Here is a 57204-nt window from a genome sequence, read left to right as displayed (position 1 = left end):
CTTGAAAAATCATCCCAATATCATTTCCGCGGATCTTGTTATACAATGTTTCATTTAATTCAATTAAATTTAAATCATTGTACATGATCTCCCCTGTGATCTTTGTATTGTTAGGATCTAATAATCCCATAATCGTTGTAGCTAACGTACTTTTCCCGCAACCAGACTCACCAACGATGGCTAAGATCTCGTTTTTATCTAAAGTAAAAGAAACGTCGTCTACTGCATCGTAGTATTCATCTTTTAGACGGAAGCCTGTGTGTAGGTTCTGAACATCTAATAATTGGTTATCTGACAATCGAATACCCCTCTCTGCTCCCTCGATGGAAGTTTTTAATAAAAAAAATAATCCTACACTGAATAACAACTTAGCAAAAAAAAATTAAATAAGTAGCATTCTAAGGAGTGTGTAATTAATTATTAATAATTATATAGAAAACCTTTTTATATTGCAAGATTATTTCACACTGTTGCCAGAATTGTCTGAAAAATCTTACGTAGCTATGTCAGCTCCTAAAGAAGATTAAAAAAAAATGAGGTATGTGGCTAACCTTCTCTTTATCCTACTATTTTTATAAATTAAGAATCATTATAAAAATCTGCAAAAATCACTTTTTATATAAAAAACCGTTTTAACCTAAGAGGTGGCCTATTTTACAAAAGCATAATTATACAGTATATACGAAATAGAAATGTTGTGAAACTACCTCTTTCTATCGAATTTTGTGACATATTTCTTCTCTTTAAAAAAACTCTTTTATTTAAATAATTATGACTGAAAAAGCCAAGAAACCATGAAATAGCTAAACTATTTCTGACTTCTTGGCTTTGAGTTGAAATTGGCTTTTGCCAATTCATTCATCAGTTGATGTGTATTTATTCAATTTATTTCAAGTGTTTGCTGATATAATCCACGGCACCGCCGACTGTTTCGATTTGTTCAGCATCTTCATCAGAGATCTCTGTACCGAATTCATCTTCTAGTTCAAGAACAAATTCCATGATACTAATTGAATCAGCTTTCAGATCATCTTTAATGTTCAATTCATCTGTCACTTTGTCTGTATCCATTTCAAAGTGATTTGAAATGATTTTAGCTACCTTATTAAATACTTCTTCGCGCGTCAATTTTTTCACCCCCACAATTCTTAGAACTACTACGTTTTCTTCACCATAGCTAATTTTACTGACAATTTTTTGGAATGTCCACCCTTTTTTCTCCATCAGCTTGTCAATTCGTAGAAAATTTAGTCCTCTTTTTTCTCAAATTGCTCCACCAGTTGTCCTACAACATTGGTTTCAAGCATTGTATGGATTTGACGGATCGTATAGCGAACTGCATCTGGTCCAGTTGCACCATGCGTTTTGATAACTGGTGCTTTCAATCCAAATAAAACAGCTCCTCCATGTTTTGAATAGTCCATTTCAGATTTCAAAGAGCGCAAACCGTCTTTTAGCAGTAATGCACCCATTTTACCTTTGATGCCTTCATTCAAGATGGCAGATTTCAATAAGGTCATCATATTCATCGCTGTGCCTTCAATGGATTTCAACACTGCATTTCCGGTAAAACCATCGGTTACTACGACGTCTGCCACACCATTTAGTAAGTCACGCGCTTCCACATTGCCAATGAAGTTCAAGCTTGTTTCATTTTGCAAAAGTTCAAAGGCTTGTTTTGTCAATTCACTGCCCTTAGTCTCTTCCGTCCCATTATTGAGCAATGCGACACGAGGTCGTCCGATACCACGAACTTTTCTCGCATAAAATGACCCTAAAATACCATATTGTAAAAGATGCTCTGGTTTGTTTTCTGCATTTGCACCTAAATCTAGCATATCAAACCCTTCGCCTTCTTTGCCAATAACTGGCAATGTGGACATTAGTCCAGGGCGTTCGATGTTTTTGATGCGTCCAACAATAAACAAGCCAGCTGCTAGTAAGGCTCCTGTATTTCCTGCTGAAAAAATCGCATCTGCTTCCCCATTTTTAACTGCTTGGGCAGCTAAAACCATTGAAGCAGTTTTCTTGCGACGGATCGCTTTAACTGGTTCGTCATCACTATTGATTTTTTCGTCAGTATGGACGATTGTGATATTTTTTTCGTCTGTCAAATATTTTTTGATCTCTGATTCTTTACCGTAAAGAACAAATTCCAACTCAGGGAAATCTTTTTGTGCTAGAGCGATTCCTTCCACAATGGCTTGTGGTGCGTGATCTCCGCCCATTGCATCTACTGCAATTCTCATTATTATTTCCACTCCTTGTCATCATTTTGAAAGTATTGATAATCTGTTAATCAAAATAACGATTATCTTGTTCGCCTAATTGCAACTTGGCTGTTAATGGTTGATATTCAGGTAATAACTGCCAGTCTTTGATTTGCCAGATTGCCGCAGCTTCTTCACGGGCAACTTCTAAGACATTCCCATCTGTTACTAGATCTGCGATCGCAAATTCTGGCAAGCCGGATTGACGGAAGCCAAATACCTCTCCAGGCCCTCGTAATTCTAAATCCTTTTCACTCAAGATAAAGCCATTCGTGGTTTCTGTCATGATTTTCATTCGTTCGACACCCAGTTCATTTTTCGGATTTGCCACGAGGATACAATAAGAAGCCTCACTTCCTCGGCCGACACGCCCACGCAACTGATGCAGCTGAGCTAATCCAAAACGATCCGCATCCATGATCAACATGACCGTTGCATTCGGCACATTGACACCGACCTCGATCACTGTGGTTGACACTAAGATCTGGAGTTGATTTTCTTTGAATGTTTCCATGATCTGATCTTTTTCTTGATTCTTCATTTTACCATGCAACAAGCCAACTTCATATTCTGGTGCAAATAACTCACGAAGTTTTTCGTAAATTTCCACTGCATTTTTCACATCTAACGCTTCGGACTCCTCAATCAATGGACAAATCACATACATTTGATGCCCTCTGCGCAATTCTTTATAGGTCCATTCTAGCACGCTATCTAATTGAGGTGTTCGGACCCATCTTGTTTCGATCGGAATCCGTCCAGCGGGAAGCTCGTCGATTACAGATACATCCATTTCGCCGTATGCTGTAATTGCTAAGGTTCGAGGGATCGGCGTGGCTGTCATGAACAACACATCCGGACGCCAGCCCTTCTCACGCAATACTTTTCGTTGGTTCACTCCAAAACGATGTTGCTCATCGGTGATCACTAAGCCTAGATTTTGGAATGCGACACCTTCTTGGATCAATGCATGTGTTCCCACGACGATATCGATCTCCCCATTTTCTAAGCGTTCTAATAACTCGCGACGTTCTTTTGCTTTCGTTGATCCGGTCAATAAAGCAACGGTCACTTCATTTGGATCAAATAGTTGGGATAAACTTTCCATATGTTGTTGCGCCAAGATTTCTGTTGGGACCATCAACGCCCCCTGAAAGCCAGCAGTCACTGTCGCATATAAAGCAATCGCAGCAACAACGGTCTTCCCACTCCCCACATCCCCTTGCAACAAACGCTGCATATGGTGTGGATTACGGAGATCCCGGCAAATCTCATTGGTGACACGTTTTTGTGCCATCGTTAATTCAAATGGTAATTTTTTTGTAAATTGTTTTAATCGTTCGACATCATAAAGGATCTCAAGTCCATTCTTTTCAGATTTTTCGGCTTTCTTCAATCCTTGTAACTGCATCTGGAAAAAAAAGAATTCTTCAAAAACGATCCGCCGTTTAGCTTGATGATTTTCCTCATGATTTTGCGGAAAATGCATGCTTCTTACAGCTGTCGGACGATCGAGCAAACGGTATTTTTCAATTAAAGATAGTGGTAAATTTTCTTCAATCAAATCACCATACTCACTAAACCCTCGACGGATCAGATCGACCAGTGTCGTTTGACGAATGGATTTGTTGACATGATAGATCGGAGAGAAATCATCTGGACTTTGCGAACCAAGGATCTTCATCCCATTCAGTGCTTTACGTTTCGCATCCCATTTCCCATAAACTGCGATTTCTTCAGATAAAATGACTTTATCTTTTAAATAGGGCTGATTGAAGAAAGAAACATTGAACACTTCATGTTCTTGCATCATCCGAAATTGCAAACGGCTTTTTTTGTAGCCAAAACGACTCATTACTGGCGGAGAGACAACTAAACCTTTTAATGTAACTTTTTCTTGGTCTTGGATTTCGTTTAGATTTCTTTCTTGGATATCTTCATAACGAAAAGGATAGTAAGTTAATAAGTCTTCGATTGTATGGATACCTAGACTAGCTAAGCTATCCGCTCTTTTTTGGCCAACACCTGCCAGCACTGTGACTGGATCAGCTAACGAACGCATAAGAATTCCCTCCTTTAACAAAAAAAGGAACTTGGTCAACGATTCGCGAATCGTTGACCGAAGATCCTTTCAAATGATTTTCTGCTTTATCTATCGGCTTCAGGCTGTATTATTCAGCAGAAAATAAATAAGGATAGACAGGTTGATCGCCTTGATGGATCTCGATCTCTAACTCAGGATGTTTGTCCATCAGTTGATCCGCAAATGCTTGTGCTTGTTCTGCAGACCCATCTTCTCCAGTTAATATCGTGACGATCTCAGTATCTTCGTTGATCATTTGCTCTAATGTAGCAAGTGATGTCGCTAAGATGTCTGGATTAGAAATCACGATCTTCCCATCGATCATCCCTAAGAAATCACCTTCTGTGATTTTCACTCCGTCGATCATCGTGTCGCGGATCGCATGTGTCACTTGACCACTGACAACACTTGAAAGCACATCTGTCATCGTTTCTTTATTTTCTTCTAATGTTGCTTGCTCATTGAATGACAACATCGCTGTTAATCCTTGAGAAACTGTCTTTGAAGGAACAACAGCAACTGGAAGTTCAGCTACCTCAGCAGCTTGATCAGCTGCCATAAAGATATTTTTGTTATTCGGTAAGATGATGACTTTATCTGCATTCACTTCATTGATGGCTTTCACGATATCTTCCGTACTTGGATTCATCGTCTGTCCACCACTGATCACGTAGTTTGCTCCTAGACTTTCAAATAACTCTTGCACACCTTTACCGGCTGCGATCGCAACGATTCCGTAAGGTACACGTGGCTTCGTCTGTGCGACCGGCGCTGAAGGAGCTTGGTCATGTTCTAAGATCGTTTCGTGTTGCAAACGCATGTTGTCCACTTTGACTTTCACTAGGGAACCGAATTTCTGTCCGTAATTCATGACTTCCCCAGGATTTTCTGTATGAACGTGTACTTTGATGATTTCATCGTCATTGACCACTAACAGGGAATCACCTAGTCCATCTAGATAATTACGAAACTCTTCATAATCGAATGTACTATCTACAGTTGGACCTTCACCGATCTTCACCATGATTTCTGTACAGTAACCATAATGGATATCCTCAGTCGCTAACTGACCTTGCACACTACGATGATGCTCTGCATTCACCATATCGTCCATTTGAGCAGGAGATGGTTCATAGACCTCGTCTGCTTGGTATTCACCATTCAACGCAGTTAGAAAACCTTCATATACGAATAATAGTCCTTGTCCACCACTGTCAACAACGCCTACTTCTTTTAATACAGGCAACAAATCAGGTGTCTTTGCTAATGCACGTTTTCCACCTTTAACGACCGCAGTCATGACTTCGATCACATCGTCTGTTGATTTTGCTTTTTTCTCACCAGCTTTGGCAGCTTCTCTTGCGACTGTCAGGATCGTTCCTTCGACAGGTTTCATTACTGCTTTATAAGCTGTTTCGACCCCATGGGTAAAAGCTGCAGCTAAATCTGTTGCTGTTAATACAGTCACATCAGGGATTTGTTTTGAAAAACCACGGAACAACTGTGATAAGATGACCCCAGAGTTTCCTCTTGCACCCATCAATAAACCTTTAGATAACAGCGCTGCTAATTCTCCTACCTTTTCAGAGGTAGAATCAACAACGGCTTTTGCGCCACTTGTCATTGATAAATTCATATTGGTACCGGTATCTCCATCGGGAACCGGGAATACATTTAGTGAATTGACGTATTCTGCATTTTTTTGTAGCCGATTCGCACCGGACTGAACCATTTCCTGGAATTGGCTTGCACTAATTTCTGTTACACTCACCTAGATAATCCTCCTTCAGATCGACTGCTGAACAGTCAGCAAGTCTCCTGCCTAGTCTGGCAGTACACGAACACCTTGTACGAAAACATTTACTGAATTGGCTGTCACACCTAGTAAAGTCTCCAAGTTATATTTCACTTTTTCTTGGACATTACGAGAAACTTCCGAAATTTTTGTTCCATAACTAATGATTGTATAAACATCTACTGCGATCCCATTAGCTTCTTGACGGACAACTACTCCTCTTGAGTAATTTTCTTTACGCAAAATTTCAGTGATATTATCTTTGATTTGATTCTTGCTAGCCATTCCTACAACACCAAATACATCTGTTGCGGCACCACCAACAACTGTTGCGATGACATCATTGGTAATTTCAATGGTTCCAGCTGACGTTTGAATTTTTACAGCCATGAATGAGCCTCCTTAACGGGTAAAATATTCCCATTTTTCTACTATCACATTTTATCATAGCGTCAACCGAAATAAAAGGTTGTTCCCTTAAAGTACTCAAAAACCATTGAAAAAAAATAAGAAAAGACTTTGTTCACGTTACAATTAATCCATGAAAATGTCAATCAAATCTATGAAAATATGCTTGCAAATTCCTACGCCATATGATATGTTATTCTGGTATGAGCTGAATTTACTATTGCTCCAAATCAAGGCAAAGGAGGAAATTTACATGGCAAAAGTTTGTTACTTTACAGGTCGCAAGACAAAAAGTGGAAACAACCGTTCACATGCGATGAACTCAACAAAACGTACAGTTAAACCTAACTTACAAAAAGTTCGCGTATTGATTGACGGCAAACCTAAAAAAGTTTGGGTGTCAACTCGTGCGTTGAAATCAGGAAAAGTTGAACGCGTATAATTGAATGAAATGATTTGAACCGTTCAACAAAATGAACGGTTTTTATTTTTTGCGAATCATTATCAAATGAGAGACATTTCCTCAACTACATGAAACTTAAGAAGAAAAAATAAAAAAGGCTTAAAACAATCAATCACCCAGATAATTGTTTTAAGTCTTCTTTTATGTGCCACTACCCCTCAGATAGTGATAGGTATATGTTTTTTTATAATTGTTACAAATAAAACATAACGCATTTGGAAACGCCTGTCAACACTTTATTTTAAAGTAGAAAGTGTTTTCTTATTTTGTGTTATTTTCTTAATGTAAATGTAATTTAAACTCACAAATGTTATTTAATTTCAAATGTAATTTTTTTATGAATTTGGTTGTATTTTCAGCAAGTAAAATCATGAATGTGATAAACTAATGATAACTTCAAATAGAAATTTGGTGACTGAATTGTAATGAAAACAACATTGAAAAAATTCTTAAAAGAAAACGGCCGCTATGCTGCTGCTAGCTTCTTTATCCCTTTGCTGATTCTTTTATTGGTTTATTTAAGTATCGGTATTTATCCAGGAAGTGATCGGAGCATCTTGGCTAGTGATGCTTTCTCACAATTTTCAAACTTTCATGCAAGCTTCCGTAATATGTTGTTAGGGAAACAAAGCATTTTTTACACGTGGAATGCCTCACTTGGCTTAAATTATCTATCATTGATTTCTTATTATTTAGGTGGACTTTTCACACCACTCGTTTTATTGTTCCCGAATCAATTCATGCCAGATGCCTTGTATCTCATCACCTTACTAAAGGTTGGTTCAGCAGGTTTATCCTTCTGGTTTCTAGCGCGTACCTATCGCATTCCACATTGGGGGCAAGTCGCATTAAGTGTCAGTTATGCGTCGATTTCATTTATCACTGCCCATTCAGAGATCATCATGTGGTTAGACGCCTTTGTCTATCTTCCTCTGATCATTTTAGGTATCCATCGTGTGATGGACCAAAAGAAACCTATTTTATTGTTTGTTAGTTACTTGCTTTTGTTCTTATCCAGTTTTTATATGGGCTTCATGGTCGGGGTCTTCTCCTTTTTATACTTTGTTACACGACTACTGACGAATTGGCGGAGGTACAAAGGAACGATTTTACCTTATGGGATCACCTCTTTATTAGCAGGAGGTGCATCGATGGTGATCATCCTGCCTGCCATTCTCGATCTACGTGCCAATGGCGAAGCGTTGACGCAGATCACTTCATTAAAGACGGAAGCAACTTCTTATTTAGATTTATTGATGAAAAACATGGTGGGTGTTTATGACACGACGAAATATGGATCGATCCCATTTATCTATGCTGGATTGTTTCCTTTAGCATTATGCCTCTTGTATTTTGTCAGTCGCAAATTCCCCTTGAAAAATAAGTTGTTGTTCGGTGGGCTATTCGCGATCTTGATTGCTAGCTTCTATTTCGTTCCTTTGAATTTATTCTGGCATGGGATGCACGCACCAAATATGTTTTTATTCCGTTATGCCTATCTCTTTTCATTCCTCGTACTCTTGTTAGCGGCTCATAGTTGGGAACAGCTACAGGAGAAGGATCAGAAGCGATTGCTAGGCGTCATCATTGTACTAGCGGCTGCTTTTGCTACAGCTTGGGGAATCAAACCAGATGGCAGTTACACGTATGTCACGCTCACATCCTTTGTTTTGACGTTAGTCTTTTTAGCGCTCTACGCATTGACGATTGGTTTATTCCAACAACACCCATTTGATCTGAAACGTTTGAGTATTCTTCTGTTACTATTGATGACAGCAGAAGCCGCAGTCAATACCAACAGTATGATCCATGGCATTCTCGATGATTGGAATTATGCCTCAAGAAGTTTGTATACCGAACCTTATCCTGAGATCAAAACGTTAGTTGATGCCTCGAAAAAGGATTCCGATACGTTTTATCGATTAGAAAACCTTGATCCTGTTTCACCGAATGATTCGATCAATTATGGTTATAGTGGAATCAGTATGTTCTCCTCAATCAGAAATCGAAACTCTTCCTCTTACTTGGATACTTTAGGCTTCCGTTCTAGAGGAACAAATTTGAACATTCGCTACAATAATAATACCTTGTTGATGGATGGATTTACGGGAATCAAATACAATATTGCTAAAAACGACAGTAGCTTTAATAAATACGGCTTCCAATCCGTCGAACAAACGGACAACTACACTTTGTACGAAAATAGTAATGCTGTGCCATTAGCCTTTAAAGCACCTTTGACGATCAATAAGATCGAACAGCCGATAGGTGATAATCTAACCAGTCAAACCAATTTGATGAATGCTCTTTCTGGGTTGAATCAATCATTCTTTACGTTTTACAAACCAACCCTAAAAAGTCAACAGAACACGAAGATCACAACAACGACAAATGGGGTCACTTATAGTGAAACAGCGAATAATCAACCAAAAGAATTGACTTGGGAAGTCCAAGTACCTGCGAATACCCAAGCATATCTCAGCCTGTTTCCAACGAATTTCGCACAGTTAGAAAGCTCTACAGCAACTATTACCGTCAATGGTGTATCTAGAAAATCTCAAATTAACATTACTGGTCAATATTATGATTTAGGTTATTACCCGCAAGATACAACGGTTACCTTCACTGCAAGCTTCTATGGGACCAAAGAAGTCAGCTTTATGGAACCACAAGTGGTCGGACTTGATGTCGTAGCGTATCAAGCCGCAATCAACCAAATCATAAATAACGGCGTAGAGATGACTACTACCGGTCGAACAGCTACAGGAACAGTAAATGCGACTGAAAAAACGATGTTAGCTACAACTATCCCTTATGATGGTGGTTGGACCGCTAAAATCGATGGCGAAAAAGTTCCTGTGAAGAAATTCCAAGATGCCTTTTTGATGGTAGAAGTTCCTGAAGGTGAACATACGATTACTTTTAGTTACATGCCAAAAGGATTCATTCCTGGCTTACTTCTCTTTATTGGATGTATTGCCTTGTTTATCTTGTATCTATGGTACCTTCGTAAACGTCAGCCGTTTCACGGCGTCATTGATCCTATAAACGAAAGCGATGATCACCGTCCAAGACGTGAACGTCGTCGCGCAAGATAAAAAAAGCGTTTCGGTGATTGCCGAAACGCTTTTTTCTTGTATGCTATTCATATTTTACTTCGTATAGGTATAACCCTTCCGGATGAGCAGTCGGACCTGCTGCATTGCGGTCTTTTTTGGCAATGATTTCCGGTAGACAATCTTCTGGCAAACGATCGTTACCTATTTTTAACAACGTACCAACTAAAATGCGGATCATTTTATAAAGGAAGCCATCACCACGAAACGTAAACGTCAACTCATCGCCTGCTTCATTGACCTGTAAGCTAGCTTCATAGATAGTTCGTACTTTATCTTCAATGGAACTTCCAGAAGCACAAAACGAAGTGAAATCATGCGTACCAAGTAAATCAGGTAATGCTCGTTCAATCTTTGCTACATCTATTGGATAAGGAAAATAGCTTGCATAATGTCTACGGAAGGGACTACGTGGTTTTCCGATATCTACTTTGAATTGATAGGTTTTTTCTTTCACGAGATAGCGTGCGTGAAAAGTTTCTGGCACAATCTCCACACTTTTTACAGCAATATCTTCTGGCGACTGCGTATCTAGCCCAAAACGCATACGTTCCAAAGGTCGCTCTTCTGGATAATCAAAGTGGATAACTTGCCCGATTGCATGAACCCCTGCATCTGTCCGTCCAGATCCAAAAATCGTGATTTCTTTTCCATTTGCCATCTTCTTTAAGGTTTTTTCCAGTTCTTCTTGGACCGTTCGTCCGTTAGGTTGTTTCTGAAAACCATTGAACTGGGTACCATCATAGGCAATGATTGCTTTATAGCGTACCATTCATCTTCCCCTGTTCTCATTCATCTTTGATAAGTTTAGCTACGGATAAACACTAGTACGATGGTCATAAGTCCAAAAGCAACCATAACCATAGTGTCTTGTAAGTGCCAGTGAAGGATACGGTATTTTGTCCGACCTTCCCCACCTTGGTAGCCTCTTGCTTCCATCGCTGTAGCTAGATCTTCCGCGCGATTGAAACTGCTGACAAATAGCGGAATCAGTAAAGGAATCACCGCTTTCATTTTTTGCACTAGACTTCCTTCGCCAAAGTCAACACCACGCGCGCGCTGTGCATTCATGATTTTTTCGGTTTCGTCCATCAATGTCGGCACAAAACGTAAAGCGATCGAAAGCATCAACGATACTTCATGTACTGGAAAGCGAACCACTTTCAATGGTCGTAACAAATATTCGATTGCATCGGATAATTCTAAAGGCGGCGTTGTCAGTGTCAATAAAGTGGACATAAAGATGATCAAAACAAACCGACAAAAAATAAATAGTCCATTCATGACACCAAATTGAGTGATATTGAAAATCCCCCAACTCCAATACGTTTCTCCACCACTTGTAAACAGTACTTGTAAACCTACAGTGAATAGGATCAACCAGATCAACGGACGGATGCCTCGAATAAAGAATTTGATATCTACTTTTGACAAGAAAACAGCAAATAAGGTAAACGCCGCTAATAAGGCATATGTCTGCCAGTTATTGGCTAAGAAGATAATGCCGATAAAATAGAAACTTGCCAATAACTTTGCACGTGGATCTAAACGATGGATAAATGAGTCTCCAGGCATATAACGACCAAAAATCAATTTATTCATCATGAGCAGTACCTCCCACCAGTTTGACCAATTGGTCCGCTAATGCGTCTGCAGTAATCGGCAATTCATCAAAATGGATGCCTTTTACACGTAGTTCCTCTGCAAACTCAGTGGCTGTTGGTACGCCTAACTGCCGTTCTTTTAACCATTCAAGGTGTTGGAAGACTTCTTTTGGTTCGCCGCACTTAACAACGCGACCTTTCTCCAATACATAAACAAAATCGGCATAGTTTGCTACATCATCCATCAAATGGGTGACTAATACAATCGTGATTTGCTGTTCTTTATGCAAACGCCAGAACATATCCATCATTTCTTTTCTTCCTTGTGGATCTAACCCAGCTGTCGGCTCATCTAAGACGAGAACTTCGGGTTTCATAGCTAGAACACCGGCAATCGCTACACGTCGCATTTGACCACCTGACAGCTCGAAAGGCGAGCGTTCTAAATACGTCTCATCTAAGCCGACTTGTTCTAAGGTTTCCTTTGCCAGTAGAGTCGCCTGTTCCTCACTTACACCAAAGTTTTTTGGGCCAAACGCAATATCTCTTGCGACCGTTTCTTCAAACAACTGTGCCTCTGGAAATTGAAAAACAATACCGACTTTTTTTCGAATCGGTTTCAAATTTTTATTATCTGTATCTGGTTTGATCTGACGATCGCCGATTTGGACGGTTCCTTCCGTCGGTTTGATCAACGCATTCAAATGCTGAAGCAAGGTGGATTTCCCACTTCCAGTATGACCCACTAATGCAGTGTAGCTGTTTTCTTTGATCAACAAGTCAATATCAAATAAAGCTCGTTGCTCGAATGGTGTGTTCGGTTGGTACGTAAAGTTTACTTTTTCAAAACGGATGTCCATAACCAATCCACCATCCTTTCTTCTGTCATGTATTCTTTAGGCACTTCAATGCCACGTTCTTTCAAGGCACTTTTTAGTTTTTCAGGAAAAGGCAAATCTAACCCTAGATTGATTAGTTCAGGTCCGGCAGAGAAAATCTCCTTCGGTGTTCCTTCATTCACTAGTTCGCCTTCTTTCATCACGAAAATACGATTTGCATTAGCTGCTTCATCAATATCATGCGTGATTGAAATAACGGTCAGTTGACTTTCCTCTTTGATTTCTTTGATCGTTGTGATGACTTCTTCACGACCTTCAGGATCTAACATACTTGTTGCTTCATCCAAGATGATGATTTCTGGTCGGAGGGCTACAACACCGGCAATCGCCACACGTTGTTTCTGTCCACCGGAAAGACGAACCGGTTCTCTTGTTGCAAAATCAGACATTCGAACTTTTTCAAGAGCATCTTTCACTCGAACGATCATTTCTTCTCGAGGAATGCCTTGATTCTCTAAACCAAAGGCCACATCATCCTCTACTGTTGATCCAACAAATTGATTGTCCGGATTTTGAAAGACCATGCCGACTTTTTGGCGGATCGTCCATATATTCTCTTCATTTAGTATTTGATTACCAACTTTGACCGTCCCAGACTCAGGAAGGAGTAAGCCATTGATCGTTTTTGCAAGCGTTGATTTACCAGAACCATTGTGCCCGATAATCGCGATCCATTCTCCTTTATTGATCGTGAAAGAAACATCTTTCAATGCTGGTCGTAAATCTTCTGGTTGGTATTTGTAATTAATCTTTCCTAATTCAATAATCGGCTCCATAAGTACTCCCTCTTCATCCTAAAGTTCCTATTAACCCTATCAAAAAACTGCTTATTTTTCAATCATTTCTGATTTTTAAAATGTTTTTTTATACCTTCAAGACTGTCTTGACAGTTAATTGAAGGTACAAAAAAACACTTTATGATGAGTGCATACTCCCCAAACGAATCGCTTGGGGAGCAGCGCTGAGCTAGACTCGGAATAAGTAACTTCCAACATCATAACACTCTAAAAGAATCATCCATAAAGTGATGTTATTAGTGTGATTTTAGACAAGTTCTAAGACAACCATTGGTGCTCCGTCTCCGCGTCTTGGTTCTGTCTTCAAGATACGAGTGTAGCCACCTTGACGTTCAGCATAACGAGGTGCAATATCGTTGAATAACTTTTGTAAAGCTGATTCGATAACGATTTCCTCATTTTCTTCACGCACGCTAGCAACTTCATTACGTACGAAAGCCGCAGCTTGACGACGTGCATGTAAGTCTCCGCGTTTGCCTAAAGTGATCATTTTTTCAGCAGTTGAGCGAACTTCTTTCGCACGAGCTTCTGTAGTCACAATACGTTCATTAATTAATAAGTCAGTTGTTAAATCACGCAACATCGCTTTACGTTGGCTAGATGTGCGTCCTAGTTTACGATAACTCACGTTGGTTTCCCTCCTTCGTAAAAGGTTTAATCTTCTTTACGTAAACCTAAACCTAAGTCATGCAATTTTGCTTTAACTTCTTCCAATGATTTACGTCCTAAGTTACGGACTTTGATCATTTCTGGCTCAGATTTATTCGTAAGTTCTTGTACAGTATTGATTCCTGCACGTTTTAAGCAATTATAAGAGCGAACAGATAAGTCTAATTCTTCAATCGTCATTTCTAACATTTTTTCTTTTTGTGTTTCTTCTTTTTCGACCATGATTTCAGCGTTTTTCGCTTCATCAGTTAGGTTGACAAAGATGTCTAAATGTTCAGTCATGATTTTTGCAGATAAACTCATTGCTTCCAATGGTTCGATTGAACCATCTGTCCAGATCTCCATTGTCAATTTATCAAAATCTTCACGATGTCCAACACGTGTGTTTTCTACTTGGTAGTTGACACGACGTACAGGCGTGTAGATTGAATCGACGGGAAGAACACCAATTGGCATATCTTCTTTTTTGTTTTCATCTGCTTGAACATAACCACGTCCTGGTTTCACCGTTAGGCGAGCATGGAACGTAGCACCTTCAGATACACTGCAGATGTACATATCTTTGTTAAGAATTTCTACCTCACTATCAACGATAATATCGCCAGCAGTTACTGTAGCAGGTCCGGTAATATCGATCTCAAGGGTTTTTTCTTCTTGACCATACATTTTCAGTGCTAAACCTTTAATGTTCAAGATGATTTGAGTGACGTCTTCTCTAACACCTTTGATGGTAGAGAATTCATGCAGTACACCATCGATTTGAATATTAGTGATGGCAGCACCTGGCAAAGAAGATAATAAAATACGACGTAGGGAATTCCCTAAAGTAGTCCCATACCCTCTTTCAAGAGGTTCAACGATGAACTTGCCATAATCTTTTTCTTCATCAATTTTTGCGATTCTTGGTTTTTCGAACTCAATCATTCTTATCTTTACCCCTTTCAAAACGAAAAGTGTCTTGTTCAATGACGTTACTAATAGAACTCAAAATGAGAGGCACTCATTAAACACGACGGCGTTTTGGAGGGCGGGCACCATTATGAGGAACTGGAGTCACGTCACGAATTGCAGTCACTTCTAAACCTGTTGCTTGTAATGAACGAATTGCTGCTTCACGTCCAGAACCAGGTCCCTTAACTGTTACTTCAACAGTTTTTAATCCGTGTTCCATTGCTGCTTTTGTAGCTGTTTCTGCTGCCATTTGAGCGGCAAAAGGAGTTGATTTTTTGCTTCCTTTGAAACCTAATGAACCAGCTGATGACCACGCTAAAGCATTTCCGTGAGTATCAGTGATCATGATGATTGTGTTGTTGAATGTAGAGTGGATATGTGCAATCCCAGCTTCTATATTCTTTTTCACACGGCGTTTACGATTCACTTTTTTTGCTACCATGAAGATTTAACCTCCTTCACTTAAGAATTATTTTTTCTTGCCAGCGATAGCGCGAGCTGGGCCTTTACGAGTACGTGCATTGTTTTTCGTGTTTTGTCCACGAACAGGCAATCCACGACGGTGACGGATTCCACGGTAAGAACCGATTTCCATCAAGCGTTTGATGTTTAAGTTCACTTCACGACGAAGATCCCCTTCAACTTTTAATTTATCTACTTCTGCACGGATAGCATCTGTTTGTTCATTCGTTAATTCACGAACGCGAACATCTTCAGATACGCCAGCATTAGCTAAGATTTGTTTCGCAGTAGTGTTACCAATACCATAGATATAAGTAAGTGAAACTACTACACGTTTATCACGAGGAATATCTACTCCTGCAATACGAGCCATATTTAGTGCACCTCCATTTATCCTTGACGTTGTTTATGTTTTGGATTTGCTGGGCAAATCACCATAACGCGTCCTTTACGACGAATTACTTTACAATGTTCACACATTGGTTTTACTGATGGTCTTACTTTCATGATAATACCTCCTGTAGTTTTACGGAGTACAATTATTTAAAGCGATAAGTAATACGGCCACGGTTTAAATCATATGGAGACAATTCAACCGTCACTTTGTCACCAGGTAGAATACGAATGTAGTGCATACGAATTTTACCTGAAACAGTAGCAAGAACTTGGTGTCCGTTTTCTAGTTCAACTTTAAACATTGCATTCGGCAAAGTTTCGACGACTGTACCTTCGACTTCAATCATATCTTCTTTTGCCACGCACAGTACCTCCTTGTACTTGTTTCGCATTTTCACACGATAAAATGGCGGAAACTGCAGTTCCCACCTCAAAATTCTCAAAATGGATCATCTAGAGGATTCTCTAGAAGTCGGACTGACATATTCTATCATAATTTATTGAACTTGACAAGAGTAACTGCTTAATGCAAGTCGGCTACGGGCAATCGTGCTATTTTTCAATGATTTTTTGGACATCAGTAAATACAGCATCGATTTCACGATCACCATCGATAGTGTGTAGCAAACCTTGTTCTTTATAATAAGCCAAGATTGGTTCACTATTTTTGATGTTGATAGCCAGACGATTTTTAACCGTCTCAGGTTTATCATCTTCTCTTTGATAGAATTCATGCCCACCACAACGATCACATGTGTCTTCAACTTTTGTAGGGTTGAAAATTTTATGGTAAGTTGCTCCACAGTTACGGCAAATGAAGCGGCCTGCTAAACGCTCAACCAAAACTTCTTCACCCACGTGGATATCGATGACAGCATCAATTTGTTTATTTAAATCTTTTAACATTGCATCTAGAGCTTCTGCTTGCTCGATTGTACGAGGAAAGCCATCTAATAAGAAGCCTTTCTCTGTATCGGGTTCTGCTAAACGCTCTTTTACGATTCCATTTGTTACTTCATCAGGAACTAATGCACCTTTATCCATATAAGACTTTGCTTCCAAGCCAAGAGCTGTTTCATTTTTGATAGCTGCACGAAACATATCTCCTGTTGAGATGTGAGGAATCCCATAAGCGTCAATGATTTTTTCAGCTTGTGTTCCTTTACCTGCACCTGGCAGCCCCATTAAAATGAGGTTCATTGCTTTCCCTCCTAATAAATGTGAGAACGTGTGTTGAGGAAAAACCTCAACACGCTTTCTTACTCAATAAAGCCAACATATTTACGTTTCAGCATTAAGCCTTCTAACTGTTTCGCAGTTTCTAAAGCCACACCGATCACGATCAACAGACTTGTACCACCTAATCCGATTGATTGTGGCAGATCCCAAACCATTTGAGCAATGATTGGTAATAATGCCACTAAACCAAGGAATAGTGCTCCGACTGTACTTAATCGCATCAATAAGCTTGAGACATACTCTTCAGTCCCCTTACCAGGGCGTACACTTGGTATATAGCTTCCTTGCTTTTGTAAGTTCTCCGCTAATTTCTCAGGGTTTACTTGGACAAAGGCATAGAAGAATGTAAATGCGACGATCAATACCGTATAAATCGTTGCGCCAGGCACCGTATTATAGTTAAAGATCTCCATCATTATTTTATACCAGTTTTCAGATCCGAAACGGCCACTTAACGCTTGTAACACAGCATTTGGTGTTGCAATAAATGAACTTGCAAAGATAACCGGAATTACCCCAGCAGCATTTACTTTCAACGGTAGATAACTACTTGTTGGCGCACCTGCTATACGTTTTGTGTACTGAATCGGGATCTTACGTTCAGCTTGTTGGAAAAATGTTACGAATGTCACGATTGCTAGAACCGCAACTAGTAAGATGGCAACGAAAATCGCAGATCTCCAGATATCGGAAGAATTGATATTTACGAAGTAATCTTCATAAATTTCACGTACACTTTCCGGTAATCTTGAAATGATCCCTGCAAAGATGATCATTGACACACCGTTACCGATACCTTTTTCAGTGATTTGTTCACCCAACCAAGTAACAAACATCGTTCCTGCAGTTAAGATCAAACCGATCGTTACATAAGTAGAGACATTTGGATTGTTGACAAAACCTAATTGAGCGTATTGGTTAAATCCTGCTGTGATACCGACAGATTGGATAAATGCCAATACTAACGTCAAATATCTTGTTGCCTGATTCAACTTTTTACGACCAACTTCACCTTGTTTCGACCATTCCACAAAACGTGGCACGATATCCATTTGTAATAATTGGATAACGATCGAAGCAGTAATGTAAGGCGAAACCCCCATCGAAAAGATCGAGAAGTTTTGCATTGCACTACCACTTACCAAGTTCAACATGTTGAAAAACGGTAAGCTAGATAGGTCTTGTAATGAGCTTGCATTTACGCCGGGAACAGTGATATGTGCCCCTAAACGAAAAACAAAGAGAACAAATACAGTAAAAAGGATTTTCGATCTAATATCTTTGACCTTAAAAGCGTCTTTTAATAGTTTAAGCATTAGATCACCTCAACAGAGCCACCAGCCGCTTCGATTGCTTCTTGTGCTGCTTTTGAGAATTTAGCTGCTTTCACAGTTAACTTTTTGTTCAATTCTCCGTTAGCTAAAACTTTGATTCCAGCTTTTTCGTTTTTCACGATTCCAGCTTCTACTAAAGCAACAGGAGTTACTTCAGCTCCGTCTTCAAAGCGATTCAAGACATCTAAATTAACGACTGCGTAGTCCTTACGGTTAACATTTGTAAATCCACGTTTTGGTAAACGACGGAACAATGGTGTTTGTCCCCCTTCGAATCCTAGACGTACACCACCGCCTGAACGAGCTTTTTGTCCTTTTTGACCACGTCCGGCAGTTTTTCCGTTACCTGAAGAAGTACCACGACCAACACGGTTACGTACTTGGCGTGAACCTTCAGCGGGTTTTAATTCATGAAGTTTCATAGGTTTGGCACCTCCTTAATTGTCCTAGTTCTTATTTTATTTGTTTAATTAAACTTCTTCAACGTCCACTAAGTGAGAAACAGTGTTGATCATGCCTTTGATTGCTTCATTAGCAGGCTTAACCACAGAACTGTTAATCTTTGTAAGACCTAACGCTTTAACAGTATCGCGTTGGTTTTGAGGACGTCCGATAATACTGCGTTTTAAAGTTACTTTTAATTCAGCCATTATGTTTGTCCTCCTTATCCGATTAATTCTTCCACTGATTTGCCGCGTAGAGCTGCAACTTCTTCAGCACGTTTTAATTGTTTCAAACCTTCAACAGTTGCGCGAACAACGTTGATTGGTGTGTTTGAGCCTAAAGATTTAGAAGTGATATCTGCTACCCCTGCTAATTCTAATACGGCACGAACTGGTCCACCAGCAGCAACCCCAGAACCTTCAACAGCAGGTTTCATTAGGATTCTACCACCACTAAAAGCACCGATTACTTCGTGTGGGATTGTTGAACCAACCATAGGTACTTCAACTAAGTTTTTCTTCGCATCTTCAATTGCTTTACGGATCGCTTCAGGTACTTCTTGTGCTTTACCAGTACCAAATCCTACGTGTCCGTTTTTGTCACCGACAACAACTAAAGCAGCAAAACGTAGACGACGTCCACCTTTAACAACTTTTGTTACACGGTTAATTGCAACAACGCGGTCTTCTAATTCCAAATGTTTTGGATCGATATAAACCATGAATGGTATTCCTCCTTCTTCTAAAATTCTAGTCCATTTTCGCGAGCAGCTTCAGCTAAAGCTTGCACACGGCCATGGTAAAGGTATCCACCACGGTCAAAGACTACGACTTTAATGCCTTTTTCAGTTGCGCGTTCAGCAACTAATTTACCGACAGCTTGTGCTGCTTCTGTTTTTGTTCCACCTGAAATTTCTTTATCCAAGGTAGAGGCACTTGCTAGCGTTACACCCGCTACGTCATCAATAAGTTGCGCGTAGATGTTTTTGTTAGAACGAAAAACGTTCAAGCGTGGGCGCTCAGCAGTACCAGAGATAGTGTTACGTACACGACGGTGTCTCTTTTGACGTGTTTTGTTCTTATCTGGTTTTGTAATCACAATTGTCACCTCTTTATTTTTATTTTTTCTACTGTCAGACAGTAGAAATGATCAGTTTTGAAAAAATAGAAGCTGCGGCACAAGTAAACTCTCTCTTAATGAAGAAATACTTCAGCAAAATCCTTTTTTCCTGCTGCTGGCTTCTATGAAATTTTTCGAAACGATTATTTACCAGTTTTACCTTCTTTACGGCGTACGAATTCGCCAACATAACGAATACCTTTACCTTTATAAGGTTCTGGAGGACGAGTACCACGGATGTTCGCAGCTAATTCGCCAACTTCTTCTTTGTTCGCACCCTTCACAATTACTTGTGTGTTAGATGGGACTTCAACAGTCACGCCAGCTGGTGGTGTGATTTCTACTGGATGTGAGTAACCAACGTTCAATACAAGTTTTGTTCCTTGCATTTGCGCACGGTACCCAACCCCGATTAATTCTAATCCTTTTTGGAAACCTTCACTAACACCTACAACCATGTTGTTGAAGTTAGCACGAGTTGTTCCATGGATAGTTTTCATTTCTTTACTGTCATTTGGACGAGTGAATGTCACTTCATTTCCTTCGATATTCATTTTGATATCAGCAGAAAATGCACGAGTCAATTCCCCTTTTGGTCCTTTAACTGTAACGTTGTTTCCATCTTGAGTGATAGTTACTCCTTCAGGGATCACAACGATCTTATTTCCAATACGGCTCACTTAAAGACACCTCCTTGTAGATTCTACTTGATTACCATACGTAAGCGATAACTTCGCCGCCGATGTTTTTCTCACGAGCTTCTTTATCAGTGACAACACCTTCAGAAGTCGAAATAATAGCGATACCTAAGCCATTTAAAACTTTTGGCACTTCGCCAGCTTTAACATAAACACGTAAGCCTGGTTTAGAAATACGTTTTAAGTTTGTAATAACACGTTCGCCGCTTTTACCAAATTTTAGGAAAACGCGGATCACGCCTTGCTTGTCATCTTCGATATATTCAACATCACGGACGAAACCTTCACGTTTCAAGATTTCAGCGATGTCACGTTTAATTTTTGATGCAGGAACTTCTAAAGCCTCATGTTTAACCATGTTTGCATTACGGATACGAGTTAGAAAATCTGCAATTGGATCTGTCATGACCATTGAACTTTTACCTCCTTCTTATGCGAATTTACTTTTTTACCAGCTAGCTTTCTTCACGCCGGGAATTTGACCTTTATAGGCAAGTTCGCGGAAGCAAATACGGCAAAGATGGAACTTACGATAAACTGAATGTGGACGTCCGCAACGTTCGCAACGAGTGTAAGCTTGTGTTGAATGTTTTGCAGGACGTTTGTTTTTAGCAATCATTGATTTTTTAGCCACGTAGTTCGCCTCCTTTAATTATTTTTGGAATGGCATGCCTAATTGTGTCAACAACTCACGAGATTCTTCATCTGTGTTCGCTGTCGTTACAATGACGATGTCCATACCACGTACTTTATCTACTAAATCATAATCTACTTCTGGGAAGATCAATTGTTCTTTAATACCTAAAGTGTAGTTTCCACGACCATCAAAGGCTTTTTTACTTACACCATGGAAGTCACGTACACGTGGTAGAGAAACTGATACTAATTTATCTAAAAATTCGTACATTCTTTCTCCGCGTAAGGTAACTTTTGCTCCAATTGGCATTCCTTCACGTAAACGGAATCCAGCGATTGATTTTTTAGCTTTTGTGATCATTGGTTTTTGTCCAGTGATCAAAGTTAGTTCTTCAACTGCTTTGTCTAAGTTTTTAGCGTTTGATACCGCATCACCAACACCCATGTTGATGACGATCTTTTCAACTTTAGGTGTTTGCATAACAGAGCTATAGTCAAATTTTTCCATCAATGATGGAGTTACTTCTTTAAGATATTTTTCTTTTAGGCGGTTCATTCAGTAAGACCCTCCTTCCTTAAACTTTTTATTTATCTAAAACTTCACCGGTTTTTTTAGAAACACGGACTTTTTTTCCGTCTACTTCTTTGTAGCCAACTCGGCCAGCTACACCAGTAGAGTCGATGACCATCACGTTAGAAACGTGAAGTGGCGCTTCCATCTCAACAATTCCACCTTGAGGAGCAGCTTGAGAAGGTTTTTGGTGTTTTTTGATCATGTTCACACCTTCGACAACCACTTTATCCTGTTTAGGAAACGCTGCTAATACAACGCCTTCTTTGTTTTTGTCTTTACCGGTGATCACTTTAACTTTATCGCCTTTTTTAACAAACATAACTGTTTCGCACCTCCTTTGTTAAGTGTCTCAAGATTATAAAACTTCTGGTGCTAGAGAAACGATCTTCATGAAGTTGTTTTCACGTAGTTCACGTGCAACTGGCCCAAAGATACGTGTTCCACGAGGGCTTTTATCATCACGAATAATCACTGCAGCATTTTCATCAAACTTGATATATGAACCGTCTGCACGACGAGCTCCTGATTTTGTACGAACGATAACGGCTTTAACGACGTCACCTTTTTTGACAACCCCACCTGGCGTTGCTTGTTTAACCGTAGCAACGATCACATCACCGATATTCGCAGTTTTGCGACCAGATCCGCCAAGGACTTTGATCGTCAAAATTTCACGTGCGCCTGAATTATCAGCGATTCTTAAACGACTTTCTGCTTGGATCACGTTGTGTATCCTCCTTTCAGATTTTGCATTCAATCTATATAGGAAAATCTCGTGTTATTAGATAATAACTGCTTCTTCGACTATTTCCAACAAACGGAAACGTTTTGTAGCTGATAATGGACGAGTTTCCATAATTCTCACGATGTCGCCAACTTTTGCTGTGTTGTTTTCATCATGTACTTTGTACTTCTTAGAATAGTTCATACGTTTACCGTAGATAGGGTGGTTTTTCTTTGTTTCGACAGCAACGGTAATTGTTTTATCCATTTTGTCTGATACCACGCGACCTTGATAAACTTTGCGTTGATTTCTTTCTTCAGTCATACGCTTAATGGCCTCCTTCCATAATTACTTAGCTTGTTCACGCAAAACTGTTTTGATGCGTGCAATCGATTTACGTACTTCTTTAATACGTGCAGTGTTTTCTAATTGACCTGTTGCTAATTGGAATCTAAGATTAAACAATTCTTCTTTTAATTGTTTTTCTTGATCAAGCATTTCGGCAGTGGTTAATTCTCTGATTTCTTTAACCTTCATTCGATTCACCACCCATTTCCTCACGTTTTACGATCTTAGTTTTCATTGGTAATTTGTGAGAAGCTAAACGTAATGCTTCACGAGCTACTTCTTCAGAAACGCCTGCAATTTCAAACATGATTTTACCACGTTTTACTGGTGCAACCCATCCTTCAGGAGCCCCTTTACCTTTACCCATACGAACGCCGATCGCTTTAGATGTATATGATTTATGAGGGAAAATTTTGATCCATACTTTCCCGCCACGTTTCATGTAACGAGTCATAGCAATACGAGAAGCTTCGATCTGACGGTTTGTGATCCAGTGTGATTCAACAGCTTGTAAGCCGTATTCACCGAATGCTACTTCTTTTCCGCCTTTTGCTTCACCACGCATTTTTCCGCGGAATTCACGACGGTGTTTTACACGTTTAGGTACTAACATGTTTATTTCCCTCCTTTCTCAGTGTTTTTTTTAGTTGGAAGAATTTCTCCACGATAGATCCACACTTTAACTCCTAGTTTTCCGTATGTTGTATCTGCTTCTTCCCATGCGTAATCAATATCCGCACGCAAAGTGTGAAGAGGAACTGTTCCTTCTGAGTATCCTTCTGAACGAGCGATATCCGCACCGTTTAGACGTCCAGATACTTGAGTTTTGATCCCTTTAGCGCCAGAACGCATTGAACGTTGGATCGCTTGTTTTTGAGCGCGACGGAATGCAACACGGTTTTCTAATTGACGTGCAATTCCTTCACCTACTAATTTAGCATCTAAATCTGGTTTTTTGATTTCCACGATGTTGATATGGATTCTTTTACCAGTTAATTTGTTTAATTCTTTTCTTAGGTTTTCGACTTCAGATCCGCCTTTACCAATAACCATACCTGGTTTAGCTGTGTGGATTGAAATGTTTACGCGGCCAGTTGCGCGTTCGATTTCAATTGTTGATACAGCAGCATCAGCAAGTCTAGTTGAAATAAATTTACGGATTCTTAAATCTTCGTGTAAGAACTCTGCATACTCTTTTTCAGCAAACCATTTTGCATCCCAGTCGCGGATGATGCCTACACGCATTCCAATTGGATGTACTTTTTGACCCACAGATTATCCCTCCTTATTTTTCTGATACGACTACCGTGATATGACTTGTACGTTTGTTGATTGGTGAAGCTGAACCTTTTGCACGTGGACGGAAACGTTTCATTGTTGGTCCTTCGTTAACAAATGCTTCAGATACTACCAAGTTCTCAACATCTAAGTCAAAGTTGTTTTCTGCATTTGCAATTGCTGACATCAATACTTTCTCGATGATCCCAGCAGATTTGTTTGGTGTGAATTTCAAAATTGAAATTGCATCCGCAACACTTTTACCTCTGATAAGGTCAATTACTAGACGCGCTTTACGAGGTGAAGTGCGAACTGTTTTTGCAGTTGCTTTAGCTGATGTGATTTGTTCTGCCATTTGCTTTTATCCTCCCCTCGAATTAGCGTCTCGTTTTCTTGTCGTCAGCGACATGCCCACGATAAGTTCTAGTTGGTGCGAATTCACCTAATTTGTGTCCTACCATATCTTCTTGGATGTAAACTGGTACGTGTTTACGTCCATCGTATACTGCGATGGTATATCCAACAAAACTTGGGAAAATTGTCGAACGACGAGACCAAGTTTTGATTACTTTTTTCTTTTCGGCCCCTGCTTGAGCTTCAACTTTACTCATTAAATGCTCATCAACGAAAGGCCCTTTCTTTAAACTACGACCCATGGTGAACCTCCTCTCAAAATGTGCGACACATGGTCAAAGTAATTATTTATTTTTACGACGAACGATAAGTTTGTCTGATTTAGCTTTCTTGTTACGAGTTTTGTAACCAAGAGCTGGTTGACCCCAAGGAGAAACTGGAGCTTTACGTCCGATTGGAGCTTTACCTTCACCACCACCGTGTGGGTGATCGTTAGGGTTCATTACGCTACCACGTACAGTTGGGCGTTTACGCATCCAACGAGAGCGGCCAGCTTTACCAATATTGATAAGTTCGTGTTGTTCGTTACCTACAGAACCGATTGTTGCACGGCATGCAGCTAAGATCATGCGAACTTCACCAGAGTTTAAGCGGATCAATACGTATTTGCCTTCTTTACCAAGTACTTGAGCACTTGTACCAGCAGAACGGATCAATTGTCCACCTTTACCAGGTTTCATTTCAATATTGTGGATCACAGTACCAACTGGAATGTTTTCTAAAGGAAGAGCATTTCCGACTTTGATATCTGCTTCAGGACCTGAAACAAGTTTCATTCCAACTTGTAGTCCTTTTGGTGCTAAGATGTAAGCTTTCACTCCATCTTCATAATGTACTAACGCGATGTTAGCTGAACGGTTTGGATCATATTCGATCGTTTGAACAGTAGCAACAACGTTGTCTTTATTACGTTTGAAATCGATCACGCGGTATTGGCGTTTGTGTCCGCCACCTTGATGACGTACAGTGATGCGGCCGTTGTTATTACGTCCAGCATGGTTTTTCAATGGCTGTAACAATGTTTTTTCAGGTGTTGATGTTGTGATTTCAGCAAAATCAGAACCTGTCATGTTACGACGGCCATTTGTGGTAGGTTTGTACTTTTTAATCGCCACGTTTTCCCCTCCTAATTTAATCAGTTATCGAGTGTTGCTTATTCAGCAGCTTCGAATAATTGGATTTCTTTTGAATCTTCAGTCAATGTAACGATCGCTTTGCGACGTTTTTTTGTATATCCTGCATATTTGCCCATACGTTTGAATTTCGCACGTACGTTCACGATGTTCACGTTTTTGACTTTCACGTCAAAAGCAGCTTCAACCGCTTGTTTTACTAAAGTTTTGTTTGCGCGTGTGTCTACTTCGAAAGTATATTTCTTGTCATCCATGGCAAGCATTGATTTCTCAGTGATCACTGGGCGTTTGATTACGTCTAGTAAGTTCATTATGCAAGCACCTCCTCAATTTGAGTAAGAGCAGTTTGTGTTGCTAAAACTTTTGTATTTGATACAACATCTAGAACACTAACGTTGTCAGAAGTTACTACAGAAACGTTTGATAAGTTACGTGCAGATAAAGCTGCAAAGTCGTTACCAGGTTCTAGTACAACCAATACTTTAGAGTCAATAGATAATTTAGCAAGAACTTCTTTGAATTCTTTTGTTTTTGGTGCATCAAAGCTTAATCCTTCGATTGCTACCAAGTTGTTTTCTGCAACTTTTTCTGATAATACAGATTTCATTGCTAAACGACGAACTTTTTTAGGAAGTTTGTAGCTGTAAGAACGTGGTGTTGGTCCGAAGACTACGCCACCTCCACGCCATTGCGGTGAACGGATTGATCCTTGACGAGCACGACCAGTTCCTTTTTGACGCCATGGTTTACGGCCACCGCCTCGAACAGCGCTACGGTTTTTAACCGCATGTGTTCCTTGTCTTAATGATGCGCGTTGCATAACGATTGCGTCGTAAACAACACTTTCATTTGGTTCAATTCCGAAGATTTCTTCGTTAAGAGTGATTTCACCGTTTTGGCTTCCATCTTGTTTGAATAATGCTACATTCGGCATTCCTTAGTTCCTCCTTTCTTCCTACTATTATTTAGCTTTCACAGCTGATTTGATAGTGATTAATGATTTTTTCGCTCCAGGAACGTTACCTTTGATCAAGATTACGTTTCTTTCAGCATCTACACGTACAACTTCCAAGTTTTGGATAGTTACGCGGTTGCCACCCATACGGCCAGCAAGACGTTTGTTTTTGAATACACGGTTAGGTGCAACTGGACCCATTGACCCAGGACGACGATGGTAGCGAGAACCGTGAGCCATTGGTCCGCGGCTTTGGCCGTGACGTTTGATAACCCCTTGGAATCCTTTACCTTTCGTAGTACCTGTTACATCAATAATGTCTCCTGCTTGGAAAACATCAACTGTAATTTCTTTTCCTACTTCATATTCTCCTAGCTCAACATTTTTGAATTCACGAATGAAGCGCTTAGGAGCCGTGTTTGCTTTTGCAACATGACCTTTCGCAGGTTTGTTTGATAAAACTTCACGTTTGTCTTGGTAACCAACTTGAATAGCTTCGTAGCCATCAGTTTCCATTGTTTTTACTTGTAGTACTACGTTTGGCGTAGCTTCTACAACAGTAACTGGAATTAATTCGCCAGATTCAGTGAAGATTTGTGTCATTCCCACTTTTTTCCCTAAGATTCCTTTGGTCATGAGTACACCTCCATTATTATTAGTTTAGTTTTTATAGTTTGATTTCGATGTTAACACCTGATGGTAAGTCAAGCTTCATTAAAGCATCAACTGTTTTTGGTGTTGGGTTCACAATGTCGATAAGACGTTTGTGTGTACGCATTTCGAATTGTTCGCGTGAATCTTTGTATTTGTGAGTCGCACGAATAACTGTGTAAAGACTGCGTTCAGTTGGTAATGGAATTGGACCAGAAACGCCAGCTCCAGTTCTTTTTGCAGTTTCCACGATTTTATCCGCTGATTGATCTAAAATACGGTGTTCATACGCTTTTAAACGGATACGAATTTTTTGTTTTGCCATCTTGTTCCCTCCTTCGCCTATTTTGAAAAGTAGACATAGCTCCACGAAAATTTCCGTCACGCTCGTTCGTGGCAAAGCGTCCGGGCGTGTCGCAACCTCTCGTTTCTTAGCCGACAAAATCATTTTGATTTCGTCTGTGCCATTCACCTAAGGTAAACGCACCTTTGTCATTATAATATATCTAAATTCACAACGCAAGGTTTTTTTGCTGTAAAAAACAATTTATTTTCATAAGTTTTCATTCAATTAAAAAAAGAGAAATCCTTCTCTTTTTTATAGAAGGATTTGTTGTTTTTCCTTTCAATTTCCATTCGCCTATTTAGAGGAAAAAGGCAATTCACTACATATTAAGAATATTTTTGGATATTCCTCTCTTTCATAGCCTCTCCTCTAATCAATTGTCTGCTGAAATAAAAAAAGTTCGAGGCAAAGGATCAAGATCCTTACCTCGAACTTCAACGTCCGAATAAATGTTACTTTGTTAGGCTTAAAATGAATTAAGCTTTGATTTCTGTAACGACACCGGCACCAACTGTACGTCCGCCTTCACGGATTGAGAATTTAGTACCGTTTTCGATAGCGATTGGGTGGATTAATTCAACTTCCATTGTTACGTTGTCGCCAGGCATAACCATTTCAGTTCCTTCTGGTAATTCAACAACACCAGTTACGTCAGTCGTACGGAAGTAGAATTGTGGACGGTAGTTAGTGAAGAATGGAGTATGACGTCCACCTTCTTCTTTAGTCAACACGTATACTTCTGCAGAGAATTTTGTATGAGGTGTGATTGTACCTGGTTTAGCTAAAACTTGACCACGTTGGATGTCTTCACGTGAAACACCACGTAATAACGCACCAATGTTATCGCCTGCTTCAGCGTAGTCTAATAATTTACGGAACATTTCAACACCAGTTACAGTTGTTTGAGCTGTTTCTTCTGCGATACCAACGATATCGATAACGTCACCAACACGAACTTGTCCACGTTCAACACGTCCTGTAGCAACAGTACCACGACCAGTGATTGAGAATACGTCCTCAACTGGCATCATGAATGGTTTGTCGTTATCACGTTCTGGAGTTGGGATGTATTCGTCAACTGCAGCCATCAATTCAAGAATTTTTTCTTCGTATGAAGCGTCGCCTTCTAAAGCTCTTAAAGCTGAACCAGCGATTACAGGAACATCGTCACCAGGGAATTCGTATTCTGTTAATAGGTCACGAACTTCCATTTCAACTAATTCAAGTAATTCTTCGTCATCAACCATATCTACTTTGTTCAAGAATACAACGATGTATGGTACACCAACTTGACGAGATAATAGGATGTGTTCACGAGTTTGAGGCATAGGGCCGTCAGCAGCAGAAACAACTAAGATTGCTCCGTCCATTTGAGCAGCACCAGTGATCATGTTTTTAACGTAGTCCGCGTGTCCTGGGCAGTCAACGTGAGCATAGTGACGTGCGTCAGTTTCGTACTCAACGTGAGCTGTTGAGATAGTGATTCCGCGTTCGCGTTCTTCAGGAGCACCATCGATTTGATCGTAAGCCATTGCTTGGCCGCCGTTTTTCTTAGATAGTACAGTTGTGATTGCAGCTGTTAAAGTTGTTTTACCATGGTCAACGTGTCCGATAGTACCAATGTTAACGTGTGGTTTCGAACGGTCAAATTTTTCTTTTGCCATTTTAAAATATCCTCCCTAAAATTACAGTTTAATTTTTATTTGTCTGATAGGTATGTGATAGACAAAATTGCCGATCACATGCCCGTATCATCAAAAGTTATTTTACACGAAACTGCATAAAAAATACAGTCTCTAGATAAATCTCTTCACGAGACTACCTTGCTTTAAGAAATTATTCAGCTTTTCCGCCGTTTTTCTTAATGATTTCTTCTTGAACAGATTTCGGTACGTCTTCGTAGTGGTCAAATACCATCATGAATGTACCACGACCTTGAGTTGCTGAACGCAATGTAGTCGCGTATCCGAACATTTCTGCCAATGGAACGATTGCATTAACGATTTGTGAATTACCGTGTGCTTCCATTCCTTCGACACGTCCGCGTCGGCTTGTTACGTGTCCCATGATATCACCTAAGTAATCTTCTGGTACAGTAATCGTAACTTTCATCATTGGTTCAAGGATCACAGGACGTGCGTGTTTTGCAGCAGCTCTTAGAGCCATTGATGCAGCAACACGGAACGCTGTTTCATTTGAATCGACGTCATGGTATGAACCATCGTAAAGTTTTGCTTTGATATCCACTAATGGGTATCCAGCAAGAACACCGTTATTCATTGATTCTTCTAATCCTTTTTCAACTGCTGGGATGTATTCACGTGGAACCACACCACCAACGATTGCGTTTTCGAATTCGAAGCCTTTTCCTTCTTCGTTTGGTGTAAATTCAACCCATACGTGACCGTATTGACCTTTACCACCAGACTGACGTACAAATTTACCTTCCGCTTTTGTTGCTTCACGGAATGTTTCGCGGTAAGAAACTTGAGGCGCACCAACGTTTGCTTCAACTTTAAATTCGCGTTTCATACGGTCTACTAATACGTCCAAGTGCAACTCACCCATACCTGAGATAACTGTTTCACCTGTTTCAACGTTTGTTTCAACACGGAATGAAGGATCTTCTTCTGCAAGTTTTTGCAACGCAACACCCATTTTATCTTGGTCAGCTTTTGATTTAGGCTCAACAGCGACTTGGATAACTGGTTCTGGGAATTCGATTGATTCAAGGATAACTGGTGCATCTAATGCACACAATGTGTCCCCTGTTGTTGTATCTTTCAATCCAACAGCAGCGGCGATATCACCTGAATACACTTTGTCGATTTCTTGACGTGTGTTTGCGTGCATTTGTAGGATACGACCGATACGCTCTTTTTTGCCTTTTGATGCGTTCAATACGTATGAACCACTTTCAAGGACACCAGAGTAGACACGGAAGAAAGTTAGACGACCTACGAATGGGTCAGTCATTACTTTAAATGCTAATGAAGCAAAAGGAGCTTCGTCATCTGCAGGACGAGTTGTTTCTTCGTCTGTTTTTGAGTCAATACCTTTGATTGCTTCAATATCAAGTGGTGATGGCAAGTAATCAAGAACAGCATCCAACATCAATTGGACCCCTTTATTCTTGAATGCTGAACCAGCTAACACAGGGAAGAACTCAACGTTGATTGTTGCACGGCGGATACCGGCAATCAATTCTTCTTGAGTGATTTCTTCACCTTCAAGATATTTCATCATTAGTTCTTCGTCTGTTTCAGCAACAGCTTCGACTAATTTTTCACGCCATTCTTGTGCTTGTTCTGCATATTCTTCAGGGATTTCAGTTTCTTGGATGTCTGTGCCTAGATCGTTTGTGTAGATCTCTGCTTTCATCGTTACCAAGTCAATGATACCTGTGAAGTTATCTTCAGAACCGATTGGCAATTGGATTGGATGCGCGTTCGCTTGTAAGCGATCGTGCAATGATTTTACTGAGTATAAGAAGTCTGCACCGATTTTATCCATTTTGTTACAGAATACGATACGAGGTACTCGGTACTCAGTTGCTTGACGCCAAACAGTTTCAGTTTGAGGTTCAACACCTGATTGTGCATCAAGTACAGTTACAGCACCATCCAATACACGTAGAGAACGTTGAACTTCGATTGTGAAGTCTACGTGTCCTGGTGTATCGATGATATTTACGCGGTAACCTTTCCACTGCGCAGTAGTGGCAGCAGATGTAATCGTGATACCACGTTCTTGTTCTTGTTCCATCCAGTCCATCTGTGAAGCTCCTTCGTGAGTTTCACCGATTTTATGGATTTTACCAGTATAGTACAAGATACGCTCTGTTGTTGTAGTTTTACCTGCATCAACGTGAGCCATGATACCAATATTACGAGTTTTTTCTAGCGAAAATTCTCTTGCCATTTTCTTACTCCTCTCTTTGTTTAAATCGATTGTAAATTGACTTTCTGCTGTGGGATTAGCCGACAGACAGAGAGGATCTTACCAACGATAATGAGCAAATGCGCGGTTCGCGTCTGCCATTTTGTGTGTGTCTTCGCGTTTTTTAACAGAAGCTCCAGTGTTGTTTGCAGCGTCCATGATTTCTTTCGCTAAGCGTTCTTCCATTGTGTGTTCACCGCGCAAGCGAGCGTAGTTAACTACCCAACGTAGCGCTAAAGTCGTACGACGTTCAGGGCGAACTTCAACTGGTACTTGATAGTTTGAACCCCCAACACGACGTGCTTTAACTTCAAGAACAGGCATAACATTGTTCATTGCTTGTTCAAACACTTCTAATGGATCGTTACCTGTAGATTCTTTGATCAAATCAAAGGCATTATAGATAATATTAGCAGCAACACCGCGTTTTCCGTCAACCATTACACGGTTGATCAAGCGAGTTACTAATTTTGAGTTATAAATAGGATCTGGTAAAACATCACGTTTTGCAACAGGACCTTTACGTGGCATCCGTAACTCCTCCTTCCGAAATATTCTTCATAGTTGATCGAACGACTATTATATAGTAGGTTCGATTTTCATTTGTAGTAAATAATTAAAATTAAGCTTTAGGTCTTTTCGTACCGTATTTAGAACGGCTTTGTTTACGGTCGTTCACACCAGCAGTATCTAGTGCACCACGAACGATATGATAACGTACCCCTGGTAAGTCTTTTACACGTCCACCGCGTAATAGTACCACGCTATGCTCTTGTAAATTGTGACCAATCCCTGGGATATAAGCAGTAACTTCAATTAAGTTTGACAAACGAACACGAGCATATTTACGTAAAGCTGAGTTCGGTTTTTTAGGTGTCATTGTTCCCACACGTGTAGCTACCCCACGTTTTTGAGGAGAGTTCACGTTTGTTTGAGTTTTCTTAAAGCTGTTATATCCTTTGTTCAAAGCAGGTGAATTAGATTTTTCCACCTTTGATTTACGAGGTTTACGTACTAATTGGTTAATTGTAGGCATTCCTAGTTCCTCCTTCCCACGATTCACATCTAGTTCCACACATCCAGGTGGTTCTTTTTTTGCGATAAAAAATAAATGCAGTTATGCATCTTTATCAAATATGCTTTGATAAACAGTCAGCACGTCTCTTAACAGAGACCTGTAGATAAAGCACCTTGGTTAGAATATCACGGATAAAAAAGAATGTCAACCAAACATATACATTTTTTTCTATCCTATAAAATTTGTGTTATGCTCCCTATCTTTTTCGATCAAATCAAGCTAAAATAGCAGTTAAAGAGCTATAAAAATGCTGGAGGGATAGAAATGAACTTAAAGCAATTAGTAGGCATTAAAGCTGCAGAATTTGTTGAAGATGGCATGATCGTTGGACTTGGAACTGGTTCTACTGCCTATTATATGGTAGAAGAAATTGGCCGACGCATGCGTGAAGAAGGATTGAAAATCACTGGTGTCACTACTTCTAGCGGTACAAAAGCACAAGCAGAAAGCTTAGGTATCCCTTTGAAAAGTATTGATGAAGTCCCAGTCGTCGATTTGACGATCGATGGTGCCGATGAAATCAGTGCCGATTTTCAGGGAATCAAAGGCGGCGGTGCTGCTCTTTTATTTGAAAAGATTGTCGCATCTTATTCAAAACAAACGATCTGGATCGTCGATGGATCAAAAATGGTGGATCAACTTGGGCGCTTTCCACTCCCTGTCGAAGTCATCCCTTATGGTTCTCAACAACTGATGCGTCTTTTTAAAGAAAAAAACTATCAGCCTGTATTACGTCAAACAGAAACTGGGGAGACCGTCGTAACAGATAGTGGACATTATATTATTGACCTTCATTTAGAACGAATTGAAGATCCCGAAAAATTAGCGACTTATTTGGATCAATTAGTCGGTGTCGTCGAACACGGCTTGTTTTTAAATATGGTTTCAAAGGTTGTCGTTGCCTCTGAAAATGGCGTGTCTGTACTCGATACTCCCTTTCAAAAATAATGCGAAAGAGATTCGTTGAAAATGCCTAAAAAAACTATCTTTTTCAGTTACTTTATGCTACATTTTTACTTGTCTCAAACACTTAGAAAACTTTGCTAGAAAGGAATCACCATGAAGATTATCGGTTATGCACGTACAACTATCAATGATGTCGATTTGACGGCTCAAATGCAAAAACTCTCTGATTTTGGTTGTCACGAAATTTTTCACGAAACGTATGGTCAAAAAGACAGTTTATCTGACGCCATTTGTTTAGAAAAAGTCATCGAGAAAATGGAGCAAGGCGATACATTAGTGATTTGCCAGCTTCACCATCTAGGAAAATCGACAAGACAACTAACAGAATTCACGAAATTATTTAAAGACCGTGGGTTACATCTAGTCAGCATCACAGAAAAAATCGATACTCGCGAACCTATGGGGACGGTCTACTTCCAATTAATGGAAGGATTAGCTGAGATGGAGTGTGCATTGATCAAAGAACGCACGCTGATTGGATTAGATGAAGCACGCAAAAAAGGGAAAATCGGCGGACGACCAAAAATCGATGCCAAAACAATCAAAAAAATTCGTCGTCTCTACTATGAAAAGAAAGAAACGATCCAATTTATTTCTTCAAAATGTGGCGTTTCAGTCGGCACTTGCTACAAATATATCAATCTACCTGAAAAAGAGCTTCAGCAATTATTCAACTAAACAGCAAGTGACCCCCGTTGATTTCATCCATTGATCGAAAGAAGCCACACCACTAACCAAAGAAAAATTATTTTACTTAATAGATAAAAAGGTTGTCAAACAAGTTTTTTGAGTGAAAGCTCTGTAATAACGCTTGTTTACAGCCTTTTTTTTAGTTCGTCTGTGGTCTTTTAAACAAACAGCTTTCATTTTACAATGGAAATCTTATGAAAAACATTGTACAATAAGGCAGAACTGAAATTTTCAGAAATAACACTTATTTTAAAGGAGAGTTAAACATGCCAAAATTAGTTTTTTCTCGTCACGGTCTTAGCGAATGGAATGCATTGAACCAATTTACTGGTTGGGCAGATGTAAACCTAGCTCCAGAAGGAATCGAAGAAGCAAAAGAAGGCGGACGTAAAATCAAAGAAGCTGGAATCGAATTTGATGTTGCTTATACTTCTGTATTAACTCGTGCCATCAAAACTTGTAACTTGATTTTAGAATACTCAGATCAACTTTGGGTACCACAAATCAAATCATGGCGCTTGAACGAACGTCATTATGGTAAATTACAAGGATTAAATAAAAAAGAAACAGCAGAAAAATACGGTGACGAACAAGTTCACATCTGGCGTCGTTCATACGACACTCTTCCTCCATTAATGGAAGCAACTGATGAAGGTTCAGCAGCAAACGATCGTCGTTATGCAATGTTAGACAAACGCGACGTACCTGGTGGAGAAAACTTGAAAGTTACTTTAGAACGCGCATTGCCATTCTGGCAAGACGAAATTGCACCAGCTTTGTTAGACAACAAAACTGTCTTAGTTGCTGCACATGGTAACTCTTTACGTGCATTAGCAAAACATATCGAAGGAATCTCTGATGAAGACATCATGGATCTTGAAATCCCAACAGGTCAACCACTTGTTTATGAATTAAACGACGACTTGACTGTCATCAAAAAATACTACTTATAATAGATCCTCTATTGTAAGTAAAACAGCCCCCTCACCTCCTATTATTGTAAGAGATGAAAGGGGCTGTTTTTTTTTAGATATTACATAGACGGCAGTCTTAGCTATCAAATGCGAATAACATCAATTTACATAAGAACTAATGATCATAATAGTAAGTACTGTTTGAATAAACAAAAAATTAAGAGCAAGGGCCAACATTGAGAGAAAAAAGAATGTTTAGTTTATTCCCTATCACGACTAATGGCGTATGAACCAATCAGTAATCATTTCTAAATAACTCGAAAGATTCGTTATGTAAGACATTTTACTAACAGAGGTCGGGACAGAAGTGTTCAGCCTCGAGAAATAAGGCGCCATCCACGAAAATTGTTCTTCAAATTTTTGTGGATGGCGCCTTATTTCCGAAGAGGTTACTTCTGTTCCCGCCGTTTATTCGGTTTTAGGTGGTGGGAGAGAACTAATGTCCCACTCCCGTTTATTGAGCCATAGATAGCGAGAGGACAAATAGATTATATAAGCTATGTAACATCATGGCAGATAATATATTGTTGGTTTTCACGTATAGATATATTGTAGCTAAAGTCAAAAATAGAATTTGAACCATTGCGAATAGATTGCCACCATATGTAAAGCTATGCCCATAGAAAAAGAATCCTGTTGAAACCAGCCCATACACTAATTTTAACCAATTAGAATCAGTTATACTCAAAAATAGGTAACGGTAAATTAATTCTTCTTTTATTGGGGCAATCACTATGACAGAAAATAGAACAATACTATCGTAATTTTGTGAGACTACTTCAAAACTGCCAAATACAAGTACCATATATATAAAATTCGTCACTAACAAAAGTAGCAAAGTGAATCCTACTTGTTTCATCATTGACAGATTCAGACCTTGTAATGCTCGATTTAATTCGGGCATGCAAAGTAAGTAAATAAATAAAATCATTATTAGATTTAGACCCAATTGGTTATTTTCTAATAGTATGAGAATGGTCTTACTTCTTATTATTCCAAAGTTTGTTATACAAAAAATGGTTATCCAGACAGTTAGGATGATACTTTTTATTAGAGTTAGCCGCATATGATCTATCTTCACCTTGACCACCAATTAATAGAACTATGAATCATCTTGTCCCCCTTCTCACCGACTCCTGAAAAAGCAAGCAGTATTCGCTTAGATAGTTAAAACACTGTCATTCTCTTTCTGATCGCATGCCCAACATACAATGCTTATGTTTAGTAAATAAACAATATTTTTTGGTATCTCCCTTCCAATTTGTCAATTTGCTATGTAAAAGTACTCTTTATTATTTTCATCACCACTTTCTCATTATACCTCTTCCTTTTTTTGCATAGCAAGATGTTAGACAATCATTCAGTTTTGGAGCGAACATTTTTTGTCGAAACTTATTTGAATTTCATTCTTTTATCCTGTTTCTAAGAGGAAGTTTTCATTTGTATGAGCTATCACCACAACTCTTCATCTTTTCTTATGTTGCTAATAAATGAAATTAAGATAAAAATCAACCTCATAAAACTATTTATTTTATCATTTTTTTCTAATAATTAATGTTATAGAGGAAAAAGCGTTTACACGATTGCGATTTTCTCGGTTATGATTAATTTGTGAGATACAGACAAACTATATGGTTGCATCTTACAAACAAAACAAAAAAATATAAAATATAGAGTGAGGAGATACAAGATGATCAAAAATAATTTAAAAACAATGATGGCAGCAGGTATGGTATTTTTAAGTTTAGGAGGATCCGTTTCGACATTCGCAACAAGTCTATCAACAACTGACTTCGTTAGTACAAGCAAACAGGCAATTGAGCAACAATTGTATATCCATAATGGTGACTTTAATGACGGGTTTGATCGTTGGATCGTTAGTGACCCAGATTCAAATAATCCCACACTTCAAACCGTAAATGGAAATAACTTTGCTTTAGCAAGAGATGGTGAAAATGTTCATCAATACGTGACATTGAAACCAAATACTACCTATACATTTAGTTATGATGTTGCAGCAAGCGAATCAGCACCAGGACGTGTTGAATTGGGGATCATGAATCACGGTGTCGGTTTCGATGTATTAGAGCGCGTTGAACATAATAATGAGGACTGGGAACGTGGCAAACTTACCTTTACGACTCCAGACGCTGAAAATACATATCTTGTGCGCTTTGCTTCTACATGGAAAGGTTGGGCAAAATATGACAATATCCAAGTAGAAACAGGCGTAACAGAAACAAGCTTGTTATCTGTAGGGAGAGAAGGTCATCAAGCATTTGCCTACTTAACTTTAGATGAGGACCGTTTTAATGGTCGAGAAAGACTAGTCGTGACTGTTGATGGAAGATATCTTTTTGAAACACACAATGGGATCAATTACTATTCCTCTAGAAGATTAGTTGATGGCAATATCCAAATACGACAAATCATTGCTGGTACTGCAGGTCAAGTTATCCGAGTTCATAGAGTATCAGGTTTCCCAGGAATGGCCACATCCGGAGGTGTATTGTTAGAATCATATACTATTGGAGCAGATTTGTTTTAATCATAAATGACCATAAATCATACCATATTACGTGAGCAATTGAATGATTAAGGTATTCATTTAGACGAATCCACCAACAGGATATGACTCATTTGTCACATCCTGTTGGTAGCCTAGTTCGGAACAGAAAGAGCGTAACTCGCTTCTTTCTGTTCTTTTTTATTTGGTTAAGATTGTGCCATTTCGTCTGCAATTGAAGAAATGTCGACTCACATTTTAGACATTCAAATGGTTGACTTCAGGAGGACCCGCGAAGTAACTGAAGCAACGGTTGTCGTTGATTTCAGCTTATGTGAGACAGTTTCTGCAAAAAAAATGTGACTGCCAATTTTCTATTACATAGAAGTTTAGGCAGTCACACTTTCTTGCTGTTTAATTATTTACTTTATCCTTGAATCGCCGTTTCCAATCCTACTTCAATCATGTCATTGAATGTTGTCTGACGTTCGCTGGCAGTTGTTTCTTCACCGGTGATCAGATGGTCACTGACCGTCATGATCGCTAGTGTTTGCACGTGGTATTTTGCACCTAGATAATACAACGCAGCAGCTTCCATTTCCACGCCCATCACACCTAGTTCTGCTAACTTGAATGTCTCTGTCAAATCGTCTTTGTAGAAAGAATCTTCTGATAGTACATTGCCGACGTGTGTAGTAAAACCTTTTTCTTTCGCTACTTCGTATGCTTTCAACAACAAGTCAAAATCACAGATTGGTGGAAAATGGAATGCGTTGAAATCCTTCTCAATCATGGAAGAACTAGTCGCAGCTCCTTGTGCTAACACCAAATCACGAACGTGTACGTCTTTTGACAAGGCACCGCATGTGCCAACACGAATCAATTTTTTTACGTCATAAGAATTGACCAACTCATGCGCATAGATCATCGCTGAGGGCATCCCCATTCCTGTTCCTTGAACAGAGACTTTTTCCCCTTTATACGTTCCAGTATAACCAAGCATACCGCGTACTTGGTTATAGCAAACTGGATTCTCTAAAAAAGTTTCTGCAATATACTTCGCTCTTAGTGGATCGCCAGGAAGTAAAATCTTGTCTGCAATCTCTCCTGGTTTTGCTTCAATATGAACACTCATTTCCGGACCTCTCAATCAATTTTTTATAGTAAAGAAAGTGTTTCTTTGATCAATGATTTAAATGTTTGTTTGACTCTCTCAGTTGTTTCAACGACTTCTTCGTGATTCAAGTTTGCTTGCATACCAGCAGCCAAGTTAGTGATACAAGAAATTCCTAAGACCTTCAACCCGCTATGAGCTGCAACAATGACTTCTGGTACAGTCGACATGCCCACTGCATCTGCACCCATCACGCGAGACATGCGAATCTCAGCTGGTGTTTCGTACGTTGGACCAGAATAGCCCATATACACGCCTTCTTTTAATTCTACGTCTAATGATGTCGCTGCTGCTTTTGCCATTTCGCGATACGCTTTTGTATAAGCTTCACTCATATCAGGGAAACGAGGCCCCATTTCTTCGTCATTAGGTCCAATCAATGGATTTTGACCTGTAAAGTTGATATGATCCGTGATCAGCATCAAATCACCTGGTGCAAATGATTCATTCACGCCGCCACACGCATTAGTTACAACAACTGAATGCGCGCCTAGCGCAGCCATCACTCGCACAGGATAAGTGACTGTTTGCATCGAATGACCTTCATAAAAATGGAAACGTCCTTGCATCGCCAATACTTTTTTGCCTGAAAGTGTTCCGTAAACAAGTTGACCTGCATGTCCAACGACTGTCGAAGTTGGAAAGAACGGAATCTTATCATAAGGAATCACGATTGCTTCTTCGATCTCCTCTGCTAATTCACCTAAACCTGAACCTAAGATCATGCCAAAATCGATCGTTCCGACACCTTTGCTTTTGATAAACGCAGTCGTCTCTTGTAACATCTCATTTAATTTCATTGTTTTTCTCCTATATATAAAATTTTGATTATTCTATCTTACATAATAAAGCCAATGATGATTCATTGATGGATGATGCACGTCGTTATTTCAATAGTTTTAAAAAGCTTTCGCCATTTTCAGTTGCTGCTACGTCAAAGTTTTCGGCAATCGTTGCAGAGATATCCGCATAATAACCTTGTGGTAAACTACCTTGCCCACTCATTTGTTTACTATAAGCAAGTAGTGGCACATATTCGCGAGTATGGTCCGTACCAGTGAAAGTTGGATCATTCCCATGGTCAGCGGTGATCAATAATAGATCATCATCAGCCATTGCATCTAATAATTCTGGAATACGCAAATCAAAATCTTCGATGGCATGCGCATAACCAACCACATCGCGACGATGACCGTATAACGCATCAAAATCGACTAAGTTTGTAAAACTCAACCCAGTGAAGTCTTGCTTCATCACATTCAATAATTGATCCACACCGTCCATATTGCTCTTTGTACGAACAGAATCGGTGATGCCTTGACCATTGAAAATATCATTGATCTTACCGACTGCAATAACATCTTTGCCGGCTTCTTTCAATGAGTCTAAAACCGTATGTCCAAATGGATCTAATGCGTAATCGTGGCGGTTGCTTGTGCGCGTAAAGTTACCTGGCTCACCAAGATATGGACGGGCAATGATCCGACCGATCATATAAGGATCATCTTTTGTAATTTCACGAACATATTCGCAAATCCGATAAAGTTCTTCTAAAGGAATAATTTCTTCATGTGCAGCAATTTGTAACACTGGATCAGCTGACGTATAAACGATCAAGTCGCCGGTTTTCATTTGATGTTCACCAAAGTCGTCAATGACTGCTGTTCCGCTATAAGGTTCGTTACAAACAATTTTACGTCCAGAGAAGTCTTCGATTTTCTTCAATAATTCATCCGGGAAGCCGTTTGGAAAAACACGAAATGGTGTTTTGATATTCAAGCCCATGATTTCCCAATGTCCTGTCATTGTATCTTTGCCGACAGAAACTTCTTCCAATTTGGTCGCATACCCTTGATGATCTTGCACTGCTTCGACCCCTTCTAAAGGACGAATCGTTCCTAATCCAAGTTGCTCCAAATTCGGTATCGTCAACCCAGCTTCTTTAGCAATATGACCTAATGTATCCGAACCTTTATCTCCGAATTTTTCAGCATCAGGTGCTTCTCCGATTCCGACTGAATCCATGACGATCAAATGTACGCGTTTAAACATGAGTATTCCTTCTTTCTATTTATTTTCTTTATAAAGTAAAAAGGGCGAGCCGAAAAAAACTTCCCGTAACCCGCCCTTTTTAATCACTAAACGATTATTTGGATTTTATATAATTCTTACCGTTTGCTTTTGGTCCAGATGCTTTACCTAAGAAAGCGACTAAAACGATGATCGTTAATAGATAAGGTGCAATCTGTAGTAAAACTGGTGGAATTGAAGAAATCACTGGTAATTGTGCGCCGATGATACTTAAACTTTGTGCAAACCCAAAGAATAAGGATGCGCCCATCGCGCCTAGTGGATTCCATTTACCAAAAATCATTGCAGCCATTGAGATGAACCCTTGACCGACAATCGTTCCTGCTGAAAAGTTCCCAGAGATCGATTGAGCGAACACAGCTCCACCCATGCCTCCAAGAAGACCAGAGATCAAGACACCTGAATAGCGCATCGCATATACGTTGATCCCTAGTGTATCTGCAGCTTGAGGATTTTCCCCAACAGAACGTAGACGTAAACCAAATTTAGTTTTGAAGATGACGAACCATGCAATAACAGCAATTAAAATCGCACAATACGCTGGTAAAAATGTATTTCTAAAGAAAATTTGACCAATCACTGGAATCTCAGATAATCCAGGAAATGAAAAGTAACCTAAGTTTTGTGAGATATTGTCTGTTTGTCCTTTACCATACCATGCTTTGATCAAAAATACACCTAAAGCAGGTGCCATCAAATTGATGACCGTTCCGCTGATGATATGGTCTGCGCGCAAGCTGATCGTTGCGACTGCATGGATCAAGGAAAAGAGAACACCAACCACGCCACCGACTAAAATAGCAATCCAAGGAGTCATTGAGCCTAATGTGTCACTCATCGTCAAGTTGAAGACGACCGCACTAAACGCCCCCATCACCATGATGCCTTCTAACCCAACGTTGACGATCCCGCTTCGTTCAGAAAACGTTCCGCCTAAGGAGGTTAAAATCAACGGTGTTGAATAAACAAGTGTTGATGTAAGGATCAAGGAAATCAGTTCTACTGTTGACATTACAGCTCTCCTCCTTCTTGATTTTGTTGATTTGGTTTCGTTTCAATCGTTGCGACGATTTCCTCTTGTTTTTTCCCTTGGAAGAATTTCGCCATAAGGAAACGAATCAAGAAGTTGATCCCCACGAAGAAGATGATCAAGGCAATCGATACATTGACGATTTCAAACGGTACTCCAGCACCCGTCTGCATTCCTAATCCACCGATTTTTAGGACACTGAATAATAGCGCAGATAACAAAATCCCAATCGCAGAACCAGAACCTAATAATGACACGGCCATACCATCAAACCCGATGGATAATGAGGTTGTCTGTACGAAGAAGTTTTGGTATGTTCCTAGTCCTTCGACCACACCACCTAGTCCGGCTAATCCACCAGAGATAACCATGGATAAGACAATTGTTCGTTTACTACTCATTCCCGCATATTCAGAGGCGTATGGATTCAATCCAACAGAACGGATCTCAAAGCCTAAGGTTGTTTTCTTCATGACGATCCATACAACCACTAACGCAATCAGTGCCAAGAAGAGTCCGCCATTCACACGAGAGCCTCCAAACATCTGGGTCAGCCAAGGAATACGTAAAGATGCATTCTCACTGATCATATTTGAAGAGTCTAAACTTGAACGATAAGATTCAGGCATGATTTCATGAAGTGTATACGTACTTAAATAGAGCAAAATATAATTCATCATGATCGTTACGATAACTTCACTTGTTCCAAAGAACGCACGTAACAATCCTGGAATAGCTGCGGCCATTGCCCCAGCAAGTGCACCTAAAATCACGCACATTGGCAAGAGAATGATTTTTGGTAGATCTGGAAAAGCTAACGCGGTCCAAATGCTTATGATCCAACCACAAAGTGCTTGTCCAGAAAGCCCGATATTAAAGAATCCGGCTGAATTTGCAACAGAAAAACCTAAGGCTGTAAAAATCAAAGGTGTTGCTTGTCTTAATGTTTCACCGATACTTCGTTGTGAACCTAACGAAGCATTCAACATGGAAGAATATCCTTGGATTGGATGGTAACCAAAGGCAACCATCAAAATAGCACCTAGAATCAACCCTAAAATAACCGAAAATATAGGCACTAGCAGATTACGGAACCTTTCGCTACGATCATTCATGTGTGTCACCAACCTTTTCTAACTCTCTACGTGCTTCTTCTAAAGTATAACCCGCCATCAATAGACCTAGCTCGTTTTCAGATGTTTCTTTTGGATCAACGATTCCCACGATTTTTCCTTGATGGATTACCGCAATACGATCGGACACATTTAAAATTTCTTCTAATTCAAAACTAATCAATAAAACTGCTTTGAACTTATCACGTTGCTCAATCAAACGTTTATGGATAAACTCGATTGCACCAACATCTAATCCACGTGTTGGATTCGCAACGATCAGTAGATCAGGGTCACGATCGATCTCGCGAGCAATGATGGCTTTTTGTTGGTTCCCACCAGATAAAGCTTTCGCTGGTACTAATTCGTTCGTTGTCCGCACATCATACTCATCGATTAAATCTCTAGCATGTTCATTCATCACACCATAGTTCAACAGACCATTTTTACTATACGGTTTTTGATAGTAGGTTTGCATGGCAATATTTTCAGATAACGTCATATCAAGGACCAAACCATATTTATGTCGATCTTCTGGCACATGTCCTAGCCCAGATTCGGTGATTTTACGTGGTTTTTTATTCGTGATCTCTTCGTCTTTCAAACGAATCGTTCCACTTTCTACTTTACGTAAACCGGTTAACGCTTGGATCAACTCCGATTGTCCATTTCCATCGATTCCAGCAATACCTAAGACTTCACCTGCTCGGACTTCCAGACTCAAATCTTTCACTGCTTCTAATCCGCGGTTTTCTTTAACTACAAGATTTTCAACAGAAAGCACCACTTCTTGTGGACGTGCTTCTTTTTTCATTGTTTTGAATGAGACGGTTCTTCCGACCATCATATCGGCTAACTGTTGCGAAGAAACATCTTTCACATTGACCGTTCCAATCCCTTGACCACGACGAATGACCGTACAGCGATCGGCAACTGCTTTGATCTCATCTAATTTATGTGTGATCAAAATGATCGACTTTCCTTCTTTGACTAACTCTTTCATGATCACGATCAATTCATCGATTTCTTGCGGCGTCAGTACGGCTGTTGGCTCATCAAAAATCAAGACATCTGCACCACGATAGAGTGTTTTTAAAATCTCCACACGTTGTTCCATACCGACAGAAATATCACGAACGTACGCATCCGGATTCACTGCTAAGCCATATTGTTCAGATAATCGTTTGATTTCTTCACGGGCTTTCTTACGGTTCAAGATACCGCCTGTACTTGGCTCACTACCTAGTACGATATTTTCTGTTACTGTGAATGCATCGACTAACATAAAGTGTTGATGCACCATTCCGATCCCTAATTGATTGGCTTTCGTCGGGCTCGTGATGTTTACTTCTTTGCCGTGCATCAAAATCTCACCTGATGTTGGCTCTAAAAGACCGGATAAAACATTCATTAACGTTGATTTACCTGCACCATTTTCACCAAGCAAGGCATGGATTTCTCCTGCTTTCACTTGAAGGTTGATGTTGTCATTTGCTTTGAAAGTACCGAATTGTTTCGTGATATTTCGCATTTCGATGACAATATTTTCTTGATCCACATTTTTCACATCCTAACAATTTATATCCAGACGACATTGTTTAAAAAATAAAAGGGACGATGACGATCGTTCACAAAACGTCGCTCATCGAGTAACCAAAATCCAAGGAGCTAAGCTACTTGTTACAAGTTGTTCCCTTATCCAAATCGGGATACCTAGCAACTTGCATAAAAAAACAACATTAAGTAGATAACTAAACGATAGCCCTGTTAAACAATTGTCCAACAAGGCTATAGAAATGGTATTTATTAGCTTTCAGGAGTTTCAGGAACTTCGATGTCACCTGAAATGATTTTTTCTTTTGCTTCATCCACTGCTTTTTTCGCTTCATCAGAAAGTTGGCCTTCAGTGATACCTACACCGTCTTCTTTCAAACCATAAACAGTGTGTTCGCCACCAGGGAAGTCACCCTCTGCTGATTGTTGTGCTAAATCTTTTACAACTGTTCCTACACCTTTAAGTGTTGATGTCAATGTGAAGTTTTTGTCTTCACCATTCAATGTGTAGTTTCCTTCGTCAGATTGGTCACGGTCAACACCGATTACCCAAACTTTTTTGTCGCCTGATTCATTTAATGATTTTGCTTCTTGGAAGACACCGTTACCAGTACCACCTGAAGCATGGAAAATGATGTCAGCGTTTTGTGCGTACATACCTTGTGCGATTGAACGTCCTTTATCTGGAGCTGAGAAATCACCTGCGTATTGGTTCAATACTTCGATGTCTTTGTTCAACGCTTCAGCGCCTGCTTTAACTCCGGCATTGAAACCAGCTTCAAAACGGTCGATTACTTCCCCTTTAACGCCACCGATAAATCCAACCACATTTGTTTCAGTTGTGTAAGCTGCTGCAACTCCAGCAAGATAAGAAGCTTCGTTATCTTTGAATGTTGCTGAAACGACGTTGTCTTTTCCTTCGATCACATCATCAATGATTGCAAAGTTTGTTTCAGGGTTACTTGTTGCTTGTTCTTCGATTGCAGGTTTCAATTTAAAACCAATCCCAAAAATTGTCTTGAAGCCAGCGTTTAACGCTTGATCGATATTTGGAATATAATCTGATTCATTGGCAGATTGGAAATATTGGAAGCCATCGTTTCCACGTGACAAGCCTTGCTCTTTACCCCAATCTTCTAACCCTTCCCAAGCTGACTGGTTGAATGAACGGTCGTCGACGCCACCTGTATCTGTAATCAATGCTGCAGTTGCTGTTCCTGATGCACTGTTTCCACCGGTTGAATCAGTAGAATCTGAACCGCCGTTACCGCATGCGCTTAAAAGTAAGCCTGCTGATAGTGCGATAGCACCTAAACCAAATAATTTTGCTTTTTTCATTTCTGTAAAGCCCCCTAAAAGTAGTTGTTTTTTCAACAGTCAGCTGACTGAATTGAACATAATTTATAAATCTTTTTCTGAAAATGCGTAAGGTAATAACTCTCTTACGGTCATCGTTTTCGTCACACCATTGTCGCCAACCAACGTGACTGGCATCTCTGGCTCACAAAATTCTGCCATTACTTGGCGACAAGCACCACATGGAGAAATCGGCTCAGGTGTATGACCTGCAACGACTAGATGTGTAAAGTCCATTTCTTTTTCAGATACTGCTTTAAAAAACGCAGTACGTTCTGCGCAATTCGTTAAGCCAAATGACGCATTTTCGATATTCAATCCTTGATAGGTTTTCCCAGATGCTGTCACTAAACAAGCACCTACTGGAAATTTGGAATAAGGCACATACGCTTTATCCAAAGCGTCGATAGCGATATCGATCCATTCTTGTTTGATTTCTGACATCTTTTTCTCCTTAGAATATTAATAGCCTTCGCCAGTTGAACCGGACATGATCGATACACCAGCACTTGTACCGATTCGTGTTGCACCGGCTTCGATCATTGCCACGGCTTCCGCTTCATTGTGGATACCTCCTGAAGCTTTGACGCCCATTTCTGGACCAACCGTTTCACGCATCAAGCGGATATCTTCCACTTTCGCGCCACCTGTTGAGAAACCAGTAGATGTTTTCACAAAATCAGCTCCTGCAGCTTTCGCTAATTCGCAAGCTTTGATGATTTCCGCTTGTTCTAACAAGGCTGTTTCAATGATTACTTTAACTAACGCGCGGTCTTTAGCAGCTTCGACTACGGCTTCGATATCCTTTTTCACGACATCGTCTTGTTCAGATTTCAAGGCACCGATATTGATGACCATATCCACTTCATCTGCGCCATTTTCGATCGCATTCTTTGTTTCAAATGCCTTTGTTTCGGCCGTATTTGCTCCTAATGGGAAACCAATAACGGTACAAACAGCGACTGGCTCACCTTGTAATTCCTCTTTCGCCAAGGCAACCCATGTTGGATTGATACATACTGAATAGAAATGATGTTTTTTTGCTTCCTCAATAATGCGCATCACATCTGCTTTTGTTGCATCTGCTTTTAGAATTGTGTGGTCGATCATTCGATTTAATTCCATGTCTCTTCTCCTTCTACTCTGTAATGATGTCATGAATCAGGATAGGCTTCTCCGCCGTATCACCGATTTCAATATTTTTATATAACAAGTCGATCACTGGCGAAATGTCTTCTTCATTACTATAGATCGTCAATAGCGATTCGCCAGCTTCTACTTTATCACCGATTTTCTTATTCAATCGTAAACCAACAGCATGATCGATCGAATCTTCTTTCGTTTTACGTCCTGCACCAAGCATCATTGCTGCGATCCCTAATTCGTTCGCAACGATTTTTGTCACGACACCTGTTTTCTTCGCTGGCAGTTCATAAATATAACGAGCAGTTAACAACCGCGCAGGTTCATCGACAACTGTTGGGTCGCCCCCTTGGTTCTGGATCATTTCTTTGAATTTAGCTAAAGCTTTCCCTGATTCAAGGGCTTCTTTCAGCATTTCGCGCGCTTCTTCGATCGATGCCGCTTTTTCGGCTAAAACGACCATTTGACTACCTAAAGCATAGCACATTTCCACTAAATCTTCCGGTCCGTTCCCTTGAAGTGTTTCAATGGCTTCAACGACTTCTAAGCTGTTGCCGATTGCTTCACCCAACGGTTCAGACATATCAGAGATCACTGCTACTGTTTGGCGACCGGCTAATTTGCCGATCCGTGTCATGGTCTTCGCCAAGCGTCTCGCGTCATCGATATTTTTCATGAAGGCACCGTCACCCGTCGTCACATCTAGCACGATCGCATCCGCTCCTGCGGCGATTTTCTTACTCATGATCGAACTAGCAATCAATGGGATCGAGTTGACCGTTGCCGTCACATCACGCAAGGCATACAATTTTTTATCTGCTGGAGCGAGATTGCCCGATTGGCCGATCACCGCTACTTTACTTTCGTTCACGGTGCGGATGAATTCTTCATCTGATAGTTCGATCCGAAATCCAGGAATAGCTTCTAACTTATCTAATGTGCCACCTGTGTAGCCAAGACCACGCCCTGACATTTTTGCCACAGTTGCACCTACACTTGCTACTAAAGGTGCTAAAATCAAGGTAGTTGTATCCCCCACGCCTCCGGTAGAATGTTTGTCGACTTTGATCCCATCTAAGGAACTTAAATCGATCACATCGCCAGAATGAGCGATTGCCAACGTTAGATCAGTGATTTCTTCATCGGTCATATCCTGATAGAAAATAGCCATCAATAATGCGCTGATTTGGTAATCAGGAATGTTATCATTTGTGTAGTTCGTGACAATGTACGAAATCTCTTCCTTTGATAATTGGTGTCCATCTCTCTTTTTTTCGATCAAATCGACCATCCGCATGCCGTAATCCTCCTCGTTCTTCATTCGGTATTATACAGGAATTTCGAAAAAGGTAAACCACTTTAGTAAACCGGTTTACTATTTTCTCGCAATGTATCTTACCAACTTTGTAAACACTTACATAAGCAATATAACGCCCTACTAGACCTTTGTCAATGTTTTTACGCTCTCACGAATAATTAATTTTGTTTCAAAGACTTTGTTCGGAACTTTTCTTTGTGGAAATTCAATCGTGTCAATCAAAAAGCGAGCTGCATAAAAACCAATATCGAAACTCGGTTGCTTGACCGTTGTCAACTTAGGGATCATATACTCAGACAATTTTAATCCATCAAAGCCGATGACCGAAATATCCTCTGGAATACGCTTGCCCATTTCATCAATCGCTTGATAACAACCAATCGCCATGGCATCATTGCCACAAAATACCGCCGTTACATCTTTATGACGTAACAAGCGCTTACTTGCTTCGTACCCTCCTTGGACAGTCAGGTCTCCTTCTTCTACAAACTTACCGTTGAACGCCAGCCCATGATCTTTTAGTGCATGACGATAACCATTGAATCGCTCTTCTAACTGATAATAGCCAGTAGTCTCTTTTAGCATACCAATTTTAGTGTGACCATTTTTGATCAATAACGAGACAGCTTGATAAGCGCCTTCATATTCTTTCACGATCAAGCGACCGTTATCTCGACGATTCAACCCACGATCGATCAGGATGATCGGCATGTTGTTATAAAAACTACTATCAAGTGCATACTCTTGAGGCAACACATTCGGCGTCGCTAACAATAAACCATCTACGGATCGATGAGAAAGCTCCCTTAAATACTTCAGTTCATTGTCTTGACTATGTCTGGAGTTACAAAGAATGATGACATATCCTAAGGGGTTTAAATAACTTTCAACCCCTTCGATCACTTTGGAAAAGAAGAAATCCGTCACATCTGGCACGATCATGCCAATCGTTTTTGAGTGACGATTGATCACATTGGAAGCAAAATAATCTGGCTTGTAATGATGTTCATTTACGATCGACAACACTTTTTTTCGTGTCTTTTCACTAAAACGGCTGCCTTTATTATTTAAAATCTGTGACACAGTCGTCACTGAAACACCTGCCATCTCAGCAATATCTCGAATTGTCAGTTTCACTTTTGTTCCCCCTTTATATATGTAAATTCCCTAACAGTGTACCAAATGGTTTTCGAAATGGATAGAGGGAAAAAAGGCTTGGTCAAAAGTAAATGCGTCTCAGATAAATATTTGCCAGCTAAATTTTATAAACAACGATTTATTTTTCTAAGTTCGCTCTCACTCTCCCTAGTCCAACTTTATTTCCTCACCTCCACTGACTATATAGGTGCGGAACACACCTCCTTTTAACTAAATGATCTATACAATAAAACACCAATTGAACTCAACTTTTCTGAGCTAATTGGTGTTTTGACATCCACTTCTCCTCAATCAGTCAAAGAACAACCGATAACTATCAGTTTATTTGATGCAGTGTCAGAAATTGTCCAAAAGAAAGTACCCATCCATTCCCTACCCGCAGAAAAATAATTCGACCAATTATCATTCCACTTGTATATCGTTAACGCAGTTTTATCAGGAAATAATACATCATTCCAAAAAATAAAATCTGCTTCATCTCCAATATTAGAATACATAGAACAAAGAAATGTTTGGGCGTAACCAGAAACATAGTTGTTTTTATCTGCTTTTTCAACTGAAAAGAAAGCATCTACCTCTATCTGTTTCCCATACATCAACTCTGGATTCACTGCATATATCAATTTAATCGGACTACATATGATAGGTAAATCATCAAAGTAACGTACATCTGTATAGAGGATTCCTGGAACACCTCTTTCATCATTCTTCACTTTGATGAATTCGAGGGCAGCTTTACGATGACTGGGCCATCCACGATAATCTGTTTCTTCAAAAAATACATAATCGAGTCCAAGCCTAGCTCTTGGAAATTTTTTTGAACAAAGCTTCTTTTCAAACTGAAACGTCTCTTCTTTTAAGAATTTCATTCTGTCCTCCTCATTCAATTCAATGTAGATGCCCCGCATACCGTAAATCTTTTTCTTGTTGGATCATAAATCGTCCACAGATATGCTCCTTTTCCGGAATGTTTTCCATAAGCAAAATAATCGGACCACGTGTTGTTCCATTGATAAATGACTAACGTTTCTTTCCTAGGAAACAAGTAATCATTTAGTTCAATGAAATCTTTTTTACTTCCTTTATAGAAAAAAGGGATTTTAAAAAAAGCGTAGGCATAATCTGAAAGATACTGCCCTTTCAAGTCACTATATGTAGAAAAAAAAGCGTCGAATGAAATTCGTTCTGCTTCCATTACACTTGGGTTTATGGAATAGGATGCTGTTATATTGACTGGGAAATCAAGTTTATCTGTATACTCAATTCGATCATGCCCTCGTCTCTGATTGATGAACGTAACAAATGCTAGGGCTGCTTTTCTATGGCTTTCGTATCCTTGATCATTCTTTTCTTGGAAAAATACATAGTTGATTGCTAAATCTTTCATCCAAATGTTTTTTTCAACCATGGTCAATACAAATCGATTCGTCTCCTTATCCAATAATTTCATATGGTTCCTCCTCTACTAGTGGTATGTAAATAACAGTTATACGTTTTTGTTGTGGATCGTATACTGTGAATAAGCGGTTTCCTTTATGCCTTCTACCCATACGAAAAAATGTCGACCAATCATCATTCCATTCTTTAATAACTAAACGCTCTTGCTCTGGAAATAATTCTTTATTTAAACGATAAAAATCCTTCTCTGCACTAGAATGATCTTCCCTACCATAAAGAAAAGCATGGGTATAATGTCCATAATCAGCAAAAAAATCGCTATAGCTAAGATTTGATCCTCGCATCAACGCAGGATTGACTAGAATCGGGTACTGCTCTAGGTGATCAAACGATAAAAGTTCGCTAAAAATGATATTCTCTATTGAGCTGCTGTCTTTTTTGTTGAAATGATGATCCTTATTATTTAAAAATTGCAAAATTGCTTGTTTATGGCTCTGTTCCTCTTGATAGTCTGTTGTACGAAAAAAAGCATGATCCAAATATAGTATTTTGTACTTCCCCATTCTGTTGCTCCATTTATATATAAGTTTCTCCATTTCTTCTTTGTTAAAAAACTCCATCCTCTTTCCTCCTCCGCTACTTCTTAAATAACTTCTCGCTGTAACTCTCAACAAATGGTTAACATAAAATATTTTATTTCCTGTCTAGTTCTCCTATCTGTTTATACTAGATCGATAACCATACACCTGCTTCCAACAGAACTATCTAACGTTATTTAAAACAAAATAAAAATTGTTTGTATGTCTATTAAATCAATTTTATTTTAAAACAACAAAAAACCAGAAACAAGTTATTTTATTTCCATTTTTTTTATTTTTCGTTTCTTGTCTTTTGCAATTTTCACTTTATTTATTCTGCCGTTTATCCTACCTATCCAGTTCCCCTCTTCATATGTGAACAAACAAAAACAGTCAAAGAAATCTTACTTATTTCTTCGACTGCTTCGTTATTTTCATTCGTTTATGTTCAATCTTCTTTTACACTTCGGATAATATAATAGCCTTTATCTTTGATCACGATTTCTGCATTCCCAAATGTTTCTTGCATTTTCTTTTGTGCGCTAGGTGCACCTTGTTTTTTCTGAATGACGATCGTTAAAGTACCGCCCGTACGTAAACGAGGATACGCACCCGTCAAGATTTCATGTACGACTTTTTTGCCTGCACGGATTGGCGGATTGCTGACGATCGCAGCGTAGTCTGTTTCTGGCACCTCTTCATAAATGTTTGACTGGTGAATCGCTACATTTTTGATTTGATTTCGCTTCGCATTTCCTTGGGCTAAATCAACCGCTCTGGCGTTGATGTCTACCATTTCAACAAAACGCTCACTCGCATAGGCAAGAGAAAGCCCAATCGGACCATAGCCACAGCCAACATCCAAAATTTTACCTTCTGGTAACTGTGCCCATTCAAAGGCATCGATCAATACACGTGAGCCATAATCGACTGTTTCACGTGAAAACACGCCCGAGTCTGTCACAAACTGAAAGGTTTTCCCTCTTAGCTCAAATGACCATTCGTCAAACTCATGAGCAGTCTCTGGGTGTTCGGAATAATAATGATTCGTCATAGTTTCCATCCTTCTTATCTGTTAGTTGTTCATAGTCTAACGTGTTCCATGAGAAGGTGCAAGTGAAACTGTGTTTCTTCTGTTTTCTTTTATAAATATAACCATTTAATCGCGATACGGAAGAAAAAAATTTTCTTAGCTGCTCACTCTTCTCCTTTTTCGGTATTTGCGTAATCTGTTTCGTGAAAGTAGAGAAAATATCAATAGAAGTCCCATAAACCTTACTATTAGCGTTTTTAAGAAGACAAATATCTCCATGATATCTCTATTCATGAAACGCGCATGATTGACTATTACTTCCACTGCCCTTTATGATATGGATGAAAAATAATCATATTAGGTGAGGTTACTCTGAAGAACACAGGTTATCGCTCGGAAATGTCGAGAGACAGTAACGTGTAAAGCAGGAATTGTCGGATTAAGGCTTTTCCAAGATAACTAGAACTTGTTTCTTACGTCTCAGAAAGCCAAAGCTCAATTAACGTGATTACAATTGCGCCTTACAATTGCAAATTACACTTACCAATGTTTATTTGAGTACACCGCCCTTTATGTATTAAAGAGGCTTTTTTATGTTGTCAGCAAACCTCACGCCACCAAAAAATCAGTAATAAACCGCTTTAAGTAAGTGTGTCTTATTCCTCATTCTTTTGCTTTCTTAGGTGTATTGATTTCCTTTCCTAGTTGAGATTCGCTTCATCTATTGCAACCTATCAATCACTAGCCTTCGATCAAGAGTCTATGAATCATTGACTCGCATAAAAATCAACTAGCGACTGATAAAACTGTCATGCTTCATTTCCTATTAAAAGTAATAGTGATTCGTTTCACATTTATTAAGGATTGTTTAATCTCTATGTGTGCTTCACGATAACTGTTGTTTTCTTAAGAGGCCCATGAGACATTTAAGAGGAGAATAGAATGATAAAGGAGGCATAGCTGTATGTCGATCGAAAAATTAGAATATTTCTATATGATTGCCCGTTTCAACAGTCTCTCGCAAGCTTCAAAAGAGCTACATGTTAGTATTTCTTCGTTAAGTAGCTCGTTAAAAAGTTTAGAACAAGAAATCGGGACAGATTTGTTTGAGCGTCACGGGAAAAAGATCATATTGAGTAACCATGGAAAGGCGATCCTTCCTTCCGTAGAATTGATTTTGGCAGAAGCGAAGAAATTGAATATCTCATTAAACGAATCAGTAGACTATCCTTCTTTGCGTGTCGGCACAAGTGATGCTTCGTTTATCTTTGAAGCAAACAAATATCCAATCCGGCATCAAAACTTTACGATCGACTACCGTTATATTCCTTCATTGGATCTGCTAAATAAACTAAGTCAGAAAGAAATCGACTTTGCCATTACTTCTGCCACCTTAGATCACCCAAAATTTATTCAAACAAGGTTAGCCACTTTGGAACTTAAAGTAGCAGTCAGTAGCTACTTTGTAAAACCAGGTGCTATATTATCCGCGGAAGCACTGGAAGAGTTACCTTTTATCTTTTTACTCGACCACGTAGAACATCAAGTGATTACGAAAAAAGTAGCCAAACTGCTGACCAACGAACCAAAATATGTTGTTTGTCCAGATAGTTTAGGAGCAATGAAAATGATTACAGAAGGAAAAGGAATGCTATTAGCCAATACCTTTGCGCAAGAACTTTTAGCTATTGAACCTGTTTGTTTTGTCTCTCTACCAACATTTCCAACCATTCATTTTTATCTTTATAAAAACAGAGAATCAGAAAACTTTTACTTCTATCCAGAAGCTGAAAAAGAAATCCAAGCGATTTTTAATCAAACATGTCACACGACGCAAGTGATGAGCGCTGCTGAAACCGGCACCTATTACTTGCCAAAACGATGAATATTGAAATCAAAATAAAACAAGTATTTCAATGTCGTAAATGAACACCGATAAGAGATCCCAGAGAGATTTATCTTTGAAAAGTAAGGCGGCATCCACTGAATTTGTTCTTCAAATTTTGGTGGGTGTCTATTTACTTCCCAAAATGTTACTTCTATTCCTGCCTTTCAGCTAACTTTGAGTTAAACTGTTACTTTTTTCTTACACAATCCTCTATTCTCCTCGCCTCTTTTCAGTTATCAAAAAAGAAAGAACGCCTATTCTTCCATCCTCTGATATGAGAAAAAACCAATTAGTTTCTCGCCTAAGTGGTAGGGTTTGACACGCATTTATGTTAAAATAGGTCCATTGATGGGAGAATCCAGGAGGCTATGTATGAATGATCCAATGAATTATTACCGTGTGGCAAGAGAAGAGTGGCGCGAATTTTACCGAAATGGTCAAGCTCCATTGACACAAGATGAACTAGATAGTATAAAAAGTTTGAATGACCGTATTTCCATGCAAGATGTTCGCGACATTTATGTACCACTTGCGCACTTGATTTTTCTGCATATGAAAGAGTTTGAATCCCTCTCTCTGAGCAAAGGGTTATTCCTTCATAAATATACTCAAGTCCCACCTTTTATTATCGGGATTGCCGGAAGTGTCGCAGTTGGTAAAAGCACTACCGCGCGCTTATTGCAAATGATTTTGTCTCGGACATTCAAACGAAGAAATGTCCAGCTGATCACCACAGATGGTTTTTTATATCCGAATAAAGTCTTAAAAGAACGTGGTATCATGGACCGGAAAGGATTTCCGGAAAGCTATGACATGGAAAGGTTGATCGATTTTCTTAATCAAGTGAAATCCGGTCAAGAAACAACCAAAGTTCCCGTCTACTCTCACGATGTCTATGATATTATTCCCGATGAATATGAACTGATCCAACAACCGGACATTTTGATCGTCGAAGGAATCAACACGCTTCAACTACCAGCTAATCAACAAATTTACGTCAGTGACTTTTTTGATTTCTCTGTCTACGTTGATGCAGATTCTGAATTGATCGAAAAATGGTATTTGGATCGCTTTGGCGCGTTACTTGATACAGCTTTTCAACATCCACAAAACTATTACTACCAATTTGCCATTGGTAATCGTGAAGATGCGTTTAAAATGGCAAGAGATGTATGGAAAAATGTGAATTTGAAGAATTTAAACGAATATATCTTGCCTACTCGTGGAAGAGCCGATATAATTCTCCATAAAACTGAAAATCATATTATCGATTCGATTTTCATGCGAAAATATTAGCATTTTAAAATAGTTCAACTATTTTGAGATAAATTTTAAAGGGATAGGGGTAATAAATGTGACGAACGTTGCCGATATGACAAACGTTGAAAAAATCATCGTACTAGATTACGGTAGTCAATATAATCAATTGATTACACGACGCATCCGTGATTTAGGTGTTTTTTCTGAATTATTGAGCCACCGTATTACAGCTGAAGAAGTGAAAGCCATGAATCCGAAAGGGATCATCCTTTCTGGAGGACCAAACAGTGTCTATGATGAGAATGCTTTTGGCATTGATCCTGAAATCTTCAATTTAGGCATTCCAGTGTTGGGTATTTGTTATGGTATGCAATTGATCACGTACAAACTTGGCGGTTCTGTTGAGCCTGCGAAAAACCGTGAATACGGCAAAGCATTGCTTGAAGTAACAGCCGACGATGCGGCACTATTCAGCCAAACTCCAAAACAACAAACCGTTTGGATGAGCCATGGGGATCTAGTAACCAAAGTACCAGAAGGTTTTGAAACTGTTGCTACAAGTAGCGATTGCCCAATTGCATCGATCCAAGACAAAGAACGTAACTTCTACGGAATCCAATTCCATGCAGAAGTCCGTCATTCAGAATACGGAATCGAATTATTACGTCATTTTGCTTTTGACATCTGTCACTGTGAAGGCAATTGGACAATGAACAATTTCATCGACATGCAGATCGAAAAAATCCGTGAACAAGTTGGCGATAAAAAAGTCTTACTTGGTTTATCTGGCGGAGTGGATTCAAGTGTCGTTGGTGTCCTTTTACAAAAAGCGATCGGTGATCAATTAACATCGATTTTCGTTGACCATGGTCTATTGCGTAAAGGCGAAGCGGATCAAGTCATGGAAAGCTTAGGCGGAAAATTCGGCTTGAATATCATCAAAGTAGATGCAAGAGAACGTTTCTTAAATAAACTTGCAGGTGTCTCTGATCCTGAACAAAAACGTAAAATCATCGGTAACGAGTTCGTGTACTTATTTGACGATGAAGCTACGAAACTTGCTGGCGAAGAAGGCGTGTCTTTCTTAGCACAAGGCACACTGTACACCGACGTGATCGAAAGTGGAACAGAAACTGCCCAAACAATCAAATC

General features: G+C 39.6%; 68 protein-coding genes and 1 riboswitch (2 of these 69 running past the window's edge). Of the genes, 9 read left to right on the top strand and 59 right to left on the bottom strand.

All coding sequences use genetic code 11. The features are described 5' to 3' along the window. The 6 genes from IGI79_RS00590 to IGI79_RS00565 form a co-directional block, all read right to left on the bottom strand. Nucleotides 1-298, bottom strand: the start of a protein-coding gene (locus IGI79_RS00590) for an ABC transporter ATP-binding protein (protein ID WP_010734437.1). Its footprint begins 707 nt before the window's first position; the window shows 298 of its 1005 coding nt (coding positions 1-298); its start codon is at nucleotides 296-298; its stop codon lies beyond the left edge, outside the window. Between the two features lie 587 nt (nucleotides 299-885). Continuing rightward, nucleotides 886-1128, bottom strand: coding sequence for an acyl carrier protein (gene acpP / locus IGI79_RS00585; RefSeq protein WP_023518907.1), 243 nt, complete (start codon nucleotides 1126-1128; stop codon nucleotides 886-888). A gap of 119 nt (nucleotides 1129-1247) precedes the next feature. Next, on the bottom strand, nucleotides 1248-2249 hold the full coding sequence (gene plsX, locus IGI79_RS00580) for a phosphate acyltransferase PlsX (protein WP_010734439.1): 1002 nt from the start codon (nucleotides 2247-2249) through the stop codon (nucleotides 1248-1250). Nucleotides 2250-2295: 46 nt separating this feature from the next. After that, nucleotides 2296-4332, bottom strand: coding sequence for an ATP-dependent DNA helicase RecG (gene recG, locus IGI79_RS00575; RefSeq protein WP_065096389.1), 2037 nt, complete (start codon nucleotides 4330-4332; stop codon nucleotides 2296-2298). A gap of 109 nt (nucleotides 4333-4441) precedes the next feature. Continuing rightward, the gene (locus IGI79_RS00570) at nucleotides 4442-6124 is read right to left on the bottom strand and encodes a DAK2 domain-containing protein (protein ID WP_065096390.1); all 1683 of its coding nucleotides are present in this window, start codon (nucleotides 6122-6124) and stop codon (nucleotides 4442-4444) included. Nucleotides 6125-6175: 51 nt separating this feature from the next. Then, nucleotides 6176-6538: an Asp23/Gls24 family envelope stress response protein gene (locus IGI79_RS00565; protein WP_010720424.1), complete on the bottom strand. Its 363-nt coding sequence runs from the start codon at nucleotides 6536-6538 to the stop codon at nucleotides 6176-6178. Nucleotides 6539-6809: 271 nt separating this feature from the next. Between IGI79_RS00565 and rpmB the strand changes: the two genes are divergently transcribed. After that, nucleotides 6810-6998 (top strand): 50S ribosomal protein L28, encoded by a 189-nt coding sequence (gene rpmB / locus IGI79_RS00560; protein WP_010734442.1) that lies wholly within the window; start codon nucleotides 6810-6812, stop codon nucleotides 6996-6998. A gap of 446 nt (nucleotides 6999-7444) precedes the next feature. Next, nucleotides 7445-10117, top strand: a complete 2673-nt coding sequence (locus IGI79_RS00555) for a YfhO family protein (RefSeq protein WP_104775929.1) — start codon at nucleotides 7445-7447, stop codon at nucleotides 10115-10117. 43 nt (nucleotides 10118-10160) lie between these two features. Here the strand turns inward: IGI79_RS00555 and truA are convergent, their stop codons facing one another. The 37 genes from truA to rpsL all read right to left on the bottom strand — a co-directional run bounded on the left by truA (nucleotide 10161) and on the right by rpsL (nucleotide 32781). Further along, on the bottom strand, nucleotides 10161-10907 hold the full coding sequence (truA, locus tag IGI79_RS00550) for a tRNA pseudouridine(38-40) synthase TruA (protein WP_010734445.1): 747 nt from the start codon (nucleotides 10905-10907) through the stop codon (nucleotides 10161-10163). Nucleotides 10908-10942: 35 nt separating this feature from the next. Beyond that, nucleotides 10943-11740 (bottom strand): energy-coupling factor transporter transmembrane component T family protein, encoded by a 798-nt coding sequence (locus tag IGI79_RS00545; protein WP_065096392.1) that lies wholly within the window; start codon nucleotides 11738-11740, stop codon nucleotides 10943-10945. After that, on the bottom strand, nucleotides 11730-12599 hold the full coding sequence (locus IGI79_RS00540; protein WP_065096393.1) for an energy-coupling factor ABC transporter ATP-binding protein: 870 nt from the start codon (nucleotides 12597-12599) through the stop codon (nucleotides 11730-11732). The genes IGI79_RS00545 and IGI79_RS00540 overlap by 11 nt, the downstream gene beginning before the upstream one ends. Beyond that, nucleotides 12575-13414, bottom strand: a complete 840-nt coding sequence (locus IGI79_RS00535) for an energy-coupling factor ABC transporter ATP-binding protein (protein WP_010734448.1) — start codon at nucleotides 13412-13414, stop codon at nucleotides 12575-12577. Before IGI79_RS00535 ends, IGI79_RS00540 begins: the two co-directional genes overlap by 25 nt. A 268-nt stretch (nucleotides 13415-13682) precedes the next feature. After that, nucleotides 13683-14063 (bottom strand): 50S ribosomal protein L17, encoded by a 381-nt coding sequence (gene rplQ / locus IGI79_RS00530; RefSeq protein ID WP_010734449.1) that lies wholly within the window; start codon nucleotides 14061-14063, stop codon nucleotides 13683-13685. 26 nt (nucleotides 14064-14089) lie between these two features. Continuing rightward, nucleotides 14090-15028, bottom strand: a complete 939-nt coding sequence (locus tag IGI79_RS00525; protein ID WP_005880735.1) for a DNA-directed RNA polymerase subunit alpha — start codon at nucleotides 15026-15028, stop codon at nucleotides 14090-14092. A gap of 79 nt (nucleotides 15029-15107) precedes the next feature. After that, entirely contained in the window at nucleotides 15108-15497 is a 390-nt protein-coding gene (rpsK, locus tag IGI79_RS00520) for a 30S ribosomal protein S11 (RefSeq protein WP_010734450.1), read from the bottom strand. Nucleotides 15498-15524: 27 nt separating this feature from the next. After that, entirely contained in the window at nucleotides 15525-15890 is a 366-nt protein-coding gene (gene rpsM, locus IGI79_RS00515; protein ID WP_010734451.1) for a 30S ribosomal protein S13, read from the bottom strand. 17 nt (nucleotides 15891-15907) lie between these two features. Continuing rightward, nucleotides 15908-16024, bottom strand: a complete 117-nt coding sequence (gene rpmJ / locus IGI79_RS00510) for a 50S ribosomal protein L36 (protein WP_002288710.1) — start codon at nucleotides 16022-16024, stop codon at nucleotides 15908-15910. A 32-nt stretch (nucleotides 16025-16056) separates the two neighbouring features. Beyond that, entirely contained in the window at nucleotides 16057-16275 is a 219-nt protein-coding gene (infA, locus tag IGI79_RS00505) for a translation initiation factor IF-1 (RefSeq protein ID WP_002288695.1), read from the bottom strand. Between the two features lie 190 nt (nucleotides 16276-16465). Beyond that, complete coding sequence (locus IGI79_RS00500; protein ID WP_010734452.1) at nucleotides 16466-17113, bottom strand: adenylate kinase; 648 nt, start codon at nucleotides 17111-17113, stop codon at nucleotides 16466-16468. A gap of 59 nt (nucleotides 17114-17172) precedes the next feature. After that, entirely contained in the window at nucleotides 17173-18468 is a 1296-nt protein-coding gene (gene secY, locus IGI79_RS00495; protein WP_019723012.1) for a preprotein translocase subunit SecY, read from the bottom strand. Further along, nucleotides 18468-18908 carry a 50S ribosomal protein L15 gene (gene rplO, locus IGI79_RS00490; RefSeq protein WP_010734454.1) on the bottom strand — a complete coding sequence of 147 codons (441 nt, stop codon included), beginning with the start codon at nucleotides 18906-18908 and terminating at the stop codon, nucleotides 18468-18470. Before rplO ends, secY begins: the two co-directional genes overlap by 1 nt. Before the next feature lie 48 nt (nucleotides 18909-18956). Beyond that, nucleotides 18957-19136: a 50S ribosomal protein L30 gene (gene rpmD, locus IGI79_RS00485; protein ID WP_010734455.1), complete on the bottom strand. Its 180-nt coding sequence runs from the start codon at nucleotides 19134-19136 to the stop codon at nucleotides 18957-18959. A gap of 14 nt (nucleotides 19137-19150) precedes the next feature. After that, nucleotides 19151-19651: a 30S ribosomal protein S5 gene (gene rpsE, locus IGI79_RS00480; RefSeq protein ID WP_010734456.1), complete on the bottom strand. Its 501-nt coding sequence runs from the start codon at nucleotides 19649-19651 to the stop codon at nucleotides 19151-19153. Between the two features lie 20 nt (nucleotides 19652-19671). Next, the gene (gene rplR / locus IGI79_RS00475) at nucleotides 19672-20028 is read right to left on the bottom strand and encodes a 50S ribosomal protein L18 (RefSeq protein WP_010734457.1); all 357 of its coding nucleotides are present in this window, start codon (nucleotides 20026-20028) and stop codon (nucleotides 19672-19674) included. Between the two features lie 164 nt (nucleotides 20029-20192). After that, nucleotides 20193-20729: a 50S ribosomal protein L6 gene (gene rplF, locus IGI79_RS00470; protein WP_104775931.1), complete on the bottom strand. Its 537-nt coding sequence runs from the start codon at nucleotides 20727-20729 to the stop codon at nucleotides 20193-20195. A gap of 31 nt (nucleotides 20730-20760) precedes the next feature. After that, complete coding sequence (gene rpsH / locus IGI79_RS00465; protein WP_010734459.1) at nucleotides 20761-21159, bottom strand: 30S ribosomal protein S8; 399 nt, start codon at nucleotides 21157-21159, stop codon at nucleotides 20761-20763. 36 nt (nucleotides 21160-21195) lie between these two features. Beyond that, nucleotides 21196-21381 (bottom strand): type Z 30S ribosomal protein S14, encoded by a 186-nt coding sequence (locus IGI79_RS00460; protein WP_002356214.1) that lies wholly within the window; start codon nucleotides 21379-21381, stop codon nucleotides 21196-21198. A gap of 18 nt (nucleotides 21382-21399) precedes the next feature. After that, nucleotides 21400-21939: a 50S ribosomal protein L5 gene (rplE, locus tag IGI79_RS00455; RefSeq protein ID WP_010734460.1), complete on the bottom strand. Its 540-nt coding sequence runs from the start codon at nucleotides 21937-21939 to the stop codon at nucleotides 21400-21402. Between the two features lie 28 nt (nucleotides 21940-21967). Continuing rightward, on the bottom strand, nucleotides 21968-22276 hold the full coding sequence (rplX, locus tag IGI79_RS00450; RefSeq protein WP_010734461.1) for a 50S ribosomal protein L24: 309 nt from the start codon (nucleotides 22274-22276) through the stop codon (nucleotides 21968-21970). 36 nt (nucleotides 22277-22312) lie between these two features. Continuing rightward, entirely contained in the window at nucleotides 22313-22681 is a 369-nt protein-coding gene (gene rplN, locus IGI79_RS00445; RefSeq protein ID WP_010734462.1) for a 50S ribosomal protein L14, read from the bottom strand. Nucleotides 22682-22738: 57 nt separating this feature from the next. Next, the gene (gene rpsQ / locus IGI79_RS00440; RefSeq protein WP_010734463.1) at nucleotides 22739-23005 is read right to left on the bottom strand and encodes a 30S ribosomal protein S17; all 267 of its coding nucleotides are present in this window, start codon (nucleotides 23003-23005) and stop codon (nucleotides 22739-22741) included. 24 nt (nucleotides 23006-23029) lie between these two features. Continuing rightward, nucleotides 23030-23218, bottom strand: coding sequence for a 50S ribosomal protein L29 (gene rpmC / locus IGI79_RS00435; RefSeq protein WP_002288664.1), 189 nt, complete (start codon nucleotides 23216-23218; stop codon nucleotides 23030-23032). Continuing rightward, a complete protein-coding gene (rplP, locus tag IGI79_RS00430; RefSeq protein WP_010734464.1) occupies nucleotides 23208-23642 on the bottom strand; it encodes a 50S ribosomal protein L16 in 435 nt (144 codons plus the stop codon). The genes rpmC and rplP overlap by 11 nt, the downstream gene beginning before the upstream one ends. A 2-nt stretch (nucleotides 23643-23644) precedes the next feature. Further along, the gene (rpsC, locus tag IGI79_RS00425) at nucleotides 23645-24301 is read right to left on the bottom strand and encodes a 30S ribosomal protein S3 (RefSeq protein ID WP_010734465.1); all 657 of its coding nucleotides are present in this window, start codon (nucleotides 24299-24301) and stop codon (nucleotides 23645-23647) included. A 13-nt stretch (nucleotides 24302-24314) separates the two neighbouring features. Next, nucleotides 24315-24662 carry a 50S ribosomal protein L22 gene (rplV, locus tag IGI79_RS00420; protein ID WP_010734466.1) on the bottom strand — a complete coding sequence of 116 codons (348 nt, stop codon included), beginning with the start codon at nucleotides 24660-24662 and terminating at the stop codon, nucleotides 24315-24317. Nucleotides 24663-24684: 22 nt separating this feature from the next. Beyond that, nucleotides 24685-24963 (bottom strand): 30S ribosomal protein S19, encoded by a 279-nt coding sequence (gene rpsS, locus IGI79_RS00415; protein ID WP_010734467.1) that lies wholly within the window; start codon nucleotides 24961-24963, stop codon nucleotides 24685-24687. 42 nt (nucleotides 24964-25005) lie between these two features. Beyond that, nucleotides 25006-25836, bottom strand: a complete 831-nt coding sequence (gene rplB, locus IGI79_RS00410) for a 50S ribosomal protein L2 (RefSeq protein ID WP_010734468.1) — start codon at nucleotides 25834-25836, stop codon at nucleotides 25006-25008. A gap of 38 nt (nucleotides 25837-25874) precedes the next feature. Continuing rightward, a complete protein-coding gene (gene rplW / locus IGI79_RS00405; protein ID WP_002290449.1) occupies nucleotides 25875-26165 on the bottom strand; it encodes a 50S ribosomal protein L23 in 291 nt (96 codons plus the stop codon). After that, entirely contained in the window at nucleotides 26165-26788 is a 624-nt protein-coding gene (gene rplD, locus IGI79_RS00400) for a 50S ribosomal protein L4 (protein ID WP_010734469.1), read from the bottom strand. The genes rplW and rplD overlap by 1 nt, the downstream gene beginning before the upstream one ends. Nucleotides 26789-26815: 27 nt before the next feature. After that, nucleotides 26816-27445 carry a 50S ribosomal protein L3 gene (rplC, locus tag IGI79_RS00395; protein WP_010734470.1) on the bottom strand — a complete coding sequence of 210 codons (630 nt, stop codon included), beginning with the start codon at nucleotides 27443-27445 and terminating at the stop codon, nucleotides 26816-26818. A gap of 31 nt (nucleotides 27446-27476) precedes the next feature. Beyond that, a complete protein-coding gene (gene rpsJ / locus IGI79_RS00390; RefSeq protein ID WP_010734471.1) occupies nucleotides 27477-27785 on the bottom strand; it encodes a 30S ribosomal protein S10 in 309 nt (102 codons plus the stop codon). A 497-nt stretch (nucleotides 27786-28282) separates the two neighbouring features. Then, on the bottom strand, nucleotides 28283-29470 hold the full coding sequence (tuf, locus tag IGI79_RS00385) for an elongation factor Tu (RefSeq protein WP_010734472.1): 1188 nt from the start codon (nucleotides 29468-29470) through the stop codon (nucleotides 28283-28285). 172 nt (nucleotides 29471-29642) lie between these two features. Next, nucleotides 29643-31727 carry an elongation factor G gene (fusA, locus tag IGI79_RS00380; protein ID WP_010734473.1) on the bottom strand — a complete coding sequence of 695 codons (2085 nt, stop codon included), beginning with the start codon at nucleotides 31725-31727 and terminating at the stop codon, nucleotides 29643-29645. Nucleotides 31728-31805: 78 nt separating this feature from the next. Next, nucleotides 31806-32276 (bottom strand): 30S ribosomal protein S7, encoded by a 471-nt coding sequence (rpsG, locus tag IGI79_RS00375; protein ID WP_010734474.1) that lies wholly within the window; start codon nucleotides 32274-32276, stop codon nucleotides 31806-31808. Nucleotides 32277-32367: 91 nt separating this feature from the next. Continuing rightward, the gene (rpsL, locus tag IGI79_RS00370) at nucleotides 32368-32781 is read right to left on the bottom strand and encodes a 30S ribosomal protein S12 (protein WP_010734475.1); all 414 of its coding nucleotides are present in this window, start codon (nucleotides 32779-32781) and stop codon (nucleotides 32368-32370) included. 306 nt (nucleotides 32782-33087) lie between these two features. Between rpsL and rpiA the strand changes: the two genes are divergently transcribed. The 3 genes from rpiA (at nucleotide 33088) to IGI79_RS00355 (ending at nucleotide 35432) form a co-directional block, all read left to right on the top strand. Then, nucleotides 33088-33771, top strand: coding sequence for a ribose-5-phosphate isomerase RpiA (rpiA, locus tag IGI79_RS00365; RefSeq protein WP_010734476.1), 684 nt, complete (start codon nucleotides 33088-33090; stop codon nucleotides 33769-33771). Nucleotides 33772-33882: 111 nt separating this feature from the next. Then, entirely contained in the window at nucleotides 33883-34467 is a 585-nt protein-coding gene (locus tag IGI79_RS00360; RefSeq protein WP_019723066.1) for a recombinase family protein, read from the top strand. A 278-nt stretch (nucleotides 34468-34745) separates the two neighbouring features. Then, nucleotides 34746-35432, top strand: coding sequence for a 2,3-diphosphoglycerate-dependent phosphoglycerate mutase (locus tag IGI79_RS00355; protein ID WP_010734478.1), 687 nt, complete (start codon nucleotides 34746-34748; stop codon nucleotides 35430-35432). Between the two features lie 475 nt (nucleotides 35433-35907). On the opposite strand, the gene IGI79_RS00350 is transcribed toward IGI79_RS00355, so the two are convergent. Then, on the bottom strand, nucleotides 35908-36258 hold the full coding sequence (locus IGI79_RS00350; RefSeq protein ID WP_438846058.1) for a CPBP family glutamic-type intramembrane protease: 351 nt from the start codon (nucleotides 36256-36258) through the stop codon (nucleotides 35908-35910). Between the two features lie 885 nt (nucleotides 36259-37143). Between IGI79_RS00350 and IGI79_RS00345 the strand changes: the two genes are divergently transcribed. Further along, a complete protein-coding gene (locus tag IGI79_RS00345) occupies nucleotides 37144-38001 on the top strand; it encodes a carbohydrate binding domain-containing protein (protein WP_104775933.1) in 858 nt (285 codons plus the stop codon). A gap of 385 nt (nucleotides 38002-38386) precedes the next feature. Here IGI79_RS00345 and deoD read toward each other — a convergent pair whose 3' ends face one another. From deoD to IGI79_RS00270, 15 genes are all read right to left on the bottom strand, one after another. Beyond that, nucleotides 38387-39094 (bottom strand): purine-nucleoside phosphorylase, encoded by a 708-nt coding sequence (deoD, locus tag IGI79_RS00340; RefSeq protein ID WP_104775934.1) that lies wholly within the window; start codon nucleotides 39092-39094, stop codon nucleotides 38387-38389. 23 nt (nucleotides 39095-39117) lie between these two features. Then, nucleotides 39118-39933, bottom strand: a complete 816-nt coding sequence (locus IGI79_RS00335; RefSeq protein WP_010734482.1) for a purine-nucleoside phosphorylase — start codon at nucleotides 39931-39933, stop codon at nucleotides 39118-39120. Nucleotides 39934-40018: 85 nt separating this feature from the next. Then, nucleotides 40019-41185: a phosphopentomutase gene (deoB, locus tag IGI79_RS00330; RefSeq protein ID WP_104775935.1), complete on the bottom strand. Its 1167-nt coding sequence runs from the start codon at nucleotides 41183-41185 to the stop codon at nucleotides 40019-40021. A gap of 94 nt (nucleotides 41186-41279) precedes the next feature. Then, complete coding sequence (locus IGI79_RS00325) at nucleotides 41280-42236, bottom strand: ABC transporter permease (RefSeq protein ID WP_010734484.1); 957 nt, start codon at nucleotides 42234-42236, stop codon at nucleotides 41280-41282. Beyond that, nucleotides 42236-43369 (bottom strand): ABC transporter permease, encoded by a 1134-nt coding sequence (locus IGI79_RS00320; RefSeq protein ID WP_010734485.1) that lies wholly within the window; start codon nucleotides 43367-43369, stop codon nucleotides 42236-42238. The genes IGI79_RS00325 and IGI79_RS00320 overlap by 1 nt, the downstream gene beginning before the upstream one ends. Then, entirely contained in the window at nucleotides 43362-44924 is a 1563-nt protein-coding gene (locus IGI79_RS00315; protein ID WP_019723072.1) for an ABC transporter ATP-binding protein, read from the bottom strand. Before IGI79_RS00315 ends, IGI79_RS00320 begins: the two co-directional genes overlap by 8 nt. A 248-nt stretch (nucleotides 44925-45172) precedes the next feature. Beyond that, nucleotides 45173-46258, bottom strand: a complete 1086-nt coding sequence (locus IGI79_RS00310) for a BMP family lipoprotein (RefSeq protein ID WP_065096770.1) — start codon at nucleotides 46256-46258, stop codon at nucleotides 45173-45175. 63 nt (nucleotides 46259-46321) lie between these two features. Then, a complete protein-coding gene (locus IGI79_RS00305; protein ID WP_019724046.1) occupies nucleotides 46322-46720 on the bottom strand; it encodes a cytidine deaminase in 399 nt (132 codons plus the stop codon). Nucleotides 46721-46738: 18 nt separating this feature from the next. Continuing rightward, complete coding sequence (gene deoC, locus IGI79_RS00300) at nucleotides 46739-47401, bottom strand: deoxyribose-phosphate aldolase (protein ID WP_065096771.1); 663 nt, start codon at nucleotides 47399-47401, stop codon at nucleotides 46739-46741. A gap of 13 nt (nucleotides 47402-47414) precedes the next feature. Beyond that, on the bottom strand, nucleotides 47415-48716 hold the full coding sequence (locus IGI79_RS00295) for a pyrimidine-nucleoside phosphorylase (RefSeq protein WP_195274004.1): 1302 nt from the start codon (nucleotides 48714-48716) through the stop codon (nucleotides 47415-47417). A 141-nt stretch (nucleotides 48717-48857) separates the two neighbouring features. Beyond that, nucleotides 48858-49874 carry a LacI family DNA-binding transcriptional regulator gene (locus tag IGI79_RS00290; RefSeq protein ID WP_010734491.1) on the bottom strand — a complete coding sequence of 339 codons (1017 nt, stop codon included), beginning with the start codon at nucleotides 49872-49874 and terminating at the stop codon, nucleotides 48858-48860. A gap of 308 nt (nucleotides 49875-50182) precedes the next feature. Next, nucleotides 50183-50764, bottom strand: a complete 582-nt coding sequence (locus IGI79_RS00285) for a hypothetical protein (protein WP_161642265.1) — start codon at nucleotides 50762-50764, stop codon at nucleotides 50183-50185. A 14-nt stretch (nucleotides 50765-50778) separates the two neighbouring features. After that, entirely contained in the window at nucleotides 50779-51345 is a 567-nt protein-coding gene (locus IGI79_RS00280; RefSeq protein ID WP_108144368.1) for a hypothetical protein, read from the bottom strand. Further along, the gene (locus IGI79_RS00275; RefSeq protein ID WP_104872642.1) at nucleotides 51329-51913 is read right to left on the bottom strand and encodes a hypothetical protein; all 585 of its coding nucleotides are present in this window, start codon (nucleotides 51911-51913) and stop codon (nucleotides 51329-51331) included. Before IGI79_RS00275 ends, IGI79_RS00280 begins: the two co-directional genes overlap by 17 nt. 406 nt (nucleotides 51914-52319) lie before the next feature. Further along, nucleotides 52320-52925 (bottom strand): class I SAM-dependent methyltransferase, encoded by a 606-nt coding sequence (locus tag IGI79_RS00270; RefSeq protein ID WP_195274006.1) that lies wholly within the window; start codon nucleotides 52923-52925, stop codon nucleotides 52320-52322. Between the two features lie 325 nt (nucleotides 52926-53250). Then, a riboswitch (M-box (ykoK) riboswitch) is annotated at nucleotides 53251-53418 on the top strand. 450 nt (nucleotides 53419-53868) lie between these two features. Between IGI79_RS00270 and IGI79_RS00265 the strand changes: the two genes are divergently transcribed. The 3 genes from IGI79_RS00265 to guaA form a co-directional block, all read left to right on the top strand. Then, a complete protein-coding gene (locus IGI79_RS00265; protein ID WP_195274008.1) occupies nucleotides 53869-54789 on the top strand; it encodes a LysR family transcriptional regulator in 921 nt (306 codons plus the stop codon). 375 nt (nucleotides 54790-55164) lie between these two features. Then, a complete protein-coding gene (gene coaA, locus IGI79_RS00260) occupies nucleotides 55165-56088 on the top strand; it encodes a type I pantothenate kinase (RefSeq protein WP_019723173.1) in 924 nt (307 codons plus the stop codon). 58 nt (nucleotides 56089-56146) lie between these two features. Beyond that, nucleotides 56147-57204: the 5' portion of a glutamine-hydrolyzing GMP synthase gene (gene guaA / locus IGI79_RS00255; protein WP_071867748.1), read on the top strand. It continues 508 nt past the right edge of the window; only the first 1058 of its 1566 coding nucleotides appear in the window; the start codon lies at nucleotides 56147-56149; the stop codon falls past the right edge of the window.

Source organism: Enterococcus sp. AZ084 (genome assembly GCF_051714905.1).
Classification (GTDB): Bacteria; Bacillota; Bacilli; order Lactobacillales; family Enterococcaceae; genus Enterococcus_B; species Enterococcus_B pernyi.
This window is presented reverse-complemented; position numbering and strand designations above follow the sequence as displayed.

What these genes read in the sequence shown, in the direction of transcription:
- rpmJ (WP_002288710.1), bottom strand. Translation starts at nt 16,024, where the DNA reads ATGAAAGTAAGACCATCAGTAAAACCAATGTGTGAACATTGTAAAGTA.
- plsX (WP_010734439.1), bottom strand. Translation starts at nt 2,249, where the DNA reads ATGAGAATTGCAGTAGATGCAATGGGCGGAGATCACGCACCACAAGCC.
- rplV (WP_010734466.1), bottom strand. Translation starts at nt 24,662, where the DNA reads ATGGCAGAACAAATCACATCAGCTAAAGCAACTGCAAAAACAGTTCGC.
- rpmB (WP_010734442.1), top strand. Translation starts at nt 6,810, where the DNA reads ATGGCAAAAGTTTGTTACTTTACAGGTCGCAAGACAAAAAGTGGAAAC.
- IGI79_RS00555 (WP_104775929.1), top strand. Translation starts at nt 7,445, where the DNA reads ATGAAAACAACATTGAAAAAATTCTTAAAAGAAAACGGCCGCTATGCT.
- rpsM (WP_010734451.1), bottom strand. Translation starts at nt 15,890, where the DNA reads ATGGCTCGTATTGCAGGAGTAGATATTCCTCGTGATAAACGTGTAGTA.
- rplD (WP_010734469.1), bottom strand. Translation starts at nt 26,788, where the DNA reads ATGCCGAATGTAGCATTATTCAAACAAGATGGAAGCCAAAACGGTGAA.
- IGI79_RS00500 (WP_010734452.1), bottom strand. Translation starts at nt 17,113, where the DNA reads ATGAACCTCATTTTAATGGGGCTGCCAGGTGCAGGTAAAGGAACACAA.
- IGI79_RS00270 (WP_195274006.1), bottom strand. Translation starts at nt 52,925, where the DNA reads ATGACGAATCATTATTATTCCGAACACCCAGAGACTGCTCATGAGTTT.
- IGI79_RS00265 (WP_195274008.1), top strand. Translation starts at nt 53,869, where the DNA reads ATGTCGATCGAAAAATTAGAATATTTCTATATGATTGCCCGTTTCAAC.
- IGI79_RS00310 (WP_065096770.1), bottom strand. Translation starts at nt 46,258, where the DNA reads ATGAAAAAAGCAAAATTATTTGGTTTAGGTGCTATCGCACTATCAGCA.
- rplE (WP_010734460.1), bottom strand. Translation starts at nt 21,939, where the DNA reads ATGAACCGCCTAAAAGAAAAATATCTTAAAGAAGTAACTCCATCATTG.
- IGI79_RS00295 (WP_195274004.1), bottom strand. Translation starts at nt 48,716, where the DNA reads ATGCGGATGGTCGATTTGATCGAAAAAAAGAGAGATGGACACCAATTA.
- IGI79_RS00360 (WP_019723066.1), top strand. Translation starts at nt 33,883, where the DNA reads ATGAAGATTATCGGTTATGCACGTACAACTATCAATGATGTCGATTTG.
- IGI79_RS00540 (WP_065096393.1), bottom strand. Translation starts at nt 12,599, where the DNA reads ATGGACATCCGTTTTGAAAAAGTAAACTTTACGTACCAACCGAACACA.
- IGI79_RS00345 (WP_104775933.1), top strand. Translation starts at nt 37,144, where the DNA reads ATGATCAAAAATAATTTAAAAACAATGATGGCAGCAGGTATGGTATTT.
- IGI79_RS00320 (WP_010734485.1), bottom strand. Translation starts at nt 43,369, where the DNA reads ATGAATGATCGTAGCGAAAGGTTCCGTAATCTGCTAGTGCCTATATTT.
- tuf (WP_010734472.1), bottom strand. Translation starts at nt 29,470, where the DNA reads ATGGCAAAAGAAAAATTTGACCGTTCGAAACCACACGTTAACATTGGT.
- truA (WP_010734445.1), bottom strand. Translation starts at nt 10,907, where the DNA reads ATGGTACGCTATAAAGCAATCATTGCCTATGATGGTACCCAGTTCAAT.
- rpsQ (WP_010734463.1), bottom strand. Translation starts at nt 23,005, where the DNA reads ATGACTGAAGAAAGAAATCAACGCAAAGTTTATCAAGGTCGCGTGGTA.
- coaA (WP_019723173.1), top strand. Translation starts at nt 55,165, where the DNA reads ATGAATGATCCAATGAATTATTACCGTGTGGCAAGAGAAGAGTGGCGC.
- rplP (WP_010734464.1), bottom strand. Translation starts at nt 23,642, where the DNA reads ATGTTAGTACCTAAACGTGTAAAACACCGTCGTGAATTCCGCGGAAAA.
- rpsG (WP_010734474.1), bottom strand. Translation starts at nt 32,276, where the DNA reads ATGCCACGTAAAGGTCCTGTTGCAAAACGTGATGTTTTACCAGATCCT.
- secY (WP_019723012.1), bottom strand. Translation starts at nt 18,468, where the DNA reads ATGCTTAAACTATTAAAAGACGCTTTTAAGGTCAAAGATATTAGATCG.
- deoB (WP_104775935.1), bottom strand. Translation starts at nt 41,185, where the DNA reads ATGTTTAAACGCGTACATTTGATCGTCATGGATTCAGTCGGAATCGGA.
- recG (WP_065096389.1), bottom strand. Translation starts at nt 4,332, where the DNA reads ATGCGTTCGTTAGCTGATCCAGTCACAGTGCTGGCAGGTGTTGGCCAA.
- rpsK (WP_010734450.1), bottom strand. Translation starts at nt 15,497, where the DNA reads ATGGTAGCAAAAAAAGTGAATCGTAAACGCCGTGTGAAAAAGAATATA.
- rpsJ (WP_010734471.1), bottom strand. Translation starts at nt 27,785, where the DNA reads ATGGCAAAACAAAAAATTCGTATCCGTTTAAAAGCGTATGAACACCGT.
- IGI79_RS00335 (WP_010734482.1), bottom strand. Translation starts at nt 39,933, where the DNA reads ATGAAATTAAATGAGATGTTACAAGAGACGACTGCGTTTATCAAAAGC.
- IGI79_RS00565 (WP_010720424.1), bottom strand. Translation starts at nt 6,538, where the DNA reads ATGGCTGTAAAAATTCAAACGTCAGCTGGAACCATTGAAATTACCAAT.
- rpiA (WP_010734476.1), top strand. Translation starts at nt 33,088, where the DNA reads ATGAACTTAAAGCAATTAGTAGGCATTAAAGCTGCAGAATTTGTTGAA.
- IGI79_RS00285 (WP_161642265.1), bottom strand. Translation starts at nt 50,764, where the DNA reads ATGAAATTCTTAAAAGAAGAGACGTTTCAGTTTGAAAAGAAGCTTTGT.
- deoC (WP_065096771.1), bottom strand. Translation starts at nt 47,401, where the DNA reads ATGGAATTAAATCGAATGATCGACCACACAATTCTAAAAGCAGATGCA.
- rpsS (WP_010734467.1), bottom strand. Translation starts at nt 24,963, where the DNA reads ATGGGTCGTAGTTTAAAGAAAGGGCCTTTCGTTGATGAGCATTTAATG.
- rplO (WP_010734454.1), bottom strand. Translation starts at nt 18,908, where the DNA reads ATGAAACTTCATGAATTAAAACCCGCTGAAGGTTCACGCCAAGTACGT.
- IGI79_RS00350 (WP_438846058.1), bottom strand. Translation starts at nt 36,258, where the DNA reads ATGGTACTTGTATTTGGCAGTTTTGAAGTAGTCTCACAAAATTACGAT.
- IGI79_RS00275 (WP_104872642.1), bottom strand. Translation starts at nt 51,913, where the DNA reads ATGGAGTTTTTTAACAAAGAAGAAATGGAGAAACTTATATATAAATGG.
- IGI79_RS00525 (WP_005880735.1), bottom strand. Translation starts at nt 15,028, where the DNA reads ATGATTGAGTTCGAAAAACCAAGAATCGCAAAAATTGATGAAGAAAAA.
- rpsL (WP_010734475.1), bottom strand. Translation starts at nt 32,781, where the DNA reads ATGCCTACAATTAACCAATTAGTACGTAAACCTCGTAAATCAAAGGTG.
- IGI79_RS00280 (WP_108144368.1), bottom strand. Translation starts at nt 51,345, where the DNA reads ATGAAATTATTGGATAAGGAGACGAATCGATTTGTATTGACCATGGTT.
- rplX (WP_010734461.1), bottom strand. Translation starts at nt 22,276, where the DNA reads ATGTTTGTTAAAAAAGGCGATAAAGTTAAAGTGATCACCGGTAAAGAC.
- IGI79_RS00535 (WP_010734448.1), bottom strand. Translation starts at nt 13,414, where the DNA reads ATGGAGCCGATTATTGAATTAGGAAAGATTAATTACAAATACCAACCA.
- rplW (WP_002290449.1), bottom strand. Translation starts at nt 26,165, where the DNA reads ATGAACTTACTAGACGTAATCAAACGCCCAGTGATCACTGAGAAATCA.
- rpsE (WP_010734456.1), bottom strand. Translation starts at nt 19,651, where the DNA reads ATGGTTTATATCGATCCAAAACATTTGGAATTAGAAGACCGCGTTGTT.
- IGI79_RS00545 (WP_065096392.1), bottom strand. Translation starts at nt 11,740, where the DNA reads ATGATGAATAAATTGATTTTTGGTCGTTATATGCCTGGAGACTCATTT.
- rplC (WP_010734470.1), bottom strand. Translation starts at nt 27,445, where the DNA reads ATGACCAAAGGAATCTTAGGGAAAAAAGTGGGAATGACACAAATCTTC.
- rpmC (WP_002288664.1), bottom strand. Translation starts at nt 23,218, where the DNA reads ATGAAGGTTAAAGAAATCAGAGAATTAACCACTGCCGAAATGCTTGAT.
- deoD (WP_104775934.1), bottom strand. Translation starts at nt 39,094, where the DNA reads ATGAGTGTTCATATTGAAGCAAAACCAGGAGAGATTGCAGACAAGATT.
- IGI79_RS00325 (WP_010734484.1), bottom strand. Translation starts at nt 42,236, where the DNA reads ATGTCAACAGTAGAACTGATTTCCTTGATCCTTACATCAACACTTGTT.
- rpmD (WP_010734455.1), bottom strand. Translation starts at nt 19,136, where the DNA reads ATGGCTGAATTAAAAGTAACTTTAAAACGCAGTATTATCGGACGTCCT.
- rpsH (WP_010734459.1), bottom strand. Translation starts at nt 21,159, where the DNA reads ATGGTCATGACAGATCCAATTGCAGATTTTCTAACTCGTATCCGTAAT.
- IGI79_RS00305 (WP_019724046.1), bottom strand. Translation starts at nt 46,720, where the DNA reads ATGTCAGAAATCAAACAAGAATGGATCGATATCGCTATCGACGCTTTG.
- IGI79_RS00355 (WP_010734478.1), top strand. Translation starts at nt 34,746, where the DNA reads ATGCCAAAATTAGTTTTTTCTCGTCACGGTCTTAGCGAATGGAATGCA.
- fusA (WP_010734473.1), bottom strand. Translation starts at nt 31,727, where the DNA reads ATGGCAAGAGAATTTTCGCTAGAAAAAACTCGTAATATTGGTATCATG.